Annotated in this window: 49 protein-coding genes and 2 riboswitches (1 of these 51 running past the window's edge); of the genes, 9 read left to right on the forward strand and 40 right to left on the reverse strand. The window is 38.8% G+C overall.

Features of this window, described 5'->3' with window-relative positions:
- Positions 1 to 790: 790 nt before the first annotated feature.
- From ptsG to ACVBAX_RS20860, 7 genes are all read right to left on the reverse strand, one after another.
- Positions 791 to 2,815 carry a glucose-specific PTS transporter subunit IIBC gene (gene ptsG / locus ACVBAX_RS20830; RefSeq protein ID WP_447118669.1) on the reverse strand — a complete coding sequence of 675 codons (2,025 nt, stop codon included), beginning with the start codon at positions 2,813 to 2,815 and terminating at the stop codon, positions 791 to 793.
- Positions 2,816 to 3,007: 192 nt separating this feature from the next.
- Complete coding sequence (gene glcT, locus ACVBAX_RS20835; RefSeq protein WP_447118752.1) at positions 3,008 to 3,850, reverse strand: glucose PTS transporter transcription antiterminator GlcT; 843 nt, start codon at positions 3,848 to 3,850, stop codon at positions 3,008 to 3,010.
- Between the two features lie 156 nt (positions 3,851 to 4,006).
- The gene (locus ACVBAX_RS20840; RefSeq protein ID WP_447118670.1) at positions 4,007 to 5,338 is read right to left on the reverse strand and encodes an NCS2 family permease; all 1,332 of its coding nucleotides are present in this window, start codon (positions 5,336 to 5,338) and stop codon (positions 4,007 to 4,009) included.
- Between the two features lie 96 nt (positions 5,339 to 5,434).
- A riboswitch (purine riboswitch) is annotated at positions 5,435 to 5,536 on the reverse strand.
- Between the two features lie 95 nt (positions 5,537 to 5,631).
- Positions 5,632 to 7,185: a glutamine-hydrolyzing GMP synthase gene (guaA, locus tag ACVBAX_RS20845; RefSeq protein ID WP_447118671.1), complete on the reverse strand. Its 1,554-nt coding sequence runs from the start codon at positions 7,183 to 7,185 to the stop codon at positions 5,632 to 5,634.
- Between the two features lie 98 nt (positions 7,186 to 7,283).
- Positions 7,284 to 7,385: riboswitch (purine riboswitch) on the reverse strand.
- Between the two features lie 35 nt (positions 7,386 to 7,420).
- Entirely contained in the window at positions 7,421 to 9,625 is a 2,205-nt protein-coding gene (locus tag ACVBAX_RS20850) for a DUF4129 domain-containing transglutaminase family protein (RefSeq protein ID WP_447118672.1), read from the reverse strand.
- Positions 9,625 to 10,830 carry a DUF58 domain-containing protein gene (locus ACVBAX_RS20855; protein WP_447118673.1) on the reverse strand — a complete coding sequence of 402 codons (1,206 nt, stop codon included), beginning with the start codon at positions 10,828 to 10,830 and terminating at the stop codon, positions 9,625 to 9,627. Before ACVBAX_RS20855 ends, ACVBAX_RS20850 begins: the two co-directional genes overlap by 1 nt.
- Positions 10,830 to 11,771: an AAA family ATPase gene (locus ACVBAX_RS20860; RefSeq protein ID WP_447118753.1), complete on the reverse strand. Its 942-nt coding sequence runs from the start codon at positions 11,769 to 11,771 to the stop codon at positions 10,830 to 10,832. The genes ACVBAX_RS20855 and ACVBAX_RS20860 overlap by 1 nt, the downstream gene beginning before the upstream one ends.
- Before the next feature lie 335 nt (positions 11,772 to 12,106).
- On the opposite strand from ACVBAX_RS20860, the gene ACVBAX_RS20865 reads away from it, so the two are divergent.
- The gene (locus ACVBAX_RS20865) at positions 12,107 to 14,401 is read left to right on the forward strand and encodes a glycoside hydrolase family 65 protein (RefSeq protein WP_447118674.1); all 2,295 of its coding nucleotides are present in this window, start codon (positions 12,107 to 12,109) and stop codon (positions 14,399 to 14,401) included.
- 51 nt (positions 14,402 to 14,452) lie between these two features.
- Entirely contained in the window at positions 14,453 to 15,133 is a 681-nt protein-coding gene (gene pgmB / locus ACVBAX_RS20870; RefSeq protein ID WP_447118675.1) for a beta-phosphoglucomutase, read from the forward strand.
- A 287-nt stretch (positions 15,134 to 15,420) separates the two neighbouring features.
- Here the strand turns inward: pgmB and ACVBAX_RS20875 are convergent, their stop codons facing one another.
- From ACVBAX_RS20875 to ACVBAX_RS20885, 3 genes are all read right to left on the reverse strand, one after another.
- Positions 15,421 to 19,602 (reverse strand): 5'-nucleotidase C-terminal domain-containing protein, encoded by a 4,182-nt coding sequence (locus tag ACVBAX_RS20875; protein ID WP_447118676.1) that lies wholly within the window; start codon positions 19,600 to 19,602, stop codon positions 15,421 to 15,423.
- Between the two features lie 506 nt (positions 19,603 to 20,108).
- Complete coding sequence (locus ACVBAX_RS20880; RefSeq protein WP_447118677.1) at positions 20,109 to 20,399, reverse strand: hypothetical protein; 291 nt, start codon at positions 20,397 to 20,399, stop codon at positions 20,109 to 20,111.
- Between the two features lie 92 nt (positions 20,400 to 20,491).
- Positions 20,492 to 21,748, reverse strand: a complete 1,257-nt coding sequence (locus ACVBAX_RS20885) for a VWA domain-containing protein (RefSeq protein WP_447118678.1) — start codon at positions 21,746 to 21,748, stop codon at positions 20,492 to 20,494.
- A gap of 410 nt (positions 21,749 to 22,158) precedes the next feature.
- On the opposite strand from ACVBAX_RS20885, the gene ACVBAX_RS20890 reads away from it, so the two are divergent.
- Both ACVBAX_RS20890 and ACVBAX_RS20895 read left to right on the forward strand, forming a co-directional pair.
- Positions 22,159 to 23,433 (forward strand): MFS transporter, encoded by a 1,275-nt coding sequence (locus ACVBAX_RS20890; protein WP_447118754.1) that lies wholly within the window; start codon positions 22,159 to 22,161, stop codon positions 23,431 to 23,433.
- Between the two features lie 400 nt (positions 23,434 to 23,833).
- Positions 23,834 to 24,076 (forward strand): hypothetical protein, encoded by a 243-nt coding sequence (locus ACVBAX_RS20895; RefSeq protein ID WP_447118679.1) that lies wholly within the window; start codon positions 23,834 to 23,836, stop codon positions 24,074 to 24,076.
- 81 nt (positions 24,077 to 24,157) lie between these two features.
- Here the strand turns inward: ACVBAX_RS20895 and ACVBAX_RS20900 are convergent, their stop codons facing one another.
- Positions 24,158 to 25,900: a methyl-accepting chemotaxis protein gene (locus ACVBAX_RS20900; protein ID WP_447118680.1), complete on the reverse strand. Its 1,743-nt coding sequence runs from the start codon at positions 25,898 to 25,900 to the stop codon at positions 24,158 to 24,160.
- Between the two features lie 203 nt (positions 25,901 to 26,103).
- On the opposite strand from ACVBAX_RS20900, the gene ACVBAX_RS20905 reads away from it, so the two are divergent.
- The 3 genes from ACVBAX_RS20905 (at position 26,104) to ACVBAX_RS20915 (ending at position 28,075) form a co-directional block, all read left to right on the forward strand.
- Positions 26,104 to 26,331 carry a DUF1858 domain-containing protein gene (locus ACVBAX_RS20905; protein WP_447118681.1) on the forward strand — a complete coding sequence of 76 codons (228 nt, stop codon included), beginning with the start codon at positions 26,104 to 26,106 and terminating at the stop codon, positions 26,329 to 26,331.
- Positions 26,332 to 26,344: 13 nt separating this feature from the next.
- Complete coding sequence (locus tag ACVBAX_RS20910; protein ID WP_447118682.1) at positions 26,345 to 27,577, forward strand: DUF438 domain-containing protein; 1,233 nt, start codon at positions 26,345 to 26,347, stop codon at positions 27,575 to 27,577.
- A 99-nt stretch (positions 27,578 to 27,676) separates the two neighbouring features.
- Positions 27,677 to 28,075 carry a YbaN family protein gene (locus ACVBAX_RS20915; RefSeq protein ID WP_447118683.1) on the forward strand — a complete coding sequence of 133 codons (399 nt, stop codon included), beginning with the start codon at positions 27,677 to 27,679 and terminating at the stop codon, positions 28,073 to 28,075.
- A gap of 28 nt (positions 28,076 to 28,103) precedes the next feature.
- On the opposite strand, the gene ACVBAX_RS20920 is transcribed toward ACVBAX_RS20915, so the two are convergent.
- The 12 genes from ACVBAX_RS20920 to cpaB form a co-directional block, all read right to left on the reverse strand.
- Entirely contained in the window at positions 28,104 to 28,823 is a 720-nt protein-coding gene (locus tag ACVBAX_RS20920; RefSeq protein ID WP_447118684.1) for a hypothetical protein, read from the reverse strand.
- A 13-nt stretch (positions 28,824 to 28,836) separates the two neighbouring features.
- Positions 28,837 to 29,694 carry a hypothetical protein gene (locus ACVBAX_RS20925; protein WP_447118685.1) on the reverse strand — a complete coding sequence of 286 codons (858 nt, stop codon included), beginning with the start codon at positions 29,692 to 29,694 and terminating at the stop codon, positions 28,837 to 28,839.
- Positions 29,695 to 29,706: 12 nt separating this feature from the next.
- Positions 29,707 to 30,972, reverse strand: a complete 1,266-nt coding sequence (locus ACVBAX_RS20930; protein WP_447118686.1) for a hypothetical protein — start codon at positions 30,970 to 30,972, stop codon at positions 29,707 to 29,709.
- 41 nt (positions 30,973 to 31,013) lie between these two features.
- Entirely contained in the window at positions 31,014 to 31,679 is a 666-nt protein-coding gene (locus ACVBAX_RS20935) for a hypothetical protein (protein WP_447118687.1), read from the reverse strand.
- 1 nt (position 31,680) lies between these two features.
- The gene (locus tag ACVBAX_RS20940) at positions 31,681 to 32,082 is read right to left on the reverse strand and encodes a TadE family protein (protein WP_447118688.1); all 402 of its coding nucleotides are present in this window, start codon (positions 32,080 to 32,082) and stop codon (positions 31,681 to 31,683) included.
- A 20-nt stretch (positions 32,083 to 32,102) separates the two neighbouring features.
- Entirely contained in the window at positions 32,103 to 33,479 is a 1,377-nt protein-coding gene (locus ACVBAX_RS20945; protein ID WP_447118689.1) for a VWA domain-containing protein, read from the reverse strand.
- A gap of 35 nt (positions 33,480 to 33,514) precedes the next feature.
- A complete protein-coding gene (locus ACVBAX_RS20950; RefSeq protein WP_447118690.1) occupies positions 33,515 to 33,757 on the reverse strand; it encodes a hypothetical protein in 243 nt (80 codons plus the stop codon).
- Positions 33,758 to 33,844: 87 nt separating this feature from the next.
- A complete protein-coding gene (locus ACVBAX_RS20955; protein WP_447118691.1) occupies positions 33,845 to 34,783 on the reverse strand; it encodes a type II secretion system F family protein in 939 nt (312 codons plus the stop codon).
- A 3-nt stretch (positions 34,784 to 34,786) separates the two neighbouring features.
- Positions 34,787 to 35,713: a type II secretion system F family protein gene (locus ACVBAX_RS20960; RefSeq protein ID WP_447118692.1), complete on the reverse strand. Its 927-nt coding sequence runs from the start codon at positions 35,711 to 35,713 to the stop codon at positions 34,787 to 34,789.
- Positions 35,713 to 37,056 carry a CpaF family protein gene (locus ACVBAX_RS20965; RefSeq protein WP_447118693.1) on the reverse strand — a complete coding sequence of 448 codons (1,344 nt, stop codon included), beginning with the start codon at positions 37,054 to 37,056 and terminating at the stop codon, positions 35,713 to 35,715. Before ACVBAX_RS20965 ends, ACVBAX_RS20960 begins: the two co-directional genes overlap by 1 nt.
- A gap of 20 nt (positions 37,057 to 37,076) precedes the next feature.
- A complete protein-coding gene (locus ACVBAX_RS20970; protein ID WP_447118694.1) occupies positions 37,077 to 38,237 on the reverse strand; it encodes an AAA family ATPase in 1,161 nt (386 codons plus the stop codon).
- Positions 38,238 to 38,308: 71 nt separating this feature from the next.
- On the reverse strand, positions 38,309 to 38,956 hold the full coding sequence (gene cpaB / locus ACVBAX_RS20975) for a Flp pilus assembly protein CpaB (RefSeq protein ID WP_447118695.1): 648 nt from the start codon (positions 38,954 to 38,956) through the stop codon (positions 38,309 to 38,311).
- Positions 38,957 to 39,485: 529 nt separating this feature from the next.
- Here cpaB and ACVBAX_RS20980 point away from each other — a divergent pair.
- A complete protein-coding gene (locus ACVBAX_RS20980; protein ID WP_447118696.1) occupies positions 39,486 to 40,667 on the forward strand; it encodes a DUF4317 domain-containing protein in 1,182 nt (393 codons plus the stop codon).
- Between the two features lie 217 nt (positions 40,668 to 40,884).
- On the opposite strand, the gene nikE is transcribed toward ACVBAX_RS20980, so the two are convergent.
- The 6 genes from nikE to ACVBAX_RS21010 form a co-directional block, all read right to left on the reverse strand.
- Positions 40,885 to 41,703 (reverse strand): nickel import ATP-binding protein NikE, encoded by an 819-nt coding sequence (nikE, locus tag ACVBAX_RS20985; RefSeq protein WP_447118697.1) that lies wholly within the window; start codon positions 41,701 to 41,703, stop codon positions 40,885 to 40,887.
- 31 nt (positions 41,704 to 41,734) lie between these two features.
- Entirely contained in the window at positions 41,735 to 42,565 is an 831-nt protein-coding gene (gene nikD / locus ACVBAX_RS20990) for a nickel import ATP-binding protein NikD (protein WP_447118698.1), read from the reverse strand.
- Between the two features lie 20 nt (positions 42,566 to 42,585).
- A complete protein-coding gene (gene nikC / locus ACVBAX_RS20995) occupies positions 42,586 to 43,416 on the reverse strand; it encodes a nickel ABC transporter permease subunit NikC (protein WP_447118699.1) in 831 nt (276 codons plus the stop codon).
- Complete coding sequence (gene nikB, locus ACVBAX_RS21000; RefSeq protein WP_447118700.1) at positions 43,413 to 44,357, reverse strand: nickel ABC transporter permease subunit NikB; 945 nt, start codon at positions 44,355 to 44,357, stop codon at positions 43,413 to 43,415. The genes nikC and nikB overlap by 4 nt, the downstream gene beginning before the upstream one ends.
- A gap of 19 nt (positions 44,358 to 44,376) precedes the next feature.
- The gene (gene nikA, locus ACVBAX_RS21005; protein ID WP_447118701.1) at positions 44,377 to 46,002 is read right to left on the reverse strand and encodes a nickel ABC transporter substrate-binding protein; all 1,626 of its coding nucleotides are present in this window, start codon (positions 46,000 to 46,002) and stop codon (positions 44,377 to 44,379) included.
- A gap of 175 nt (positions 46,003 to 46,177) precedes the next feature.
- Positions 46,178 to 46,750, reverse strand: a complete 573-nt coding sequence (locus ACVBAX_RS21010) for a helix-turn-helix domain-containing protein (protein WP_447118702.1) — start codon at positions 46,748 to 46,750, stop codon at positions 46,178 to 46,180.
- A 240-nt stretch (positions 46,751 to 46,990) separates the two neighbouring features.
- Here ACVBAX_RS21010 and ACVBAX_RS21015 point away from each other — a divergent pair, with 240 nt between their 5' ends.
- On the forward strand, positions 46,991 to 48,181 hold the full coding sequence (locus ACVBAX_RS21015; RefSeq protein WP_447118703.1) for an aminotransferase-like domain-containing protein: 1,191 nt from the start codon (positions 46,991 to 46,993) through the stop codon (positions 48,179 to 48,181).
- A 127-nt stretch (positions 48,182 to 48,308) separates the two neighbouring features.
- Here the strand turns inward: ACVBAX_RS21015 and araB are convergent, their stop codons facing one another.
- The 11 genes in view from araB to ACVBAX_RS21070 are tightly spaced (at most 44 nt apart) and all read right to left on the reverse strand, a layout consistent with a single transcriptional unit that may run on beyond the window.
- Positions 48,309 to 49,976: a ribulokinase gene (araB, locus tag ACVBAX_RS21020; RefSeq protein WP_447118704.1), complete on the reverse strand. Its 1,668-nt coding sequence runs from the start codon at positions 49,974 to 49,976 to the stop codon at positions 48,309 to 48,311.
- A gap of 21 nt (positions 49,977 to 49,997) precedes the next feature.
- Entirely contained in the window at positions 49,998 to 50,603 is a 606-nt protein-coding gene (locus ACVBAX_RS21025; RefSeq protein ID WP_447118705.1) for a KpsF/GutQ family sugar-phosphate isomerase, read from the reverse strand.
- A 31-nt stretch (positions 50,604 to 50,634) separates the two neighbouring features.
- A complete protein-coding gene (locus ACVBAX_RS21030; protein ID WP_447118706.1) occupies positions 50,635 to 51,315 on the reverse strand; it encodes a fructose-6-phosphate aldolase in 681 nt (226 codons plus the stop codon).
- 29 nt (positions 51,316 to 51,344) lie between these two features.
- Positions 51,345 to 52,019: a D-allulose 6-phosphate 3-epimerase gene (gene alsE, locus ACVBAX_RS21035; RefSeq protein WP_447118707.1), complete on the reverse strand. Its 675-nt coding sequence runs from the start codon at positions 52,017 to 52,019 to the stop codon at positions 51,345 to 51,347.
- A gap of 33 nt (positions 52,020 to 52,052) precedes the next feature.
- On the reverse strand, positions 52,053 to 52,622 hold the full coding sequence (hxlB, locus tag ACVBAX_RS21040) for a 6-phospho-3-hexuloisomerase (RefSeq protein WP_447118708.1): 570 nt from the start codon (positions 52,620 to 52,622) through the stop codon (positions 52,053 to 52,055).
- Positions 52,623 to 52,642: 20 nt separating this feature from the next.
- Positions 52,643 to 53,269 carry a 3-hexulose-6-phosphate synthase gene (gene hxlA, locus ACVBAX_RS21045; protein ID WP_447118709.1) on the reverse strand — a complete coding sequence of 209 codons (627 nt, stop codon included), beginning with the start codon at positions 53,267 to 53,269 and terminating at the stop codon, positions 52,643 to 52,645.
- 44 nt (positions 53,270 to 53,313) lie between these two features.
- Entirely contained in the window at positions 53,314 to 53,985 is a 672-nt protein-coding gene (gene rpe / locus ACVBAX_RS21050) for a ribulose-phosphate 3-epimerase (RefSeq protein WP_447118710.1), read from the reverse strand.
- 31 nt (positions 53,986 to 54,016) lie between these two features.
- Positions 54,017 to 54,952 (reverse strand): ribokinase, encoded by a 936-nt coding sequence (locus ACVBAX_RS21055; RefSeq protein WP_447118711.1) that lies wholly within the window; start codon positions 54,950 to 54,952, stop codon positions 54,017 to 54,019.
- A gap of 16 nt (positions 54,953 to 54,968) precedes the next feature.
- On the reverse strand, positions 54,969 to 56,027 hold the full coding sequence (locus ACVBAX_RS21060; protein ID WP_447118712.1) for an ABC transporter permease: 1,059 nt from the start codon (positions 56,025 to 56,027) through the stop codon (positions 54,969 to 54,971).
- Entirely contained in the window at positions 56,028 to 57,065 is a 1,038-nt protein-coding gene (locus tag ACVBAX_RS21065) for an ABC transporter permease (protein WP_447118755.1), read from the reverse strand.
- Between the two features lie 21 nt (positions 57,066 to 57,086).
- Positions 57,087 to 57,671, reverse strand: partial view of a sugar ABC transporter ATP-binding protein gene (locus ACVBAX_RS21070; RefSeq protein ID WP_447118713.1) — the final stretch only. Its footprint extends 894 nt past the window's final position; only the last 585 of its 1,479 coding nucleotides appear in the window; its start codon lies beyond the right edge, outside the window; its stop codon occupies positions 57,087 to 57,089.

Below are 57,671 nucleotides of genomic sequence, written 5' to 3' on the forward strand. Positions count from 1 at the left end.
AGCCAGGATCAAACTCTCCAATAAAGAGTAAGATTAGCTCTTAAAGTTAAAACGTTGGCTAGTGTATTTTTCAACACTAATCATTTTTTTGTTGACGTATGATTTGTTTAGTTTTCAAAGAACAACTTTGCTCCGTTAGAAGCAACTATATTAGAATAACATTTCAATCACTCGAAGTCAACAACTTTTTAAAAGTTTTTTAAATTTGTTGTCTCGTCATCAGCGACTGTTTTTATATAATATCATCGTGAGCCTAGAGAGTCAACAAGATATCAGTGGTAATAATATCCAACATAGTAATTACGACTCTTCCTCGTTCCTTGAAATCCTTAAAGTCACTTGCTATTCCGACCTTAATTTAAATAAGGTTCATCTGTTTTTTGAAAAATAAGAAGTCTTATCCTTTACTGAGAAACCAGCAATAAGAAATAAGCGGAGATTTTTCGGTTAGACTACAGAATTGAGCTTGGTTTGGGGTATATAAGCGGAGTTTTTCCGATTAAGCAACGCAAAATCACTCAATTTCACGTTTTTTGAGTCAATAGTCGGAATCTCTCCGTCTATTTTAGCTATTTTCAGTGCAATTTCCTAAATAAGAGGAATTTCTCCGCCTATTTTATCACCTCGCTTTATTTGTTCGGTTATCCAAACAAAAACCATGTAATTCGGTCTGCTAATTACCGTTTTGCAACTTATCCCCTTATAATACTTACTAATCAAAAAGTGCCCCACAAATCGAAAAAACCAGCCTTCCGCAAAGGGAAGACTGGTCGTGTTTCTTCTATATATATTACTTAGTGATTGAAATGATGTTTTGATCCTTAAGTGTTACAGCACCTTGCTTGTTGATGGTTACTTTTTCACCTTCAGCCAGGTTTGTAAATACTACAGGAGTAATCGTTGATGTTGCATTCTTCTTAATAAACTCAAGATCTACCTTAAGTAATGGTTGACCTGCAACTACTGTATCATTTTCGCCAACTAATGCTTCAAAACCTTCTCCTTTTAGGTTGACTGTGTCAATACCAAAATGGATTAGGATTTCGCGTCCGCTATCAGACACAATTCCGATTGCATGCTTAGTTGGGAATAGGTTAACGATTTTACCGTTTACAGGTGATACAACTGTACCTTCTGTTGGCTCAATCGCGAATCCGTCACCCATCATTTTACCGGAGAATACAGCATCAGGAACTTCTGTAATTGGCTTTAGGTTACCTGTTAATGGAGATACAAACACATCATCACCAGAAGCCGGTGCACTTACTGCATTTGTTGTTTCAGTTGTTTTTGCTGCTGGAGTTGGTCTTTTTCCAGCCATAATGTCTTTCATTTGACCCTTGATTGTTTCAGAACGAGGACCAAAGATTGCTTGAATGTTGTTACCAACTTCAAGTACTCCTGCCGCTCCTAGCTTTTTCAATCTATCTTTATCAACAGATCCGATATCATTTACAGATACACGAAGACGTGTGATACATGCATCAAGGTGAGAGATATTCTCTTTTCCACCCATAGCTTCTAAAATATCGTATGGAAGGTCGCTAGTTTGTCCAGCAGCTCCTTCTGTTCCCTCTTCTTCCACTTCACGACCTGGAGTTTTTAAGTTAAACTTACGGATCGCAAAACGGAAACCGAAGTAGTAAATTACCGCAAACACAAGACCAACTGGGATAACTAACCAAGCATTGGTTTGTGGGTTGATTAGACCAAATAGAATATAGTCAATTAAACCACCAGAGAATGTCATACCGATTTTCACATCTAAAAGATGCATAACCATGAACGATAGACCAGCAAATACTGCATGGATAGCAAATAGAATTGGTGCAACGAATAAGAATGAGAATTCAATCGGCTCCGTAATACCTGTTAAGAAAGCTGTTAAACCAGCAGAAGCCATAAGTCCACCAACAACCACTTTTCTTTCAGGACGAGCTTCGTGATAAATCGCTAATGCTGCTGCAGGTAAACCGAACATCATGAACGGGAATTTACCAGTCATGAACGTACCTGCTGTTAAGTTTTGAACATTATCACTGATTTCTGCCATGAAGATACGTTGGTCTCCACGAACCACATCTCCAGCAAGTGTTGTATATTGACCAAACTCATACCAGAATGGTGAGTAGAAGATATGGTGTAATCCGAATGGAATTAATGAACGCTCAATAATGATAAGCGCTGATAGTGTTAAGTTTGCATGAACCATGTTTTGCGAGAATGCATTTAGACCATTTTGAATTGGTGGCCATACAATTAACATCACAAGACCTAGAATAACTGCAGTAGCAGCTGTAATGATTGGCACGAAACGCTTACCAGCGAAGAATCCTAAATAAGATGGCAATTCAATTTCGTAGTATTTATTGTAAAGACCTGCTGCGATAATACCGACGATGATACCACCGAACACCCCAGTTTGTAGAGTTGGAACTCCTAGAATACTTGAGTAATTTAATCCGTTTACATCTTCAGCCGTTAAGCCTAAAGCTGTACCCATTGTTACATTCATAATTAAGTATCCGATGATGGCAGCTAATCCAGCTACTCCATCTCCACCTGCTAAACCTACAGCAACCCCAACCGCAAAGAGTACTGGAAGGTTTCCGAATACGATATCCCCCGCACTTTGCATAATTGAAGCAACCATCGCTACTCCATTGTTATCTAAAAATGGAGCTAACTCCAGTAATGCAGGGTTTTTAAGCGCTGCTCCTAATGCAAGTAAAATACCTGCTGCAGGAAGTAAAGCAACTGGTAACATCAATGCTTTACCAACTTTTTGTAAAACACCAAACACCTTTTTAAACATGGTAGAACCTCCTAAATAATTTGTTTCGCTCATTGTCGTTTCCCAATTTGCAAAAGAAAACAAAAAAGGCATGAGGGAAAAAGGAATCAAAATAGAGCTTACAAGGTTATATTACCCGTAAATCTCCATTTCAATTATCTTCTTCACTCATGCCTGATCGAATCAGTAACACGTATAAAAGATAAGTTCGATTTATTTAACTTTCTTTTGAAGCCTTTGCAAATGCATCGTTAGATACACCGCTTCTGCATCAAATACCGTTTTCTTTAATGCTTGTTGCATCACTTTAATGAGCTTCCATGAGAGATTGTAACACACCGGATACTCCTCTTTCAAGAGGTTTGCGATTTTTTCTGGTTCTTCTACTTTTTCTCCGTTATGAACACGCTCAATCGTGAATCGTATATGTCGTACAAGCCTCATATAATCAATACTTTCCTTGTCGATCACTATTTCAAGTTGTTCTTCAATCATATCAATCAAACGAGTAACTAACTGGGAGTGCTGATTCACTTCAGATAGATTTCGATTCATCACGGCACTATGAATATGCAAAGAAATAAATCCGACTTCCCCTTCAGGAAGCTCCACTCCTGTATTCTCGTTGATTAAATTCACTACTTCTTTCGCAATTTCATACTCAAAAGGATAGAGTGCTTTCGTCTCTATTAAAAAAGGATTTCTCATTTCCATCCCTTTCGAAAGTCGACTGACGGCAAACATTAAATGGTCAGTTAACGCTACATGGATATGCTCATTTAGCTCTGCATTCGCTCTTTTCTTTATTAGCTCAATTGCAGAAATGAACACTTCATGAAGATTGCTTTCAACAAATGGAAGGAGTTTTATATAATTTTCTTGTTCCTTTTCATTTCTTAATACAAAAAGCTTTTCCGCTGACGCCTCGTCGATGACATCTCCCGTTTTACGGTTAAATCCGATGCCCTTACCGATCACAACAACCTCTCCATAGTCCGAGTGGTCAGCTATCACTACATTATTATTTAAATTTTTGCTAATGATAAGTCCAGACATCATAATTCCCCGCTTTATTCTGAGAGCTTCGACATAATAAGTTTAATGTTATATAAGGGACAAAAGCTTGTCAATCAGAATACGCAAACGCATTCATGTTTTTCAAAAAACCGTCATAATAAAAGGGGTTGACTACAAGTAGCCAACCCCTAAATCCTATTCGGTTAAGAACATAAAGTATAATACGAAGATTACAAAGAATACGTACATCACTGGGTGAATTTCTTTCGTACGCCCTTTTACCATCATCGTAATTGGGTAGAAGATGAACCCAGCTGCAATTCCTGTTGCAATGCTATACGTTAGTGGCATAGCAATGATGGTTAGGAACGATGGTACAGCAATCTCAAAACGATTCCATTCAATTTTCCCTAAAGAAGATACCATGAGTACCCCTACAATGATTAGTGCCGGCGCTGTTACAGGTGATGTAACAACCGATAATACAGGGAAGAAGAATAACGATAATAGGAAGAAGCCTGCTGTTACAATTGCTGCAAAACCTGATCTTGCTCCTGAAGCCACCCCTGCAGATGATTCAATATAAGAAGTGGTTGTTGATGTTCCAAAAATAGAACCTACTAATGATGCAATTGAATCTGCAAATAAAGCTCTTCCTGCATTAGGTAGTTTATTTTCTTTCATTAATCCCGCTTGATTCGCAACTGCTACAAGTGTTCCTGCGTTATCAAAAAAGTCAACGAATAGGAAAGTTAACACAATGCCAAGCATCGTAGCTGTGTAAAAAGATGGGTCACCAAATGCTGAGAACAGAGAACCGAAAGTTGGTTCAAGGCTCGGTACTGCACCAACCACCTTTTCTGGTGCATCAATTAAGTTAAAGATCATACCCACGATAACCATAATAATCATTCCGAAGAATACGGCTCCGTTAATACCTCTTGTCATCATAATTACTGTAATAAGAAGACCAAAAATAGCAAGTAGCGTATTACCAGCCGTTAAATCTCCAAGTCCAACTAGTGTTGCATCATTATTTACGATAATGCCTGCATTTTTCAATCCAATAAAAGTAATGAACAGTCCGATACCAGCTCCTACTGCGTGCTTTAATTCTACCGGAATGGCATTAATGATTTTTTCACGTAACCCTGAAATTGTTAATAATAAGAAGAAAACACTTGAAATAAATACTGCTGCCAAGGCATGTTGCCATGGTGCTCCGTGAGTTAATACGACTGAGTAAGCAAAGAATGCATTCAGACCCATACCAGGTGCTAGTGCAATCGGGAACTTACCTATCAGCCCCATAATGATGGACCCTACTGCTGCTGCTAAAGCTGTAGCTACAAAAACCGCTCCATAATCCATGCGCATCGCATCAGGAAGATCGGGTACATCTGCTAGTGTCAACGTAAGTGGGTTGACTACTAAAATATATGCCATTGCTAGGAAGGTAGTTAATCCACCCATAAACTCGCGACGATAGTTCGTTCCAAGCTCTTCAAATCGAAAGTATTTTTTCATTTCTTTCTTTTCCTCCATTTTTAGAAAAATAAAAACGCTCCAACAACAAGGAGCGCCTGACAACAAAGATTCGCGAAATAGAGGCCAAGAAAGAGCCCATTATATCACTCACCTCGTAGTCAAGCTATTTACGGTAGCTCGGTAGAAACTTCTGGGCCATATCCCCAAGATTATACGACGAAAAACGACATTTATTAGTACTTTTTCATCATACCAAGGTCTCGTATTTTCGTCAATATAAAAAACGAACATTTTTTCAAATGTCCGTCTTATTGTTCGTATTTTGTTAGATTTTATTCCCACTCAATTGTTGCTGGTGGCTTACTTGTGATATCATATACGACTCGGTTAACATGGCTAACTTCGTTAACAATTCGAGTAGAAATGACTTCTAGTACTTCCCACGGAATTCTTGCCCAGTCAGAAGTCATTCCATCAATAGAAGTAACCGCACGAATTCCAATCGTATAATCATACGTACGAGCATCTCCCATTACACCCACTGAACGGATGTCAGGTAGGACGGTGAAGTATTGCCAAATATCACGATCAAGTCCAGCCTTCTTAATTTCCGCACGTAGAATCGCATCCGATTCACGAACGATTTCAAGCTTATCTTCAGAAATTTCTCCGAGCACACGAATGCCAAGTCCTGGTCCTGGGAAAGGTTGACGCCAAACGATTTCATCAGAAATTCCAAGCTCCGTACCAAGCGCACGTACTTCATCCTTGAACAGGGTGCTAAGTGGCTCAATTAATGTGAATTGCATGTCTTCAGGAAGACCACCCACATTGTGATGTGACTTAATGGTTTGAGCTGTAGCTGTCCCACTTTCAATAATATCAGTATATAGTGTACCCTGTGCTAGGAAATCAATTCCCTCAAGTTTTGCCGCTTCATCATCAAACACATAAATGAACTCATTACCGATGATTTTACGCTTTTGTTCTGGGTCACTTACTCCAGCCAACTTCCCTAAGAAGCGCTCCTTTGCATCTACCTTAATCACATTCATGTTAAAGCCTTCTGCAAAAGTCTTCATAACACTGTCGGCTTCCCCTTTACGCAGTAAACCATGGTCTACGAAGATACATGTTAATTGATCACCGATTGCTTTATGAATAAGTACGGCAACAACTGATGAATCCACACCACCACTTAATGCACAAAGAACCTTTTTGTCACCAACTAGCTGACGGATTTTTTCCATTTCAACCTCGATAAAGTTTTCCATCGACCAGTTTCCAGCACATTCGCACACACCAAAGACGAAATTCTTTAACAGTTCATTTCCGTAAACAGAATGACGAACCTCAGGATGGAATTGTACCCCGAATAACTTACGATCCGCATCACTCATAGAAGAAATCGGACAAGAAGGACTAACTGCATCTACCGTAAAGCCCTCGGGAGCTTCTACGACTAAATCTCCATGGCTCATCCAAACAATTTGTTCCTGTGGAAGGTCAGCAAATAATTTTGATTGGTTCTCAATTTGAATAGCTGCTTTTCCATACTCACGGTGCTTAGCTGGTTCCACTTTCCCATTAAAATGAGTGGTCATCAGCTGCATGCCGTAACAAATTCCTAGGATTGGCAATCCAAGTTCAAAAATTTCCTCATCGCAACGGAATGAACCTTCATCATATACGCTGTTTGGACCACCAGATAAAATAATACCCTTAGGATTCATTTGACGGATTTCATCTGCAGTAATCGTATGCGGGTGCAGTTCACTATACACACCAAATTCACGAATTCTTCTAGTAATCAACTGATTGTACTGACTTCCAAAGTCCAATACAACGATCATTTCCTGGTCTACTAAACCTACCTTTTCAGACATCCAATTCACCTCATTGTTATTTTTCCCAATAAAAAAGCTAGAATTCTACTCCAAAAAAAATTTTTGAAGGCAGAATTCTAGCTGATATCTCTAACAACCATAGAAAGCTCCGCCTTCATAGTCAAATCATTTACGGCGATTTGGTAGAGACTCTCGAACCATATTTTCGAGGATATATGAAGAGATACATTTTTATAATATTAGAGATTATTGTAACAACATGTCGTTTTATCGGTCAAGCGATTGTCTTTTTAATTAAATTTTCCCACAATTCACGCGTTCGATCCCAACTACCTTCTTCAAGCTTACCTTTGTACACATATTTCTCGTATAGAGAAGTAAGTGTCCCCATATCTTTTGAGGAAAAGAAGTAATCAACATACTCAGCATAGTCTCGGAGTGTTTGATGTTCCTCTCTCTTAATCCCATATCGATCGAGCTGCTTTAATAAGGTCAAATAGGCTTTTGAGAAGTCATCATCTTTCTTTTTGAACCTAAAAATGAGAACCAGTACATACGGAAGCCATTTTAACCGTAGTTTATAGACAATATAGGCAACCATCCCCATCACACCCAGAATGATTAGTCCCTTTTTCCAATGTTCAATAAAACCTGCCTCTATTTTGGTCCATACATCCTTCCAAGAAAATGAGCTTTCGGTGGAAACTGTTTCTTCAGGTGTTTCTGGTTTTTCTACCTCTGGCTGTTCCTCCGTTTCTGGAGTCTCTACTTCTGTAGAGTTCTCAGTAGTTGAATCGAAATTTAATTGAACATTACTTGAAAAACCTTGTGTAGGCTCAAATGGTACCCAACCTACCCCTGGAAAATATACCTCAACCCATGAATGCGCATTGTTATTTGTAATCGTATAGCCTCGTTTCCCCGACTCCGTTGGCCCTTGATATTCCCCTTCTGTATATCCCTTTACCCAGCGAGAAGGAATACCTACTGAGCGTAATAATACAACCATCGAGGTAGAGTAATTATCACAATACCCTCTTAGCGTTTCAAATAAAAACTGATCCACGTAATCTTCATCTGTTCCTGGTACTGCGACGTCAATCTGATCATACGTAAATCCGTTCATCCCAAAGTATCTTTCTACCGCTCTTGCTTTATCAAACCATGTTTCTTGCTCACCTGTTATTTCAAGCGCCAAGTCCTTCACTCGTTGCGGCACTGTTTCAGGAAGCTGCGTGTATTGATAGATAAACTCTTGACTTAACCCGGCTTCCTCTATGCTTTGGGTCGCTTTCATTGCGGTTACACTATATCTAGGAATGTCGTACGATACAGAATATTTCTCTAAAGGCGCTGTTCGATCAGCCTCTAATGTATAGACCTTCTCCAGCCCTTCATTGACACGGAAAGAGTAGCTTACATTCTCGGTACTAACGGATTTCAGCCCTAACGGATAAATGATATGCGGATAACTTCGAACAGAGGAAACATTTGCTGTTAGCTCCTTTACCTCTAATTCCTCTTGATTAAAGGAACTAATGGGAAACACATCATTTTGATTAAACGGAATTGGATCATCCGAGCTCGATACCTCCCAGCCCTTTCCCGTATAAATATCCTTTGTTTCTACTCTCCAATAATGCCTTTGGTCCACTTCGGTCTCATAAACCACCGTATCGTCTCCAATAAAGGGACCTCCTAGATGCGTATCATCAGTTCCGTAACCTACCCTTTGTCCGCCCGCTCCTCCTCCACTATCTTCTGAATAAGAAGTCAGGTACGGAACAGGATCCGGCCAAATTGGTTCCGCTTTTGGTCCACCAAACCCTAGTGCGACACTGGCCCCTATCATTAAAAGCAGAGGTAGCCCCCACTTACCTTTTGACGATAGCCCCTTCACAATGGATTCTCTCTCGACTAAACGCTGAAACGTTAACATACCCATCACAGCAAAACCAACGACAACCGTTCGAACAATCGCACCGTCTGCTTCGTACGGAGTAAACGTATCTAATACGGTAATGTAAACAAGCGTCATAAAAAAGAAGATAAATATTTGTCTTCGAATAATTAACCAATAGTGGATCAAATATGCCATGAGCCACAGCAAAATAAAGAAAAGAAGGCTTCTAAATACAAAGGTTAGCGAATTCCATTCCGTTTGGAACGAATAGCTTATGTTGAGGATCAAATCATCCCAAAACGGCGAAAGCCATGATAATTGAAAAAAAGACCCTTCAAAATAATAGTGATGAATAAAATAAAGGATATAGACCGTCTTCAGTATTGCACCTATGAAAACCTGAACCTTCGAAAATGAAAGCACGAGGCATAATAACAGAAACCCTAGAAAAATATAAATATTTCCTGTATTGGTTAGTGCGTCAACTGGCCGTAACCACTCCCATAACAATAAAAATCCAAGCAAGTAAAGAAAGAGAGTGGCGGTCGTTTCTTGTTTCTTTTTCCCTTCTGTCATTACCTGCTCACCTCCGAAAACACATCCGAAAAATGCCCTTTATGAACAAGAACCACTCGAACTCCTCTAGCATTTGCCGAACCTTTCAAAGAAATTTCTAACGGATTTAAGGACTCTCCTTGATTTTTCACCAAATAGAGGGTCACTGCCCCTTTTTTCATAGAGAAAAAGCTTGCTTTTTCTATTAGCGGCTTCGTTAATTGAGAAGTCACTAGCATAAAGGAAGCTGTTTGATTTCCAAGAAAGCTTTCTCCTCCTAGCACTCGATCTAGCGGCACTTGACTCTCTGCTTTGATTTTAGCCAGATGATAAAAAAGGCTTTGCTGATGGTCCTCTCCACTACGAACAGGGAACAATTGCCGATCCTTACTCAATGTTAATAGGCCCACCTGTGCTCCTTTTCGAAGAATTCCCTTGACTAAAGAGGCAGTGAAGGAAACCACTGTCTCAAACTCCGCGGAAGGTGCACAGTCCATAAGTAGACAAATATCATGTGATTGACGCTGTTCAAATTCCTTTGTCATAAGATCATTTCGCTTTGCACTTGCCTTCCAATTAATCCATGAGAACTTATCTCCCGGCTGGTATTCTCTCAGACCTATCGCCATCGTCGTATCTCTCTGCACTCGTTCTTTGGATGCTGTCATCCCTTGGTCAAACTGATTCTCATGCGGACGATAGACAAGCTCCTCTATTTGAGGATACACAATGAACCGATCCGTTGTATGAAATTCTACTTGTCTCTCAATTAAACCTAAAGGATCTCCAAGCTTAAGGCGTATACTCTGAAAAATATGTTCCCCTCGAGGCATCTGTGGAATCTCGTATTCAAATGAAAACTGCTTTTTAAAGCCCGGGAATAAAAGCATTTTTGCGTTTGGATTTCCTCGAAGCTGCTCACTTAATAGATCCTCCGCCACAAGATAAAAGAGCGGAAAGGAATTGGTTCTCGTTAAATGAATTTTCACTTTTAATGTTTCGCCTGCACCGTATTCAAATTTCAAAAGCTCTCTACTAATCTGAAACTTCCGAGTCGAGTAAGCAGCCAAGAAAAGAGCGTACAAAGCAAAAGGAACAAAGCTATAAAATAAAAACCAGCTGACAAACCCACCTTGAAACATCGCATAAGAAAACGTTACAGCGATCAGAAACAGCAAAATGATGAGTTTCCAAATATGTTTTATCGATAGAAAAATTGGTCTCATTACTTCACAAGCCTTTTAACAGGAACAGGTACTCTTTCCACCACTCGTGACATAACATCCTCAGCTGTGATTCCTTCAAACTTTGCTTCAGACTTGAGGATAATCCGATGCGCGAGTACATATGGCGCTAAATACTGGACATCATCAGGTAACACATAATCGCGATTATGCATAAAGGCATACGCCTGTGCTGCCTTCATTAACCCGATCGACCCACGCGGACTCGCACCAAGATACACGCTACTATGCGTTCTTGTTCGATGAGAAATATCCACGATATAACGCTTGATCGTATCATCCACCACTACTTTTTGTATTTCTTCTTGAAGCTGTCTTAATTCCTCTAGGTCGATCACAGGCTGTAATTCCGAAATGGGTGATCTCCTTTCTGCTCGAGCAAGAACTTCCATTTCCTCTTCTAAATCTGGGTATCCCATTCTCATTTTCAAAAGAAATCGGTCAAGCTGAGCCTCAGGCAGTGGATACGTACCTTCGTACTCGATTGGATTTTGCGTGGCCATAACAAAAAATGGCCGTTCAAGCTTATGTGTTACACCATCAATGGTGACACTACTTTCTTCCATTCCCTCTAACAGAGCCGATTGGGTCTTTGGACTCGTTCGGTTAATCTCATCGGCAAGAATGATATTCCCCATAATAGGACCTGGTCGAAACTGAAATTCCAATTCTTTCGGATTATATATCGATACACCGGTCACATCGGATGGAAGAAGGTCCGGAGTAAACTGAATCCGACGAAATTCTGCGCTCACAGACTTCGCCAACGCACGGACCATCATCGTTTTCCCAACCCCTGGCACATCCTCTAGTAACACATGTCCCTCAGCTAGTAATGCTACTAAGCTTAACTCTGCAACATTTCTTTTCCCAATCATTACTTTTTCTATATTTTGAAGAATTCGGTTAATCACTGGATTCATCTGACTCACTTCTCTAACAACCTCCTGAAGTAGCTAAAAATTTCATATCTTTTACATATATTCGAGATATATTTGTCAATTTCCTGTAAAAAACGAATATTATTGATAGATTTGTCCCTATTAAATAGACGTTTATACTAAGACAGAAGTTCCAATCTTTCAACATCTGGAAAAAATTGATAAATCAGTAGAATAAAAGTTTGTCAAAAAAATATAACAATTTTATAAAGCAATTTTTTATGAAATCCTTTACAATATAGATGTATAGCACTTTGCTTATTTTTTTAACCTTTGGTGCAAACGTTTGCGCATTTAAAATATTTTGAGGTGATTACATGAAAAGATTATTTAGCATCGATCCATGGAAGATCGTTGAAACAACAGTAAACAAAGAAGACTTTCGACTAGCGGAAAGTATGATGAGCCTTGGAAATGGTCATATGGGAATGCGTGGTAACTTCGAGGAAACATATACAGGAAACTTTCACCGTGGCTCCTACATCGCAGGAGTTTGGTTTCCAGACAAAACAAGAGTGGGTTGGTGGAAAAACGGATATCCTCACTATTTTGGAAAGGTAATTAACTCCATCAACTATATTGGCATCCGAGTAGCGATCGACGGAGAAGAAATAGATTGTTTCCAAAACCAGGTCACAAGCTTTTATCGAGAGCTCGACATGCAACATGGTGTGTTAACCCGTCGCTTTACCATTAATCAAAATGGCAAGGAAACCGATGTAGAGGTTGTTCGTTTCTTATCTGTTAGCCATCCAGAGCTTGCGGTTATCAAGTATCAGGTGACCCCGAAAAATTATTCCGGGAATGTTACGTTCACTCCTTACTTGGATGGAGATGTGAGAAATGAAGACTCCAACTATGAGGAAGATTTCTGGTTGGAAGTGGAGCGAGGCGTGAGTCATCGCAACGGTCATTTAGTCATGAAAACAAAGGATAATCCGTTTGGCACTCCTACCTTCCATGTCGCAGCGAGTATGCGTCTTGTAGTGGATGGAGAAATTTTGTCTCATTCTACTTCTGAACGTGAAGAATATGTTGAAAATACGATTTCTGTTCAAGCTTTAGAGAATACACCTGTCTCATTGATCAAGTATGTTGCTGTTACAACAGATAGAGATTATGAAGTGGCACAGTTGGTCACCAAGGCAGAGGAAGTACTTACCCATTCGGATAAATTGGGCTATGATTCCCTTCTCCATGAACATAAAGAAGCTTGGCTTAAGCGTTGGAGCATTGCGGATGTTGAAATTAATGGAGATGACGAAGCGCAGCAAGGCATCCGGTTCAATTTGTTCCAGTTGTTCAGTACCTACTACGGAGAAGACGCACGTTTGAATATTGGACCAAAGGGATTTACGGGAGAAAAATATGGCGGTGCCACGTATTGGGATACCGAAGCATACGCTCTACCACTCTATTTATCTACCGCAAACCCAGAGGTTGCTCGCAATCTATTAGTTTATCGTCATAATCAACTGGGTGGTGCTTATCATAACGCACAGCAGCAAGGTCTAAAGGGTGCGCTCTATCCGATGGTAACATTCAACGGAATTGAGAGTCATAACGAATGGGAAATCACGTTTGAGGAAATTCATCGAAACGGTGCCATTGCCTACGCCATTTACAATTATGTCAATTACACAGGTGACAAAGACTATTGGAACGAGTATGGCATAGACGTACTGACAGGTATTTCTAGATTTTGGGCAGACCGTGTTCACTACCATAAAAAGAAAAATGTCTACATGATGCATGGTGTGACCGGTCCAAATGAGTACGAAAATAATGTCAACAATAACTGGTACACCAATACGATTGCTCGTTGGACGCTTCGCTATACGTTGGAAGTCATTGATGCACTAAAAGCGAGCGGCCATGAAAAGCGTTTGGCAGATCTTCAAATCACAGAGAATGAAATGGCTAAATGGCAGGATATTATCAATAAAATGTACCTTCCATACGATGAGGAACTGGATGTATTCATTCAACATGACACGTTCCTTGATAAAGACTTAAAAACCGTAGACGAGTTAGCACCAGAGGATCGCCCATTAAATCAAAAATGGTCATGGGATAAAATCCTAAGAAGCTGCTTTATTAAACAAGCAGACGTTCTTCAAGGGTTGTACTTCTTAAACCATGAGTACTCTTACGAAGAAAAGGAAAGAAACTTTAACTTCTATGAGCCAATGACCGTTCATGAATCGTCTCTTTCTCCATCTGTCCATGCCATTCTAGGAGCAGAACTTGGAAAAGAGGAAAAAGCTTACGAGATGTACCATCGTACCGCGCGCCTGGATTTAGATAACTACAACAATGACACAGAGGACGGTCTTCATATTACCAGTATGACAGGTGCTTGGCTTGCGATCGTTCAAGGCTTCGCAGGAATGAGAACCGCCCATGAAACTCTTTCATTTGCACCATTTGTACCTAAATCATGGAATTCCTACTCATTCAAAATCGTTTATCGTGACCATCTATTAAATATCCATGTGTCAAAAGATAGTGTGACGATTGCACAAGAAGGACCAAAATTATCCATGAAGCTTTATGACGAGGAACTGGTGTTACCAGAAAACGGAACAACGACCGTTGCTCTTAAAAAATAAAATCATGAGGGGCATTGGTTTCTTTGCCCCTTTTTTATAGGGAGAGATCTTATGAAAGTAGATGCGTTTATTTTTGACCTTGACGGAGTTATCACCGACACCGCCGAGTATCACTTTTTAGCTTGGCAAGCCCTTGCTGGTGATATAGGGGTTACCTTTACTCGTGAAGATAACGAGCTGTTAAAAGGCATCTCACGAATGGAATCACTGGAGAAAATCCTCGAGATTGGCGGACGTTTAGATGATTTTTCATCGGAAGAGAAAGAAGTGCTTGCTTCAAAGAAGAACGACCATTATTTATCGCTCATTACTAAAATCACCCCTTCTGATATCCTGCCTGGAATTAAGGAATTACTGAATGCAATTAAAGCGAACGGGCTAAAGCTGGGGCTTGCTTCAGCGAGTAAAAATGCTTTTACCGTGATGACCTCACTTGGACTGAAAAATGAATTTGACATCATCGTTGACGCGAGCACGATTACAAACGGAAAGCCAGACCCTGAAGTGTTTTTAACAGCAGCAAAACTACTAGGAGTTAGCCCTGAAAACTGTATTGGTGTCGAGGATGCCGTTGCAGGTGTGGAAGCTATTAAAGCGGCAGGCATGTTTGCGGTTGCTATTGGACCTAAGGAGTCCTTCCCTTTGGCAGATGTGGTCTATAGTCAGACAGGAGAGCTTGATTTTGAGAAGATTAAGGGGCTTTTTGAAAAAGAATACGGTCTTATTGAGTAGGAAACTGAGCGTTTTTTAATAGAGCGGCTTAAAATTTGCTAGTTTTGCTCTGATCATCCTCGGATATTTGCGATTTCTGAGATTTATTTGCGATTCTAGAATTATTTTTGCGATTCTCAAAATTTATTTGCGATTCTAGATTTATTTTTGCGATTCTCAAAATTTATTTGCGAACCTAGATTTATTTTTGCGATTCTCAAAATTTATTTGCGATCCGCTAGACTTACTTGCTATTCCTCTCCATATCAAAGGCAGGTTGCCACGTAGCAACCTGCCTTCTTAATTACTTACTTCTCGTTTTTCTTCAATACATCAACAGTAGTGGCTTTGCTGACATTTCCAGCCCCATCTGTCGCCGTTACGATTAATACGTTCTTATGTTTTTGCTTCGATACTGTCACCGAGAATTTTCCGTTACGATCCGCAACAACCGTACCAAGTACATCGCCATCCATCATCACTTTCACAGTCGCTCCTGCTTCAGTTGTTCCAGTAACCACGGTGTCATTATGAATGACCGAATTCACCTTTGGCGCTTCAGGAGCCGTTACATCTAGAACCGTCACTACTGTTGCCACACTCTCATTACCAGCCGCATCTGTTGCCGTTACTGAGACCTCTGTACCAGCTGTCAATTTAGAATTTGCAATGCTAAAGCTTCCATTTTCTGATGATGCTGTTCCCGTTCCAATCACCGTTCCATCAACAGACACCTCAACAACCGCACCTGCTTCTGTCGTTCCTGTGACCTCAACCGATTGGTCCGTTACATCGTTCACAACAGGCGCATCTGGTGCCACGCTATCAGACACTTCTTGAACGATTCTACCTTCAACTACCGGTGAAACAGGATTGTATTTTTCCAGATAGGAAGTAAATACTTCGAAGTCAACAATGTATAACTCAGTGATACGGCCTTCATCCTTCGCTGTTTTAAACATCGTGTAACCATCTCCACCGTCAGCTGTGAAGGCGTTTGTCGCTACACGGTACGTTTGATCCAACTGCAGCTCTTCATACCCATTAGCCGTCATTGCTTCCACATACCATACTCGCTCACCAACTGGCTTAGCAGCGTCATACTTGAATTTCAGACCGGCCACTTGCATGAATCCACCCGCACCCGGAGTACTCACACTGTGCTCTAACGCAGCAAGAATTTCTTCTCCCGTCAGATCAAGAGTTACTAGGTTGTTTCCGAACGGTAATACAGTTAATACCTCACCAAGAGTGATATCACCTGTATCAATGGAAGCACGGATTCCTCCACCATTTTGCATCGCAATATACGTTGGAATGAATTCATTCGCTTTAGCTACCATTCCATCTGTAATTAAGTTTCCTAGATTGGTTTCCTTGCTACGCACATCAGCACGTACCCCATTTAACGCAACAGATGTACTACCTACTACCTGCTGTTGAAGCTCTGTTAAAGGCACTTTATACTCTTCAACCTTTGCCTTCGCAGCCGCATCTTCTGCATAACCGCTTAATGCTTTTAATTCGCCAACGTAATCCGCGATCACACCATTTTCATCAAAAGTGACATCTAACACACCAAGATATTTCAAATATTCATTGGCTTGAACGATTAACGTTGGCTCTTCTTTTTCAATAACAACTGGTTCTGTTAGCGTGGTATGAGAATGTCCACCAACAATGACATCAATTCCATCCACTTGACCAGCTAGCTCCACATCTGGCTGATAGCCTAAATGCGAAAGCGCAATAATCTTATCTACCCCTTGGGCTTCAAGCATTTCAATGGTTTCATTTGCTTTTGCAACCGCATCTTCAAATACGACATTGTCACCAGGATTCGCTAGGAATGTGGTATCTTCCGTTGTTAATCCAAAAATCCCTACCTCTTCCCCATCTACTTGTTTAATTATCGCTGGGAAAATCTCACCTTGTTCATTCGTTCCACCGATGGAATCATTGAACAAAGGTCCTAAGTCAGGATCATTTGTCATGTTCACGTTAGAAGAAACAATTGGGAACTCCGCTTGCTTGATAAAGTTCGCTAAAGTAGCAGAATCCTTATCAAACTCATGATTTCCTAGAGTCATAGCATCGAAGCCTAATTGATTCATAAAATACAAGTCAGCTAGACCTTGATATTGTCTAAAATACAGGGTTCCTGAGAATACATCCCCCGCATTCAACAATAAACTATTTTCCTTCTGAGCACGCAGCTCATTCACTGCCGTAATGAGTCGAGGGAACTGCTCCACATACGCATGTGTATCATTCGTGTGAAGAAGTGACAAGGTGAACGGTCCCTCTTCCACCGCTAAATCTAATTGTGCCACTAGAGCATCATGGTCACTCGCACGACCATGCTGTTCCATATAAGGAGAGTTAAAGTTCACAATATCAAGCGTAGCTGCCTCAGCTAAGTTATTTGTTACTAAAATATGATCCAGTACTTGTGCATTTCCTTGATAGTTGTACGTGTATCTTTCTGATGCAGGTAAAGTTTCTACTAAGTTTGTTAAATCATCACCTTTTAAAGTGGCAAGTGGTGCAGAAAACTCAAAATCGTTCAAGTCACCTAAAACGACTACATTGGCATCTTCATTCTTTGCTTTGATGTCAGAGACAAAGCCATTAACAATGTTTGCAATTTCTACACGTTGCGCTTCACTTTCAAGGAAAGGAGGTTGATTTTTCCCGAATAAAGGTTCGTCTCCACCTTTTGAGTTAAAGTGATTGTTGACCACAATCACCTCTTCACCTTGGAACGTAAACTCAGCTGCTAGTGGCTTACGACTACTATTAAATGCCGAGTTTGTTGGGTCAATACGTCCAGGGTTTAAGGTTAGAGAACCATTTTCATACCCAACCGCTGTAGTTGCATCTCCCTTTGGTGCATCATTTAATGTTACACGGTCAGGATTATATAGATAACCGACGCGGATATTCCCACCAGGAACTCCACCGTCTTTCCCATCAACTGGAGCGATTTCTGTCCATGCGTACGTAGGTCCGCCGAACCCTGCAATCGCATCACTTAATGCTTTGTAGTTTGCGTCAGCTTTAACCACACCGTTGTTCGTTTCTCCACTTTCATCAAGTACTTCCACGAGACCAATGATATCTGGAGATCCTAAGTTCTCAACCATTGATTTTGCTAGCTTATCGCGTTTTTCGATATCTGCTGCTGCGAAGTTTTCGATGTTGTAGCTAGCAACCGTTAGCTTGTCTTCCGCTTGTTCGATTGTCGTTACTTCACTAGTTACTTTACTTTCCACAAGCTCAGGAAGCTCAGCTTCATTCACTAGAATTTTAAAATTACTAAAACTGTAACTCATCACACCAGTAACGGTACCGTTGAATGAGTCACCTGTTTTTGTGACAAAATCACGATTGTCATTGCTTAGAAGTAGAAACATTCTCTCTGGGTTTTGTGTTTCTGCTGAAAGAAGTGGTGAACCTTTCTCTGTGTACGCTTTTCCTTCCACCTGTCCAACAATAACAGGAATTTCTGCGTACTTTTGTGGACCTGTTACCTGTGGACTTTCCAGCGCCACACGCATTCCTTCTAGGCTTTCATAAAAATCAATGCCATCCTCTGAAGGATCAAATTCACTGAACTCATCATTATCTATAACAGAGGTTGGAGGAATGACATCCTTTCCAATCACGATTGGAGCAGGAAGCTCGTTTCCACTCGAAACCTTTGTAATTTTCCCCGATTGAGCATTAATCTCGGTCATGGCTAAATCAGTTTCTAGCTTTTCGTAATAGCCATCAAGTACCCACTCTTTTACAAGTCCAGAAACGGTTATACTGTCGCCCACAGCCACACCATGTGACGACTTGTAGACAAGGATCCCCTCTGAAGTATTGGGATTGTCGTCTGAACTGGAATCCTGCATGTAGAAGTTGTTTTTATCTACTACCTGGGTAACAATACCAGGCACATCTACGACAGTTTTATCTTTATAAGGTGAAGTATGAGATTGCCCTTGAATGTCGCGAATTTTCAACCCAGTTTCGCCTGTGATTGGGTCTTCTTCGTCAGGAGGTGGCGTTACGCCGTCAAATGACATGGCAGTTGGAGATTTTAACCCTGGAACGGTGAAATAGGCTTCGAGTGTACCAGTAACAAATACCTTTTCCCCGATAATCTCAGGATTCGTTGCTAGCCCAAACTCCGAACGAAAACTTGAAGGGAGCTGAACGGGTAATAATTTTGTAGGATCGGTCTCGGTAGGAGAATCTGCTATCGCTAGATTAAAATCATTTCCAAAGGGAGCTTCAAAGTCATAACTAGCTTTTCCTCCACTACCACCTGATGTATGCGCTACTATGTAACCCATTACAGTTGCTGTCCCCGTATTATTAGCAATCGCCTCCGCAACCGTAATCGGTTCAGCTGCTTGTGCCCGATATGGGAGAACCATACTAATTAACATGACAATCATTGTTGTTACTGCAAAAAGCTGTTTCCTAAGCCTCTTCAAGTGTGTTCCTCCTCTAAATCTCTTTTATAGTTAACCTCAAATAAGTACTCCCAACTAACCAAACCAACCAATTCAATATTCCTCCTTTCCCTCGGAAGGAAGTACCCTGAGGTATTACTATCAACTTACCATTTTCATTTCATTTATCGTTCTTTTTAACGAAACTTTAACCCTATCTATACAGGGAGCTAACAATATTTACAAGAGCAAACCTTCATTTCCAAATTTACACTACTATTATACTATTAATCATTCGTTCTATAATCAGAACAAATACCTATGCCCAACCTCCTGTCATGTCAGATATTTACTAATAAAATGACCTTCGACACATATCTTTGCTCACACAAAAAATGCGACGCTTTAACACGTCGCATTAACTTCTCTTCTCATTGATAGTTAAATCCTTTTCTTCTTTAATTAATACTCCACTTTTAAATAGAAATAGATTCCTAAGCCTACTACAAGTGAAACTAAGTACAAATTTTTAAATCTTGAGTATTTCTCTATATCCATGTAAACACCAGTCTCCATGTGAAAAATATAAGGGCCAAGGCTATGCCCCAGTATATAGCCTTCATGGCTATTGTTTTTTCGTTACCTGTTGCGGCTTTTAGCTCTACTGCTGATAACGCTCCACCTAAAAGTAGAAGGATGACAAAGCCTATTAACGTGTACTTCTCTTCTGAAACATCTATTCTCCAATTTTCTTGCACATTATAGGCATAGCTAATAAATGCGATGACTACTATAGTCTGATAAAGATTGGTAAGCCTTGAGAATTTTCTTTTATTCATAAAACTTCCCTTTCTACTCCTACAAAATACGAATAAGATTTTTATTTAAAGAAAAGCCTCTAGACCACTCTAAAACTTATTCTTTAAGCTCATCACTTCAGACCTGAGATCACTTCCTGATGCTTCGTGTGATTCTTTTCTCTTGCTTCTTCTTCTAACTGGTTGATGTACTCTCTGATCGCTGTATGTCTCTCATCAAGTATGATTCGTAATTCTTCTGCTATTTCAGAGGTCATTCTCTCTTGGTCCTCTAGTCGAGACACCGCCTCCAATAAGACATCTTTTTCTGAATCAGTAACGTCCATAAAACTAGAGCCAAGATCTTCTATCCCTTGACCAATTTCTACTTTTTTCATATTTACCTTATAGCCAACCATTGCTTTTTCAAAGTTCCGTTCATAGGTGGCCCTCGCATCTTCTAGCAATGCATCAATCGTATCTTTCAATTCCACATTCGAGTTAACGGTATAATACGTTCCATTTCCAGCTAAGGCCGTTTCTTTTAGCTGCTTCTGTCCCGCATCATCCACATCAAAACCGATGATATTCACACTAACCTTTAAATCCGAGTTTGCTAGCTTTCTAGCCTCCTCAATTGGGTTTCCATCACACGTCTCAATCCCATCACTCACAACAAATAGAATGTTTTCAGACTTATCATCAGCTGATTTCTTTAAATCTTCATAAGCAGCTGCAATGGATGCTGCTAATGGGGTCCAACCACTTGGCTTAAACTTTGTAAGTGCCAGTTCAAAGCTAGCCTGATCATATGTATTAGCATCGTACATCATTTCCGTACTCGAGCAAGATATTGCCTTGTCATTGTCACTCCCTGACCCCTGGTGCCCGTATACTCTAAGAGAAACTTTACTGGAAGCAGGTAGGCCTGAAGCATAGGTTGCAATGGCTTGCTTAGCTAAGTCCATCTTCACTCCACCGGAAACTTGAGCATTCATACTTCCACTTGAGTCTAGATGAATGGCTACGTTTTTAAAGGATGGTTGTTCCTTTGATAAATCGTATGCTCCGTAGTCAGGAGTAAAATTTTTCAATGATTCAAAAACTAGAGAATAATCTGCGCCTAAATAATGAATCAACCCATTATATAATTCTTCTGGCTCCAAATCCTTTACCACCATATCCTCTATTGCAGAACCCATGGGAAGTTCAGAATCCACGTTAGAACCCACTAGAGATGCATACAGATCCTCCGAGTGGATACCAGCCGGCTGCTGAACCATCTCTTCAGCTTTGCTAGGCTGTTCAGGATATGTAACTGATTTAACAACTTCCTTTTCTTTTTCCTTACTAACCGCAGTAGCTTCCTTATCAGACTCTTGTTTCTGCATGGTTTGCTCCTTATTTGAGCAAGCAACAGCAAAACTTATAAGGACTAGTAATAGGAGGCATCGCTTAAACATTTTCAAAAATAAACCGCTCCTTCATATTTTTCCTTTTATTAGAATTATTTTTTCTATATTATTTAGTATCATGTAGTGAAATCACCGTCAATTGACCCATGGCAACCTGTCGATTTTTGTCTGGTACTATGAAACTAACAGAATCTCAACTTGTTGACTTTTAATAGGCACACAGAACTATTACCTTCATGATCTGGATAAGGTTTTTATCCTTTTTTTAAATAAAAAATCACTCATTAGGTAAAAATCTTTATTTTAAAAAAAGTTAATAACCTCCCCTGTAGGTATCCGAGGAATTTGTCGAATGAAATCACACATAGTATAAAACCTCTAAACGTATCCAAAGTAAGGTTAAGACTTTTATCACCCGCAAACTTAGAGTTATAATAAAGAGGAAAGAAACAAATGAAACCTATTGGAGTGTATTGATTTTGGAAGTTAAGAAAGCGTTACCTATATTATTTGCAGTTATGTTTCTAGTCATGGTAGGGTTTGGGATCATTATCCCTGTCATGCCGTTTTACGCGGAAGAATTAGGAGCCTCTCCTACTCAGCTAGGTTTATTAATGGCGGTTTACTCACTTATGCAGTTATTTTTTGCACCTTTTTGGGGGAGAATTTCCGATAAAATTGGTCGAAAACCAGTTATTATGATTGGAATCTTTGGACTGGCTGTCAGCTTCTTTTTAATGGGTATGTCCACCTCTTTATGGATGTTATTTGTAGCGAGAATTATTGGAGGAGTTTTATCAGCAGCTAACATGCCAACCGTGATGGCTTATGTGGCAGATATCACTTCACATGAGAACCGGGGTAAAGGGATGGGAATCATCGGAGCTTCCGTAGGACTCGGATTTATTTTTGGACCAGCTATTGGTGGGATTTTTTCAAAAGAAAGTTTACATACTCCTTTCTTTATCGCAGGTGCATCATCCGTCCTTACCTTCTTTTTTGTTTTGTTCGTATTAAAAGAGTCACTATCAAGTGAGCAGCGGAAAGAAAACCTACATAAGAAGAAGGATTCCATCTTTTCTGCCTTAAAAGGCCCGGCATCTATTTTGTATATCCTACAATGGTTTGTGACATTATCCTTAGCAGGCTTGGAAGCCACATTCGCCTACTTTGCTTCTGAAAAAGCAGGGCTAGAGGCCGCTCAGCTAGGTTACGTATTTATGATTATGGGACTTGCTGGTGCTATCGTTCAGGGTGGATTAGTAGGAAGACTAACAAAAAAATGGGGAGAAGGAGCGGTTATTCAACTTGGGATCTTGATCTCCGCTATTGGATTTTCTTTAATTTTACTCATTGATAACTTTGTAACCGCAGCAATATATTTAACCGTTTTTGGTATTGGAAATGGATTTATTAGACCAAGTGTTTCCTCGTTGCTAACGAAGACGTCAAATGCTGGACACGGGAGTACGACTGGCCTGCTTTCATCCTTTGATTCCCTTGGTCGTATCATTGGACCACCGCTTGGGGGATGGTTGTTCTCGGTTACTATTCAGCTTCCTTATGTGTCTGGTGCCATTCTTTCACTTTTTGCCCTAGTTCTATACCAGGTATACAAACGTAAAGCACCACAATTAGGAACAAGAGCTCCCCTTTCTTAAGTATATAAAAGTAAAACTCGCCATAATTTTGGCGAGTTTCTTTTCGGTTCTGAAATAAGATCTCTTGTCGTTAATCAAGTAACCAACAAAAGTGAGATAACCGGAGATTTTTCGGTTAGTTGTAAAATCGAGCTCGTTTCGGGGTAAATAAGGGAGGGTTTTCCGCTTATGCAAAGCAAAATCTCCCATTTTCGAATTTTCCGAGTCAATTGGCGGAATCTCCCCGCCTATTTAAGCCTTTTTTAATAATAATTTCCAATTAAGCGGAATTTCTCCGACTATTTATCCACTCGGGTTCTTAACCTGATCCCCCCAACCCAAAAGTCCGGCCCTCTTTTTCACTTGTACAATACATATTGAGAAACCTTGAAAAATAAAGAACCTCACTTTTCTTTCAGAAATGGCGAATGGAGTTCAGTTTATTTCACGTACTCTTGGCACAATTGCTACTAACAGTGATGGTATAAACAAATCCATTTCTGAAATTGCGTCCGTCTCAGAAGAAGCTGCTGCAGGAATTGAAGAAACAGCTGCTTCTGTTGAACAGTCGAGCGGTTCAATGGAGGAAATTGCAAACAGTGCTACCCGCTTAAATGATTTAGCTACTGACTTAAAGAAGTTAATTAATAAATTTATATTATAAAACATAAAATCCTCACTAGAATTTCTTAGTGAGGATTTTATGTTTTAGCTATGACTAACTTGATTCTAGCTAAGGCTTTTACTAAATCTTAAACCGCTCACTTTCCTCTTTAAGCTCTACAGAAGCTGAGTTCAGTTCCTTAACCCACTGGTTAATCTCTTCCGTTGACCCAGTCATCTGCTGAGAGGATGCCGATACTTCTTCAATACCGGCTGCATTTTCTTCTGCAATGGCGGCAATTTCTTCAATCGACTTATTCATGCTGTCCTGTTGCGTAACAACCCGATTCAGCCGCTGACTTAAGTCAGTAATTTTCCGGTTCATTCCTTCTATTAATTGTGAAATTTCCTTAAAGGTATGGCCCGTATCTTTTACATTCTCTTGACCAGTTGTTACCACTTGTAATCCTTCTTCAAGGGTATCAACTACTTTTCTTGAGTTATTGTCTACTTTTCCAACAATCTCTTGAATTTCATCGACTGACTTTGATACTTCCTCCGCTAGTTTTCGAACCTCCGAAGCCACAACCGCAAACCCTTTTCCTTGCTCTCCTGCTCTTGCCGCTTCAATCGCTGCATTTAGTGCTAACAAATTGGTCTGGTCTGCAATCGAACGTATCAAAGTGACTAATGAAGATACTTGTCTAGTTTGTTCAGCTAAGTCCTTTACCTCTGTGACGGAACGAGTGACTACCTTGTGGATATCATTCATACCCGTGACCGACTGTTGCATTAATTGGTAACCTGATTCCGTGTATTGAGTCACTTCAACATTCAATTGAGCCAATTCTTTCCCTTTCGAATCGGCTTCTTCAATTACCCCAGAGAATTGCCTCATTTTCTCAGCCAGTTCTGTTGATAAGGTTGCTTGAGTCTCCGCTCCAGTAGCCATTTCCTCCATCGTTAAAGCAATTTGGCTCGAACCTTCCAATAATTCAGTAGATGCTACATGTAACGCTTCGCTTTTCCCATTGATCGTTAAAGAGGTTCCTTGCATATTATGAGCCATATTCTCAAGAATCGTACTCATTTCTGTCATGGAATGATGTAATCTACTAATTTCATCCTTTGAACGAAGGGTAAGAGTGGCTAAGGTTTCTTTTGCCTGTAAAAGATTCCCTTGCGTTATTTCTTTAGAAACACCTGTTAAAATCGTTAAGGGGCGCAGTCTTTTTCCAAGGTAAAAATATACTCCCCCAAGAGAGGTTAACAGGATCACAAGAGATACCCCAAGTTGAATGGGAATCGACTCTTTCATTACGGAGTCAGTGATGGCATGGACTTGGGTCGCTTCCATATCGACACCCACAATCCCTAGCACCTTACCAGCCTTGTCCTTTATAGGAGCGAAAGCCGACATATATTCCCCAAACTCGGGATCCTTTACAATATCTGTGCTACTAACCCCTCCAACTACAGCCGCTTTTATATCTTCATAGGTTGTGGCAGTTGTCGGTTCACCAATCGGAACGGCTTCACCCTTTGGTAGACCATCAATCATGATTTGTAGCGAGTGATCATCTTCTACCCTAAGGGTGTAAACATACATGGCCCCCATTTTTATTCTGTAATCATTTAACTCTTCTCGAAGGTGGCTATATGTTTCATTTTCTACTGGATTTGATATGAAATCTGCATACTGCTCCGTATCAATCGCCTTTGCGACCCGTTCCGCATGGATGATTCCATTTGTCTTGAGGGTTTTATCAATGGACTGTTGAGAATTAAAGTAAATGATGGCAGCGTTTATAATAATAATGCCAATAATCAAAGTAAAAAGCATGAACGTAAATGTATTCTTTAAAGACTTGTCCTTTCTTTTCATAAAAATCCCCCTTACAAAGTCCTGGTAATATATTCATTATATCGAAATTTAATAGAAATAACAGAGTGATTACTAATATATACCTAGTACTAATTATTCATTATAAATGAGAAAGATTTTCATTCGTGATGCACATCACATTTGTTTCAAGACAGATATGATACATTAACCACATAAAGCACTAACTTACTGGGGTGATGAACATGTCAAAAACCATTCATTTAAATCAAACCCTTTATGAAATATGCACTCAATATCCGGAAGTAGTATCCATCATGCAGAGTCTAGGTTTTGAAAACATATCAAAACCTACTATGCTTCAAACCGTTGGTCGTGTCATGACCATACCTAAAGGCTGCCGAGTGAAAGACATTCCTTTAGACACCGTAATCACAACGTTTCAAAATCATGGTTTTGAGATAAAAGAGTAATGGAGGGCTATTAATGAGTGAGTTAATTAATAATCGTGAGCAACAGACATTAAACAAAACAGAACGACAAGAACTATTAAAAGCAATTATTAAAGATTTGCATATGGGACGAAGTGTAGAGGAAGTTAAAGATGAATTCGAAAAAGCGGTAGGTACCATCTCCATCGAGGAAATTTCTCAACTTGAGCAAGCTCTTATGGAAGAGGAAGGCATACCTGTTGAAGAAGTACAACGCCTATGTTCGGTTCATACGGCCATTTTTAAAGGGTCGATTGAAGAAATCCATCGCAGCCAAAAACCAGAAGATCAACCTGGACACCCTGTTCATACATTTAAACTAGAAAATAAAGAAATTGATATGCTAGTGAACTTCAAAATTCAATTACACTTTGACCGTTTTAAAGCTGAGGATAGCAGTGATAACGTATTTAAGTTAATTGAAGACTTAAATCTGTTACTTGATATTGATAAGCATTACAGTCGTAAGGAGAATTTATTATTTCCTTTCTTAGAGAAATACGGTATTTTCGGTCCAACCAAAGTGATGTGGGGAGTGGATGATCACATTCGAGAAGCTATAAAAACGGCTAAACAAGTTTTAACCAACTATTCAAATGATGATTATCAAACAGCCGTGAATAGCATGGAATTCGTGATCCGCGAAGTATCTGAGATGATCTTTAAAGAAGAAAACATCCTATTCCCTATGGCACTTCAGCATCTAACCGAGGATGAATGGGTGAAGATTGCTCACGAAAGTGATGAGATAGGCTACTGTTTAACAAGCCCTGCTGTCGAGTGGAAACCCGAAAGAAAGGCACTTGCAAGTTCAGCTATGTCAGAAGGCTTCATCCGTATGGAAACAGGCTTCTTATCTATTGAACAACTCGAACTCATGCTAAACCATTTACCTGTAGATATCACCTTTATCGACCAGGACGATGTGGTTCGATACTTCTCACATGGAAAAGAACGGATTTTCGTTAGAACGAAAGCCGTCATTGGCCGAACCGTTCAAAATTGTCATCCTCCGAAAAGTGTTCATATGGTGGAAGAGATTTTACAGGACTTTAAATCAGGGAAAAAAGATAGTGAAGACTTCTGGATCAAGTTCAAAGATAAATATGTTTATATCCGATACTTTGCGGTAAGAGACGAGAAGGGAACGTATATGGGGACGCTTGAGTTCACCCAAAATATTGCCCCTATTAAAGAAATTGACGGAGAAAAACGCATATTAGGCTAAATGGTGCTATGAACCTTTTTCTAAAAAAAAGGAGATAGAAGTCTGGAGATATACAACTATTTGTGTTATAGCTTATAGTATATCTTCCGGTAAAGTAAGGTGATTACCATTAAAAATATAAAAAGCATTCTATTTTTCCTTATTGGATTTATCTCCTTAGGGATTGGGATTTCAGGGATTATCCTCCCGGTTCTTCCAGGCCTTCCATTTTTGTTATTTGCCTCTTATTGCTTTGCCAAAAGCTCTAAAAGGATCGAAAATTGGTTCAAGAATACACCACTTTATCAAAAATATGTGGTCAGGTTCCTTCAGAAAAAAGGACTCACACGAAGAGAGAAAATACGGATCAACTTGATTGCTGATACCTTCATCCTGTTTTCAGTATTTTATGTGGACATCCTTTTCGTACAAATCATATTAGTAGGCACAGCCCTCTACAAGCATTACTATTTTATTAAGAAAATCAAGACGATAGACAACTCAAAAACCACTTCCTAATAAAACTTGGAAGTGGTTTTTGGATTTTTTATGACTTAAGGTACGGCTTTATGGAATGGCTCACCTGAACAGGCATGACCTTCCACCTGTTAAAAACATTGGTCATTATTATCGTTTGAAGAGGTAACAACAGCATTAACAAAATAATTTTCGTAATAAGCAAAGTAAAATACGCATTGATATAAAATGACAGAAAGTAGAGTAGAAGGTTTTCAAATGCTAACTGAATAATGGTAAGTACGATTATTAGAAGAAATGCTTTCAGCCCATTCTTTTTAAAAAATCTTGCTGATTTTTTAAGAGCCGTTTTATAGCTTCCTACATCATCCGCTATAAAAAATGGGACAAAATAAAACAACATAAGGATAATCACACCTGGGATGATAAATAAAAGTCCGCCTAAAAAAATGAGCAAGGAATATATGCATCCAAATACGTATATCGAGATGGCTTTATCCAATGAAAAGGAAAGAGACCTTTTCAGCGGATCATCCTCTCCTTCCATTTCCAACAGAGTAAATTTAATAAAAGGAACTTGCGCAATGGTTAAAAATAGCAACATAAATATACCATTAGCCGCATCCCCTATTAAACCCGGATACTCCGCAAATTGCGTTCTCATGTATATATAATTAACTATGAACGCATGTATAAAGAGCAGTGGTACATAAGTTAGTAGTGACATTAATAAAATCTTTGTGAATTCCCTAAAATATATGCCAAATGAATCTGAAACTATTGATTTCATGCCTTCCCCTGCTTTATTTTGGATTTCTTAACTTCACAATCATCTTTTCTTCAAAATATTTTATACCTTCTTTATCAAATTTCTCTTCTAGAGATTCCTCTAGTCTAGTTTGATCAATAATCACCTTATTTCCTTCCTCATCTTGTTCGAATTCCCTCATTGATTTCTCTAGAGCATCTTGATTGGACTGTTTAGCTCCTATCAATAAATTCTTAATTTTTTTTATATCTCCTGCTGGTATCTTTCCATCCAATTCATTTAGGGAATGAACAACAATATCATAGTCTTTAATGAGTGATCGTTCTCTCATACCATAGTTATACATTGTTAATCGATATCCACTAAATGTTTTCCTTATCCTTTCCAACAACTCCTGATCAAAATACCCCTTTTTATCCCTTATTTCAATCTGGTAATCTGCCATAGTATAATAGATATCATTTAACAATTTAGGCATCTCAAGAGAAATATTACTTTCCTTTATGATTCGGTCAACCGATGTTAAAGTTTCTCCAGAGGAAAGGGTAGTGAACAAATCTCTATGTTTTATTAGTAAATTTACTCTTTCCTGAAAAGGTGTCATTTTTTTCTTCATTTGAGGGAGAATGTCAGAAATGGCTTGTGACATCATAGTATTATAATTCACCAATAGTAGGAAGATCCCTTTTGCTTGATTAAAAGGGATCACTTCACCATTCCTATCTAAGATTAGATAACCACTTATTCCTTTAATTTTAGAAAGATATTGGTTTAAAAAATAATACTCTGTTCCGTCAAAATATGCATAATCCCACATATTCCATTTTTCGAGGAACTTTTTATAGTTTTTAATATTCTCAATATGTTTAGGTGTTGGTTTCGTATTAATCATAGTTTACTGTCATCATCCTCCAAAGACTGATTTAAAGAATCCAGTCACTTTTTCTTTGGCTTTATTAAACTTTTCCTTAACATCTTTCACTACTTTTTCTCGATTTCTAATTAGCTTATATCCTAAGCTTGCCAAACTTAACACTCCACCTACAACTAACATGCCTGCTGCAATGGGCTGTGCACCCGGTATTAACCCAACACCTAGAGCTGCCCCAGAGATAATTCCCCCGGCATTCCCTACTAGGTCCGCACCTGCATCAAACTTTTCTTCCGAGGTTTTTGCCGCATTAAATTTCCCAACGTTTTCAACCGTTTCCATAATAGTAAATGGCATAGCAATGGCAGATACAACTGCATTTCCAGGAGTAAATGTTCTACCTGCTTGTAGAAGCTCGTCATACTTAGCAGCTGCCCCTAAAAGATCTCCTGCCGCTTCCAAGTCTCTTATAGCTTTGAACCCTTGAAAGGTATTAATACCATTGTGTATATCTTTAATCTTTGATACTGAGTCAGAACCATCAAAAAGGTATTGAATGGTTTCATCACCTTTAGTCAAGCCCTTGAATCCAGCAGCATAAATACTCCCTCGATTTTTCAAAAAGTCTTGGAGTGTTAATTCTTTATTTTCATTCAGTGCTTGTACTGTTAGGTTAGCCGTTCCCCCTATAACATCCTTAACCGCAAAAGAAATAGCATCTTTCGGATCCATTTTTCCAAAATTAATAAAAGGCTCATCTCCTGAGGCCGTTTCCGTGTCTCCTGCTGAAGGCTGGTTTATTGTTTGGTCAATCTGCTCCAATTGTTCAAGACCGGGGTTCGTGTAATCTGGGTTGTAAGGGGGGCCAGGAAGTGTACCGTCAGGATTCGGATTGTTCGTTCCATCGCGGGAAGTTGTAGGATTGGTGGGATTGACACCTGGTTCATTTTGACCTGGATTTCCACTCGAGTTATTATTCCATTCCGGTTTTGTTTGCCACGGTGAATTGTTCCATTGTGGCGTATTATTCCACTCGTTGGCATCTTTCCAAGTGGAATCATTCCATTCAGGTGCCGTTCTCCATGAAGGATCTTGCCACTCTTGTGGTGTTTTCCACGTGGGGTCTTGCCACTCTGGCGGTGTTGTCCATCCTGGTTGACTCCACGTTGGATCATTCCAACTCGGCTTAGATGTCCAATTGTCCCATGCATACACCTGGATAGCAAGAAAACCTGGATTCATCAGTAAAAGTACAGTAATGGCAACCAGAGAGAGAAAAGTTCTTTTTAACTTTTTCATACATTCTCTTCCTCTCTTAAATAGTCTATAAAACTGTTAAATCAAAAGCTTATGTTTAATCCCCATCCGAGAGCTTCAGCAAATTCAAACGTAGGCCCCCGTCCTTTTTGTTTTACAAGCCGCTGGTTTTCAGAGAAATATTCATCAAACTTAAATGCTTTATAACGGGTGGCAGTCTCCACTTCAATCCGGTTTTCATGATTTAAGAACACTTTTGTTTGATCAACTTCTCCATTGTTTTGTCTGATATTGTTCGCAACCTGGCCACTGATATCAGCCTCTATATAACGTAATTCGTCGTTTACAAAAGGACGAAGGAATCGATTCCCGCTATTTAGTTCCTCTTTTATTACTTGATTGATGGCCTTATGCTTTTTCTCTGAATCTGTATATGTACCAGGAAGCCGATTTTTTGCTTCTTCTACTTTCTCGTCCAAAGGTCTTAAACCCACTATATCGGGTGAAACTGGCACATTCGCTAATTCAAGAATCAACCAGCTATCATATTCACTTATGGCATCTTCTAAACGATCAAGAATGATTCCGGATGCTACAATACTAGCTTGCTCAGCATTATTGGAAGCATGCTCCTTCTCAATAAACACATTGGCAAAGCTTATGATTAAGAGAAACATTAACGTAAACACGCTAAATAGACTAAGTATAAATAGTGTTGTATTTCCATCTTCATTTTTAAGCCTTCCCACTTTAATCCATCACCCTGCCACTTACTGATTTTTCAAAGGATACCTTTGGGAGCCTCCCAACATATCTTTCAGGAATAAAAATCAAATCCAGATTTACATGTAGAGTAAGCCTAAAGTTATTTCCGCTTCGGGATGACTCTTCCACCCTGACAAAATCAAGGTTTCCTCCTGCCTCGCTAATAAAATCCCTAGCTGTGTTACTTGCTTGACTAAGGTTTCCTGAGCTGGTCGCATAGGTTTTTGCTGCTTCATTTAGAGCTGACTGTGAAATAATCACTGCATAACCTGCAACTAGAAACTGCCAAAAGATCATCATAATTAACAGGACGAGGGGGACCATTGCAAGAAACTCTATGGTGGCTGACCCTTGTTCATTTCCTAGTTTTTTTCTTATTTTCTTCAATGGTCTCCCCCCTTACCCCATTAATCTTGAGAAACATTTTCCTGATAGATTTGGTCAATTTTCTCTAATGTGGCACTTAAATCCTCATTTGTTGAATTGACTAAAACTGTTTCGAGTTGGTCTACAGATTGCGTTTGTTCCCTATAAAAGGCGTTCATCATATCATTAATTTTATTATTCTGATCACTATTAATCTTATTCTTGCTTTGCAGATTCACTAATGAAAAGTGAATCAAATACTCTTCTTTTGAATTATTTGCATGCCATGTGTTACCTATCTCGTATATATCCATAATCTGCCCGCTAGATTGATTCAAAGCACCAAGTGACTGTTCAGTACTCCACTTTAACCACTTGGCAGATTCCTCTATGGTTTTATTAAACTCATCCTGCAGCTGTCCTTGGTTTTGTACATTTGTGTATGTGCCGCCTGCTGCTTTTGCCACATCCTGAAGCTGTTGCTGATCCTTCCCAGCTAGATCAAAACCAATAATATTCACCACTGGTGAAATACCGGAATCTTTTAGGCTTTTTGCCGCCGCAACTGGATCCCCTCCACAGGTTTCAATCCCATCGCTTACGACGTAAATAATATTTTTATTATGTTCACCTTTGTATTGGCTAAGGTCCTTCTGGGCTTCGGTAATTGCTTGGGCAAGAGGCGTCCACCCTGCAGGTTTCAAATTGCTGAGCACCTGGTCCAAACCAGCTTGGTTATATGGCTGCATCGGATAAATAAGCTCGTTGGAAGAGCAGGAAAGGCCTTTGTCATTGTCTGTTCCTGTTCCCTTATGACCATACACCCGCAAGCTGATATTTGCTTCTTTTGGGAGAGAGGAGGCAAATTTATTAATTGATTCCTTTGCAAGCTCCATTCTTGTTTTTGATCCCATTAGATTAGCCATACTCCCGCTTGAATCCAGTATCACTTCCACATTAAAAGTTTCTGCTTGTTGCACAGCCTCTCCTGACTGTCCAGGTTCAGTGACGATATTTCCTGTCATGACTTGCTTTGGATCTGTATACTCCTTTTTAAAAAGGGAATAGAGATGCTCAAAAAGGCTCGTTAATTCCTCATCCGTCGCATCTTCCGGGAAAACAGGAATCGCTTCTAATTCTTTTTGAACGGCTTCATCTTCCACTTTCGTCTCATCTGCTGAAAACTGTCCGACTGGATATGCAATAATTTCCTCGAGATTCGTTGGTAGGGCAGGGCTATCTAATACAGTCTCTTCCACTTCAACAACATCAGTTGTCTGCTCTTCATCTTCCACTTTTCCCTGTGTTTCTTTCACTTCTTCCTTCGGTTTTGTTCCCTCTGTATTATCAGAACATCCCGTCAGAATAAAAAAGCAACAAAGAAAAGCAAACGATAATCGTTTCATATTTAAAAACATAAGTATCCTCCAACCTAAAATTAAACCCTGGGTATTTAGTTACCAATTCCTTGAATCATTTGAGAAATCTTTGAAACGATCACACCTGCCAGACCTGAACCCTGTCCGTTCATTGCAGTTGCCACTGCAAACATTAATGCTACAATAACAGCTGCTAGACCAACCCACTCAATAGTAGAAACACCTTTTTCGTTTGCCACGCTGTTTTGAGCTCTCACAATTAAAGTCTTCATACCTGTATTAACCTTTTCCAACGCATTTTTCATCATATTTTTCATATTCTATTCCTCCTAAATTTTATTTATATAATAATTTTCAACCAACCATTATTATGGAAACTACCTCATAAATACCCTATTTCACTATTAACTTGAGAACAGGTTAATAATGCTGTTCTCTCCATAAATCATATTAAGAATAACCAACCCTATGATGAGCAGCATGATCAGTGGGGCTATAATGAATGAGGTGATAAGTGTAACCTTTGGAGAAGCTTTTGCCGCCTTCTCTTTCACTTGCTCCAGACTGATTTTCCTAATATCCTCTGACTGGCTTTTAAATGTGGCAGCCATTGGAACTCCCAGTTTAGTAGCTTGTATGAGTGATTTAATGAAACTCTGAAATTCCTCATTGTCATTCCTTTTCAGTAATTCCATATAAGCTTTTTCTCTAGGTACCCCTAGTTCTATTTCCTGAATGAACTTCGAAAATTCCTCCTGAATGGGACCCGTAAAATAATAGATGCTCTCTTTAATAGAACTATCCAAATTAGATCCTGCCTGAAGACTAATGCTGACCGTATCGAGAAAATCTGGCATGTCACTTCTCAATTGCTCTTGTCTTTTTCTGGCTTTTGACCTTATCACCATGATTGGAATAAAGAATCCTAGAAATGGTAGGGTCACAAAGGCGATATTGGCCATTGGAAATCCTAGAATAACCAGGAATGCACCCGTCACAAAACCTAATATGACACAAACAATTTTAAATCCCTGAAACCTTGAAACAGAAAGATTAAAAGGGTTTCCTGCTTTTCTCAGAAGGATTTCAACCTCATCAGATTCACTAAAAAAATTAATTCTTTCTCCTAAGGAGGAAAAATCATCAGCATATCTAGAGAGAAAAGACATGATCCTGTCTGACAGTCGATTTTTCTTCACTTTCATTAAACTAGAAGTGACTGCTATTTCGTTCATATGCAACTTCAGTACTGCCTTCTGTTTTGTATATGAATATAAATTTCCCATTCCCAAAGCAAAGGTAAGCCAAAATAGTATGATTGTTATTAGTATTAGAGAATCCATAATTTACACCTTTATATTTGTAACTGCTCTAACAAGTAATAGAGCAATTGCCATTCCGATTATAAATATGATCATTAAGATTGCACCTGGTACCGTGAAAATTAAATCTATAAATCCATCCATTATGTTATTAAGCATAAATAATAGAAAGATAGGCATAGCTGGCAGGATATAGGAAACAAAGCGTTGCTCAGCTGTTGCTGTCTTGATGGTTTGCCTTAGAATTTTGCGCTCTTCAAGCGTATATGCCATTTCATGCAAAACTTTGGTTAAGTTTCCTCCAGCGCGTTTTTGGATTAGAAGAGCAGAAATAAATAGCTTGTATTCTCTGGTCGGTACCCGCTTTTCCATCTCCTTGAGTGCTCTCTCAAAATTGACACCCAATCTAATATTTTGAGTAAGTGTCTTAAATTCCTCCCTTGCAGGAGAATCAATCTCAGAAGCTACTACTTCCAACCCTTGAATGATGGTCATCCCTGCCTTCGTTCCATTCCCAAGCAATCTACATACTTCAGATAGCTGGTTATTCAGCTTATCGATATACTTATTTCGTCTAACCAGAAAAATCATCCAGTACGCAAATAAACAGAAAACAGAAGATATAATTACGCTAATCACTGCAGGAACACTAAAAAATCCATACAGTAATATCGTTAAGGTAAATAAACTGAATAATAAAACAGCAAAAAATTCGGAGGGTAGAAGAGGAATATTGGCATACATCAGTTTTTTCTTAAATTCCCCTGCATACTCTGATTGGTCAAATTGGTCTCCCACTCTTGCAATATAGCTTTTTCTCTCGTTTTTCCTTATAAAAAGCTGCTCGAACTTTTTCTTAATTTCACGCTTTTCCTTTCTAAATCCAAGGTAATTATATATTCCCCAAATCAACATCAAAAATGATGCTCCGGACAAAGCAGCAATTTCCATTAAGACACCTCCGTAACAGCAAATAAATCAGGAGGGAGCTCAATACCAAAAACTTTTATTCTCTCAAGACATTTCGGTACTATTCCAGTTGCTGTAAAATAACCATCTACTTGGCCATTTTTCTTCATTCCCATTCTCTTGAACGTAAAAATTTCTCTAATATCCACAGCTCCATTTTGATCTCTAACTATTTCACAAATGGAAGTGATTTTTCGGGTGCCATCAGTCAAGCGTGAGCTTTGAACGATAATATCTAATGCTCCAACAATATACTCCCTTATAATTTGGGATGGTAAATCCATACCAGCCATAATAACCATCCCTTCTACACGACGCATCGCATCAAAAGGAGTATTGGCATGGACTGTCGTAATCGACCCTTCATGACCGGTGTTCATGGCCTGTAGCATATCAAATGCCTCCGCACCGCGGACTTCCCCAACAATAATACGATCTGGCCTCATCCTTAAAGAGTTTTTTACAAGATGGCGAATCGTAATTTCCCCTTCTCCTTCTACGTTCTCAGGTCTTGCTTCCATTCCAACCACATTTGGTTTATCAAGTCTAAGTTCCGCAGAGTCCTCAATCGTTATGACCCTTTCCTTTACAGGAATAGAGTTTCCCAAAACATTCAGAAGACTTGTTTTCCCGCTTCCCGTTCCTCCTGAAATTAGGATGTTCATTTTTGCTTTCACAATGGCATCTAAAAATAGCGACATGTCTTCGCTTAAAGTTCCAAAATTCAATAAGTCTTCCATCTTAAAGGGGTCTTTTCTAAACTTTCTTATAGATACAAGTGGCCCATTTAAACTGATTGGTGGAATGACAGCATTGACACGGCTTCCATCAGGAAGACGTGCATCAACCATTGGAGAGCTGTCGTCAATCCTTCTCCCCAACGGTGCTACAATTCGGTCAATAACATGCCGGACGTGGCTATCATCTCTAAATCTAACCGGAGCTTGCTGAAGCTTTCCTAACTTCTCAATATAAATTTCTTTATGGCCGTTTATTAAAACTTCCGTTATAGTCGGATCATTTAATAACGGCTCTAATGGACCATAACCCACCGATTCATCAATAATACGTGTTAACAAAATTTCTTTATCATGCCTTGGTAGGATGATTTTCTCTTCACTCATGAATTGGCTGATAAGCTGTTCAATCTTTAATTTCATCTCGCCCTGCGGTAAGCTCGTAAGTAATTCAAGATTGGCTTCTTTTAGAATTCTAGATTTATAATGTTCAACCAATTCATTAATGTACTGATTTTCTAATGCTGTTTTGGTACCCAATGGGGAATCGTTTAGCTTTTTCTCTGTCTTTCTTATGAATAATGACATTGGTCATCAATCCTTTATGATTATTCTAGAATTTGGCTGACCCATTTTTTTATGCTTTTCGCAAACGGGATAAGCTTCTTTTCTCCCGCTTCTTTCCGAAATGGCTCATTTCTATTAATATGTGCCTGAACACCCTTCATATCCCGAGGGACCTTAAATGCTACCGGGTATGCGAGGACTTCCTTAAGATCAGTAGGATTTATTTCATTTTCTCGGCCTACCTCATTATAAACAAGTTCCATTCTTCCTTCGGCTTCAATGCCGAGCCTTAAGAATAACCCTTCGACTTGTTTCAGCATGCTTACAGATGGTGCATCTAGGTTTAAGCAATAAAAGATTTTATCTGACTCTTCTAAAGCTGCATAGGTGTGCACGTTCATTACTGTCGGTAAATCTACAAGAACAAAATCATAACTCCTTCTGCAGGTGCGTAAAAGCTTGGAGAAAAACCCTTCAGGCAAGTTCTCTGCTACCTCCGCATCCCGAGGACTTAAAAGCACCTCTAATTTCGAGTACTTTTCTTTCTCCGATACATTTCTTATGTGACTTTCGTTTAACTCCTCTATGACTGGCAATAAATCGGCAACTGAGCGATTTGATTCTATAGAGAGATAGGTTTCTGCTCCACCGAACTGCAAGTTCAAATCGATAAGAAGTACTTGTGCCGTCGATTCAAGCTGTAAGGTTTGAGCAAACGTACTTGAGAGAAGCGTTCTTCCGCTTCCACCTTTCCCACTGTAAAAAGAAAATATCTTCCCTCTTCCCCTTTTAAAGGACTGGTTAGTAGAGGCCGTTTCGACCAATTGCTTCTTCCTTTGCTCCGCCATTAGGATAATACTATCCATTCGACCATAGAGCATCGTATTTTCATCGGGAAGAACGAAATAATCATCCACGCCCGCTCTTGTAACATTTCGCAGTTTATCAAAATCCTGTGAGAAAGCTATGTATACAACCAGCAAGTAAGGATTAACCGTATGTATATAATCAATCGAATCAACAGAAACATCATCTTGAGATTCAATTAAAAACACTAAATCTGGAGCTAGACGATCTAATTCAGATCGTAACTCTCGATAGTTTACGGTCTCCACATTTTTATAATCGCTGAATATCCCGGTTAGGTTATTAAGTGCTTGCTCCTCATCGCTTACTAATAAAATTTTTATCTCTTCACTCATATTGTCCTCCCTCATTTACCTTGGAACTCCGGTTATTTCTTGTCAGAATTCACTGTGGAAGTTGATTCTCCTTATTTCCCTTCTGATGCAGTATCAGCCTGTTCGTCTTTCCCCACATTCGCTTTAAGTACACGCATACTGTCTGCGTAATTTTCCATATGAATAATTTTAGGGGCATCTTCTGCGGAGACTTCAACTACGATTCCCGTAAATTTATTCCCTTCTTTCAATGGGTACGCAACCGGGATATCTTTCATGAACATTTCTGTCACTGGCTCCTCACCAAATTTATGAGAGACAACAATATCCGCTCTGTCCAAAGACTCTAGCGGCTGGTCAAAATTCACCTTTTCCGATAAGGGAATAGCTACTAATCTATTATTCTCATTAGCTATATTAGAAACTGGTTTAATCATTTGTTTAGTAATAATATCGTTTTCGCCCAACGGCACTACGAGGACTTTGTTATAGAAATCCTTGATGTCTGTAACATGAGAATCTTTATTTACAAAGCGATTAGGAATTTCCATTGTTGTGACTTGTTCGGGCTTTATTAATGTCCTTGAAGGAATATCAGAAGCAGCTACATATACTTTTGTCATGCCTCCAAGTTCCGAATTTAAGTCACTCACCTTACTCAAGGCTAAAAAACCAGCTATACCTGCTAGCAATAAAGATATCGTGATAAATATAATGGCTCTCCTTTTTGACTCCAGCATCCTACATCTTCTCTCCTACATCTCGTTATATTTTTTGAATTTTAAAAATATACAAATAACTCCCCTTCAATAGACCCAGTTTAAAATAATGTCAAACTATAATTATAAAAATTTTCCTTTTTTATACTATATATTTACTATCAGTTCACACTTCCGTCAAATCCACTCAGAAAAATGTCGAATTCTGTCTGTAGTTAATGTCCTATTATGTCTCAAAATCAAGATTCTTTTATAAGCCAAAAGAACCACTAACCAAGAGGCTATAGAATGTATTTTTGTAATAAACTTTTCGTCTTTTGTCAATTTTATTACAAATGTTACAATTCACAGGTCTTTTGATTCATTTTTCCATCTTCCACCAAGCATCGTTTGTAATACTCATTTAGGTATTATTGATGGCAAGGGAATACAAAATAGTTTTGTATATTTCTACAATAATCAGGCTTTATAAATTGCAAGACAATCTATGTTAAAATAAATGAATGCCAATAAGAGGAAGCCATCAGGGTAGCTTAGGAGTGGAATAATCATGAACAAAAAAGACGTAGCAAACATCCGAAAACAATTCAAAATAAATAATGATTTACTCAAAATCAGCGATATTTACAATGTCTATATTATGAAAGACTCAAGTGATATCTATCATCACCAAAGTCAACCTTTTGCCATGCTTGACCAAGATCAACAAGAATTATTTATGGGTAATTTTAAGAAGTTACTTGCTGGTCAAATGGATGAGAAGCTTTTCGAATTAAAATTTCAACGGAATGCTGAAAATAGTAGTCAGCTCATTTTGCATCAGGGGTTACTAAGTAGTGATGTGGAAGACTGGAAAGAGCAAATGCTGAAAATCGTAGGCAAAATGCTCTCGAACAGACAGTATGAAATGGATATTGTCGTTACATTTATACGTGCAGAATATTTAAAGCCTACAAAACGTCGCAATGAAGAGGCTGAGGAAAGCGAACGAGATAGGGTTTACTCTCATCCCTTTATTCTTTGTAGCATCAATAATACCCAGGAGCCGAAAAAAGAGCTGCTCTTTGATTATGTGGAAAGAGAGTTCAAATATCACTTTGTGGTTGATCCAATCATTAACCTTAATACTCCAATTGCAGGCTTTCTATTCCCTGCCTTCTCCGATCATTCAGCCGATGTGAACCATATTCTGTATTCAGCAGGTAAGGTGCATGAGCCTGATTATTCATTCATCGAGGACGTGTTAAATGGCGAAGAAATTATGACGGCACAAGATGATAAAATCGTTTTTGAAGAGATTATTAAAGACGTTACAGGAGACCAGCTAAACACCTCCACTCTCGCTAATGTGTATGAAGAAATTAATCGCATGATCGTCGAAAATGAAGAGGAAGAGCAACCAAAATTAGATACAAAAGACGTGGAACGTGTGTTAACCATGAGCGGCATAGAAGATATTAATACGGAAAAGGTAGAAGCAGCCTTCCAAAAAATCATAGATGATGACAAATATGAGATCAAAGCAAGTAACATCTTGCCAAAGTTTAGTTCAAAATCCATTAAAATCAGTACAAAAATCGCTAATATTTCAATTAGCCCACAAGATTTACGGTACGTCAAACAAGTCCATCTTGCTGGGAAACGATACCTGATGATAGAAGTAGAAGAAGATACAGTGATTGAAGGGTTTACGATGATTCCAGAGGCTTTTGGTGGGAGTCAAGGGGAATAATAAATTAAAAGAACCTCAGCTAGATATTGGTGTATAAATATAAAACAATACTAAAAGTAGCCTGAGAATACTCACGCTACTTTTCTTTTACCCGCATTCGGACTTTCAAAGGCAATTCCCTGCTCGGACTGTCCGAATTAATCGGACTATCAATGATTATTTCTTACTATTCGTAAAATCCACATTAACTCGGTCTATTCTTAAATTTTTGTTTAAATCACACCCTACTTTCCCACGTCCTAATCGTACGAAAGCGTGGATGTTCAGAAAGAACAGAGTCTCTCAAACGTTTCACTACAGGGTGCTTGGAGGCAAAGAATTCGTCCTTTGAGTCGTAGAGCTCTAGCAACTCACCTTTCTCAAGCATACCAATTTGATCTGAAATGGAAAAAGCTGCTTTAATATCATGTGTGATAAAAAGATACGCTAAGCCGTAGTCATCCTTTAAGTCGCTTAATAATTGTAAGATTAAGCTTTGTGTGACCATGTCTAAACTGCTTACTGATTCGTCAAGAACAATTAACCTCGGTTTCAGAGCGATGGCCCGAGCAATATTAATTCTTTGCAATTGTCCACCACTAAATTGATGAGGGTACTTTTTTAAATCCTTTTCACTTAAGCCTACTCTTTCTAATAGCTCAATCACGTTTTTTCTTTGTTCCTCAATGGTTAGTTTTTCATAGTTCTCTAATGGCTCACTGATTATCGCTTCAGCTGTCATGCGAGGATTAACCGAAGAATAGGAATCTTGAAAAACCACTTGAAGATCGCGACGTATGTTCTGTCGAGTTTGCTTGTCAGCGCTGTAAATATCATGCCCTTGAAACAAAACCTGACCTTGATCTGGACGTTGAATTCCAAGAATGACTCTCCCTAACGTGCTCTTACCAGCGCCACTAGTACCTATTAAGCCTAAACAGGTTCCTTCCTGAATATCAAAGGAAATATCCTTTAGAACTTTTGGTTGATCCTTGCCTTTAAAAAGTCTTTTCGAATGAAAGCTTAGATTTACTTGCTTTACCTGTAATAAGCTCATTGGTTTCACCTCCTGGAATTTCAAGCAGTATTCACAACGTATAAGTATAAGGTTGTTTTTCAGAATATAAGGTAGGCCTTGTCCTTAATAGCTTCTTCGTGTATTCATGTTGTGGGTTATCAAATACTTCTAATACATTTGCACTTTCTACTATTTTCCCGTGCTGCATCACAATCACATGATCAGCCATTTCCGAAATGACTCCAAGATCATGAGAAATAAGTAAAATAGATGTTCCATGTTCCACACGAATTTTTTCTAACAGACGAAGAACTAATAATTGGCTGTGAAGATCAAGGGCTGTAGTTGGCTCATCTGCAATGATAACAGACGGTTTTAAACATGCTGCCATGGCAATCATCACTCTTTGGAGCATGCCTCCACTTAGTTGAAAAGGGTAGTGTTTTAATAATTTCTCCGGCTCTGGCAAATTGACATTTTCCATCACATTAACCGCAAGCTCTCTAGCACCCTTTTTATTCAATGAAGTGTGAGCCTGAATGGTTTCTATAAATTGATGACCAATTGTAAAAACAGGAGTAAAAGCATTCATCGGATTTTGCATAATAAAAGCAATATCCTTCCCTCTGATCTTTCGCATCTCCTTATTTTTCAAGCCATTCAATTCTCGGTTGTGAAGTGTGATACTCCCCGTCATTTGTATGTTTTTTCTATCATGAAGCTGTAAGATAGACATACTTGTAACGGTTTTACCACTCCCACTCTCTCCAACTAAACCAAGGATCTCTCCTTTTTTGATTCCAAAATTAATGTCTTCAACAAGTTTGAAAGAACCTTCTTTTGTTCTGACTTCTACATGTAGATCTCGAACATTTAAAATGAATCTCTCTTTTGATTCCATTTTTCAACCGTCCTTTTTAATTAGCGACGTTTAACCCCATATCGTTCTGCTAGTGCTTCTCCTAATAAGTTAAAGGTAACAACCACGATCATAATCATCAAACCTGGGTAAAGCATCAAAGCTGGATTCGTTCTGATATATGACTTTCCTTCTAGAATCATAGCCCCCCACTCTGGTGTAGGAGGTTGGACCCCTAATCCTAAAAAGGACATTGATGACAGATTCATAATTGCCCAGCCCATTTCTAATGTCCCCATGACCGCTAGTGAAGGAATGACATTCGGGATAATATGCTTTTTCATAATGGTCCATGTGGAGGACCCACTGATTTTAGCTGCCGTAATATAATTCTGTTCTTTCAGGCTTAGAACCATGCCTCGGATAACCCTTGCATAATAAACCCATTGTACGAGTATCAATCCTAAAATGACTTGTTTTAGACCCGCTCCCCATATACCAACAAAACCAATGACAAGCAATAGGCTTGGAATCGCCATCAAGCCATCACCAAATCTCATGAGTAACTGATCCACCCAACCACCTTTATACCCTGCTACAATCCCAATAATTAATCCAATACCCAAAGCCGAAATAAAAATAAGCATAGCAAAACCGAGAGAGATGCGAGCACCATACAGAATACGGGAAAATGTACATCGGCCTAAATGGTCTGTTCCTAATGGGTAATCCCATGAAGGCGGCTGAAGTTTGTGAGCTAAATTCACCGTGATAGGGTCATTGGGTGCAAGCCAAGGAGCAAAAAGCGTAATCATAAATAATCCGAACAATATAAAAGAAGAAATAACAATTACTTTTTGGCTTTTTAACTGATATTGAAGCTTTGAAATCATTGATATTGCCTTCCTTTTCTAGAAATACGTGGGTCAATATACATTTGGAGCAGGTCGACAATTAAGTTGCTTATAAGGAAGACACCAGCTGCCAATAATACATAGGCTTGAATAACAGGAACATCACGGTTAAAAATGGCATCAATAAAATACCGTCCAAAACCTGGCCATGAAAAGACGGCCTCTACAATGATCGCCCCAGTTAATAAGTTTCCTATATTCATTCCTAATCCCGTAATCATTGGAGAGATAGCCATTCTTAAAACATGCTTTCCCATGATCATTTTTTCATGAAACCCTCTCGTTCTTGCAAAAAGCACATACGACTCTTGTAAATTTTCTAGAACACTTGCACGTAACAGTCTGGTATATAAAGCGATTAAAGGGAATGCCAAGGTGACTGAAGGTAAAATCAAATGCTTCCAAGTTCCGGTACCTTCTACAGGAAAAAGATCTAATTTAACAGAGAAGAAGAAAATAAATAAATATCCCAGCCAAAATGATGGAATAGATGCTCCAATAAAAGAGAGGAATCGACTAAAATGGTCCATTCCACTGTTTTTCTTTATACCTGCTAAAAAACCTAAAGGTACACTTACTAAAATAGCAATCAAAAGGCTCCCTATCGTTAATTGAATCGTTGCTGGCAATCGAGAGGAAATCTCATCCCAAACAGGCTTATTCGTAACATAAGATATGCCAAAATCAAATTGGCATATCTTAATGATGGTATTCACATATTGAATAAGAAGAGGTTGATCTAATCCGAACTCATGTCTTTTTTGTTCCAACATTTCGTCAGTTGCCTGGATATGCGCGGTAGCAAAGTAAGCCTCTGCTGGATCTACTGGTGATAGATTGATCATTCCAAATGTGACTAAAGTGGCTATAAGAAAAATTGGAACAATGGTGATGATTCGTTTCAAGACATAAGTCCCCATAAATACCTCCTCCTGTTGCTTATTCTTTTACACTAATTCCTGTAAATGGATGTTCATCTCGGTTCGCAGGGAATGTAAAATCAGAAACATCTTTTTGATAAATAGCTATTTTCTTAATGTACGAAATTGGTACAATTGCACTCTGCTCTTGCAATGAGCCTAAAATCTCTGTGTATAGTTGTTGACGCTCTGTTTCATCTGTTGTTTTTGTTACCTGAGCAATCTGGTTTAGTATCTCTTCCTTATTAGGATAAGCTGAGATCGCTTCGTTAAATCCAAATCCTTCCGTAGCAACGATGTTTACAAAAGTATGTGGATCATATGGTGACCCATAGTTACTAAAGAAGTTCATTTCAAACTCATTCGCTTTAAATCTTTCTACTTGAGTGGTGAGCTCCACTCCAACAATATTTAGCTTAACACCTAATCCTGCCCATTCTGATTGCAAGGTTTCAGCCATTGTTTTTTGAATCGACTCAGCTGAGTTATACATTAACTCTATTTCTAGTGGGTTCCCATCTTTTTCACGAACCGTTTTTCCTTTTGGCAACTTCCAGCCGGCTTCATCTAATAATTGCACCGCTTTTTCAACATCATAATCAACCTTGGTTGCAGCAACCTCTGAAGTGTAAGGCAAGTTTGTCGGTAAGATGTAATCTGCTTTTTCTTCTAAGCCAGATGTCACTCCCTCAACTAAAGCTTCCTTATTAAATCCATAGTGTAACGCTTGACGGACACGTTCATCCGATAGTTGTTCTTTATTCGTATTCATCACAAGCTGTCTAGTAGCCACTGGTTCAGATATGCTGGTTTCATAGGAACCAGTAGATTCTAACTGGTTAAAAGAATCTATACTAATAACACCCTCACCATAAAGAATGTCTAAATCCCCTTTTTCAAAAGCAAGTACGCGCGTTTCTGCATCAGGTACAACTTTAACCTTAATTTGCTCAACACTTGGGACTTCTCCCCAATAATTTTCGTTACGTGTAAAAATAGCGTATTCATCGATTTTATATTCTTCCAATACCCATGGACCTGTCCCAACTGGCTTTTCTACACCTTTAGAAGTATCACCATCCTCAGGAAAACCTGCTTCTCCAAGGAAACGTACAGGGCGTACAACAGCTAACTCCTGAATAGTAGGGTAATAGGGTTCTGTTAATGTTAATTTAAACGTATGTTCGTCTACAACCTCTGTTTGAGCAATCTTTGAAATAAATCCTAACCAACTGTGTAAATCGACATTATTAAGTATAGCATCAAAGTTCTTTTTCACAATCTCTGCATTAAAACTCGTTCCATCCGAAAATTTGACATCTTGACGTAAATGGAATAAATACTCTTTCCCATCCGCAGAGATATCCCAAGACTCTGCTAAATGTGGTTTTAACTCCCCACCATCACCATAGCTTACTAAAGGCTCATATACCATCGATGTAGAAAATAATTGTGATGGATTATACATATGCGGATTCAGTTCACCTATATCTCTTGGCCAAGCGAAAGTAATCACATTTCCATCTTCACCTGTAGTCCCCTCAGTTTCTATCGAATCATTTGAACAACCAAGTAATGCTATAGATAAAATAAGAATGATCACTGACATCATTAAAACAGGTTTCTTTGTCATGCGGTTTGACATACTATTTGCTCCTCCTAAGTTGATAATGATAACCATTATCAATAATAGAGTTGGAATGACTCATTGTCAATACAATTTGGAATTGTCACAAAGTATTCCTATACTTCCTCTAATAATAGGTAATTTAGGTAGGTTTTAAGCTAGAACTACACTTTAATAATTAAATCTATACAAATTAAATTTGCACTTGATTACTAGAGTAATAAATTGCCATATTTATTTCGCATAACTTGTCCGAAGCATTTTCAAAGACTTGACAAATATCCGTCGTAAAGGAGACAGAATCCCCTTGATCGATCGTAAAAGGTTTTTCCTCTCCAATTTTTACCGTTAACCTCCCGGAAAGGACAGTGATAGACTTCAATGTACCCGCTCCACTTTGTTCAGAAAAATGCTTACACCCAGGTAACAAACGAACTCTATAGAGTTCAAATGGAATACCAGGAGATGAAAATGTGTTATACACTTCAAATAAATCATCATCATCCGTAAAAAAAGGTTGTTCCTCTACTTTATTAATTTTAATTGAGGGATTCGTCGTTAAGAAAGAAGCAAAAGGAATCTGAAGTCCTGCTGCAATTTTCCAAAGAGTCGAAACAGTAGGGTTAGAGGTGCCACGCTCAATTTGTCCAATCATCGGTTTACTAACACCTGTTAACTCAGCCAAATCTTCTAACGTCAAATGACGCTGTTGCCGGAAATACCGCAGCCGTTCCCCAATTTGGACAGTTAATAAATCTTTATCCATTTCCTTTTGCTCCTTCATTTCAGTTCGCAATATGTTATTATAATATTTTTATCACTAGTCAGAAAATTGTCAATACACGGACCTTTCATTATTAGTATTTATTTAATTTTTCTAAATATTTTAAAAAAAACGGTTGCGTAACCTGGATGTTATATTGTACTATTTATAACAATATATTATATCCCGATTTAATTTTACTTTAATCAACTAACAGACTATTAATAGAAGGAAGCGACCACCATGCATTATTCATTTGCACCCCAAACTAAAAACTATGCATCATCTGCAGTTAGAGATATTCTTAAGGTTACTCAACAAGGACACGTGATCTCCTTTGCTGGTGGATTACCAGCAGAAGATATCTTTCCTATTGAACAAGTAAAAATTGCCTACGAGAAAGTATTTGCTTCAGGAAATTCTTCTTTGCAATATGCGTTAACAGAAGGATTTGTTCCGCTTAGAGAAGCCATTAAAGCAAAGATGGCGGATAGAGGCATTTCCTCTACTGTTGACAACATTCTCGTAACAACAGGCTCTCAGCAAGCCATTGACTTGTTCTCACGGATCATGCTGACTCCCGGAGATGTTATCCTTACAGAGGATCCAACCTACTTAGCTGCTCTCCAGGTTTTTAGATCTTACGGGGCAAATGTCATTTCCGTTAGCAGCGATCAAGACGGAATGTTACCTGAAGATTTAAAAGAGAAATTGGAAACATGGAGTCCTAAATTTGTTTATGTCATTCCAACCTTTGCTAATCCGGACGGGAAGGTCTGGAGCGATGAGAGACGTCGAAAGTTGCTAAGCCTTTGCCAAGAATATAATGTCCTTGTTTTAGAGGACGATCCATATGGAGATATTCAATTTCATTCAGAGGAACAATATTGTCCAGTAGCCTCCTTTGACTATGATCATAGCCATGTAATCTATACGAGTACATTTTCAAAGTCTGTGGTTCCTGCGTTACGAACAGGCTGGGTAACTGGACCATCGGAAGTCATCAATATGATGGTTCAAGCGAAGCAAATGAATGATTTACACTCCAGTTCGATCGACCAGCAGGCTCTTTATTATTTATTACGTGATTTCAACCTTGCTTCCCATATTGATTTAATAAGAAGTGTCTACTATGAACGCATGACGATTATGAGAGACTATTTAAATAAATTAGGACCTGATTTATTCAAATGGAAGGAACCAAAAGGCGGAATGTTTATTTGGGTAGAAGGTAATGAACATTTGAACACAACCGCTCTATTAAACCAAGCAGTAGAAAAAGGAGTTGCCTTTGTCCCGGGTGCACCGTTCTACGTGAATGAGCCAAAGAACAACACATTCAGACTAAACTTTAGCCATTCAACCCCTGAAACCATTGAACTTGGAATGGACCGGTTGATCAGTGTTTTATTGAAGCCTGAGGTAGTAAAATAAACAACATTAACACAAAAAAGCCACTCCCCTATTTTTTCTAGGGAGTGGCTTCTTACTTCTGAACAGCCTCTTTTTTCTATTACTTATCTACCTAGGGTGCAGGGCAACCTGGTAGGCAAAATCAAATTTATTTACTTTGTTCAATCTTAATGTTTTTTAATCGCTTCATTATATCTTTATACTCTATTCCAAAGTAATCGTATAGCCTTGAATACTCACGATATAGCTGGTTATACACTGTTACATTGTCAGGATTCGGATAATAGACTTTATTATCTAACTTACCCATTGCTTGCCCAGCTACAAAAACATCATCATATCCTCCTCGTTCGGCACCTGCAGCAACCGCTCCAAATATCGCACTTGCTAGTGCTGGTCCTTGAGAGCCACCCCCGACTTTCACTGGCATATTAATAACATCAGCATATATTTGCATAACAAGTGGGTTCTTCTGCGCAATGCCTCCTGAGGCAAAGAATTCGTTCACAGGAACACCATTCTCTCTAAAGGTTTCAATGATTTTTCTTGTACCATATGCTGTTCCCTCGATCAATGCACGATAAATGTCTTCTGCTTTTGTTTGAAGTGTTATACCAACAATCGTTCCAGTTAAATCCACATCAACAAGTGTAGATCGGTTACCATTCAACCAATCCAAAGCGACTAAACCATTTTCACCAGCTTTTAAGTTCTCCGCTTTTTGCGTCAGATACTCATGGATACTAATCCCCTTACTTTTCGCTTTGTCATGATACTCTATTGGAACACAATTCTCTACAAACCAGGCAAAGGTATCTCCTACACAGTTTTGTCCTGCTTCATAACTAAAGAATCCAGGAACGATACCATCTTCCACAACACCACAAATACCGGGCACTTTATGTTCTTCCTCACTCAAGACTAAGTGGCAACTTGATGTTCCTATGATATCAAGCATTTTACCCGGTCCATCTATCTTTACCGCTGGGAAGCATACGTGAGCATCCGCATGGGCAATTGCAACTGCAGTTCCTACATTTAATCCAGTAAGTTCCGCTGCCCTTTTCGTTATTTCTCCAGCTCTTTGCCCAATCGGAGTAATATCTGTGCTTAATTTTTCTTCCACCACATTTTCTAAACGAGGATCTAACGCTTTAAAAAACTCTTTATCCGGGTAGCCTTTTTGTTTATGCCAGATTGCTTTAAAGCCAGCAGTACATGCATTTCTTGTATGTACACCCGTTAACTGCCAAACCATCCAATCGGAGGCCTCAATAAAGTAATCTGCTTCGTTATAGATATGTGGAGCTTCATCTAATACTTGCCAAATCTTCGGGAACATCCATTCAGATGAAATCTTTTCACCATAACGACTAAGCCATTCTTCACCCATTTGCTCAGCAATCTCATTTAACTTATTAGCTTTATCTTGAGCAGCATGGTGTTTCCATAATTTCACATAGGCATGGGGCTCATCTTTATATTGTTCTATCAAGCACAACGGTGTACCGTCGGACTTAATTGGCACAACCGTACAAGCCGTAAAGTCTACACCGACACCAATAATATCATCCGGAGAAACCCCGGACTGTTTTAATACAGCAGGAATAGCTGTGGATAATACATCTAAATAATCTTGGGGATGTTGAAGGGCCCAATCAAGAGAGAGCCTCTTTCCGTTTGGTAGTGTCTTATCCATTACCCCATGTGAGTATTCATGTGTAGATGAGGCTAACTCTTCTCCTGTTTTTACATCTACTAGTAAAGCACGCCCTGAAAGCGTTCCGAAATCAAGTCCAATTGTATACTTTGCCATCACTGTTCCCCCCTAGCTTGTTCATCTATCCTTTTGGGTTAGGGTTTCTCCTACTTTCCCCCCAGGATGGATGATTGCAAATTGTTCTTTTGTATACCCTCTAAACCGAGTCATCGCAATAGAAATTGCATCAAAAAGGGCAATGATTGAAATCGTACTCGACGTAGCAAGCATGTTAAAATCATCTGGTTCTTTTGAGACTTTCACTTTTAATAAAAAGTCTGATTGCTCTGCAATGTAAGAGTCTTCAACTTCTGTCACTGCAATTAATGTTGCACCTTTTGCTTTACATCCCGGTATTAAATTATTAATTTCTTGTGTGGCACCACCTTTAGAAAAGGCGATAACAATATCTTCTTTTTGAACTACTCCTAGGGCACCGTGTACAGCATCAGAAGGTGTTAAAAATAATGCGGGACACTCCACACAGCTTAGCGTATGTGCAATTTTTTTGGCTGCTGCTCCTGAGGTCCCACAACCTGTCGTAATAATTTTCCCTTTACAGTTCTTAATAAGTTCAAAGACCTTTTCTACCTGTCCGTGATCAAACGTGTTTTTAATCTCCAAAATAGCTTCTGCTTCTTTTGTTAAAGTATCATTCACTGAATCTATCACACTAGCAAACAATATCAATCACACCCTTATAAAATATGGTCTTTCAAATATCTAGAAATGTTTTTTCCTTACCATAAACATCTTCCCAATCTTTTTTGAAGTCTGCTACGGCCATTTCAATAGACGGCATGTTAAGTGAAGTACTGAGCAACGCAGGATCAACAGTTGCACAATGTGCACCGCTTTCAAAAGCTCGCATCACTTGCCCGATATTTTTAAAACTAGCCGCTAATATCTTTGTTTGAAAGTTCCCACTCTGTATCACCTTCGCATAATGACTAATCCCACGTTCAGGGTCTATATTAGTATTTTCCATTCTATTAAAATAGGGAGCTATATAGTCCACGCCTGCCATAATGGCATAATCCCCTTGTGCCATTGTGTAGATCGCGGTTGCTGTTATGTTAAAGTTTTCGTTCTTTAGCCTTTTTATTGCTTTTAATCCCTCTTCATTGACAGGGATTTTGATATATACATCTTTTCCTAGTTTCTCAATTATTCTATATGCTTCTTCTACAATCTTTTCGGACTTATCTGTCGTTACTTGAATATGTAAAGAACGTTCGTTACCAATAATATTCTGAATCTCTTTAAAATGATTTATAAGTTCTAGTTTTCCCTCTTTTTTTAAAATACTAGGATTAGAAGTGATTCCTACTAATGGGAAGACTTCAGTATAATACCTTATGTTTTCTATATTAGCCGAATCAAGCATTAATTCCATTCTTACCCCTCCAGTTCCTTTAACCGTTATTACTGGGTAACTTCGGCAAAGTTTCGGTACGCAATTTCACATGCAAGGTCAATATTTTCGTCTAAATTAAACAACCCAGAAGACCCAAGAACATATATATCTGCCCCTGCATCTTTTAATCTTTTGAATGTATTCTTGTTGACTGCTCCATCTACTTGGATCTTATACTTATATCCCTTTTCCTCTCGAAGCTTAGTTGCTTCTTTTATCTTATCAATCATCTCATTAATGAAGGGCTGCCCAGGAAATCCAGGATCAACCGTCATAATGGTAAGTAGTTCTACTCTGCCTAAGTACGATTCAATATAACTAAGTGGTGTTGCCGGATTAAGAACAATACCTACCTTACAACCAACACTCTTGATCATATTTAACACACGGAAAGCATGATGATTAATAGTCTCAGCTTGTGGTGAGATATATGTTGCACCTGCATTCGCACAAACTTCAATCCAATCTTCAGGATTTGTTGTCGCTAAGTGAACATCCATTGGCTTATTCACTACTTTTTTAAATGCGTTCATCAAGTCAGGTGAAAGGGAAAGGTTCTTACTGTAATGTCCATCAATAATATCAATATGGTAGAAATCAACAGCTTTATTTAATACCTCCAGCTGATTTCTTACATCTAAGAAATCCATACACATAAGAGATGCCGAGAATGTAGGTCTCATAGTTACCCCCTTTAACATAGATGTTCGAATCTTCTATTCTAAATTTGCATGGTATTGCCATAAATCTTCTATCGCATTGTTCCGTTCTTCCAAGATCATCATTGTAGTAATATCGCCAAATAATAATAAGGTTTGTTCAAAGAGTGAAGTCATTGGTTGCTGCGAATTGATTTCATCTTCTCTTTTTAATTTGCTAGCAACAGGTATTCTTACCAATAAATCGGTACAATCGGTAATACTGTTTTCCGGATTACTACCAATATGAATAATTGTTGCTCCAATTTGTTTAGCCTTTTTTGCAATTGCAACAGGAAACAATGTATTTCCACTACCTGAACCAACGATTAAGACATCCCTATTTGTCATTGCGGGTTCTGTAATGTCTCCTACGACAACAGCATTAATACCAATATGTGCATATCTTTTACATACCGCTTTTAAAGAAAGAAGTACTCGACCTACTCCGACAAAGAATACTTTTTCTGCATTTCTAAGCAAATTCAAATACTCAGATACAATGATTGGATCAACTGCTTGCAATGCTCTTGTGCATTCATCTAATACAATAGTGCATTTTTTCAAATATAAATCTGGGCCAACCACCTGAATAACCTCCCTTCCCTTTAAGCACGTAAAATGTCACTGATTGTTTTAGCAACTTCAGCTTTATCCACTTGCCCTGTAATACCATTACCAACGATTACCACTTCAGGGTTATATTCGATCACTTTATTTACCGATTCCTTATTAATCCCACCTGCAATAGCACATTTCTTCGATCCAACACTACGTTGAACCCTCGCTAACGAAGCAAATGGACTTTGTGTTCCTTGAACATCATGGGCAGTATGAACACAGATATAATCTACACCAAGTTCAACTAGTTCCTTTGCTCTTTCTTCCAAATTAGTTACACACATCATATCAGCCAAGACTCTTCCATTTGCTTTCTTGGCAGCTTTCACGGCACCTTTAATAGTCTCGTCGTTTGTAATCCCCATTACCGAAACAATGGATGCTCCTGCATTAAAGGCAATTTCTGCTTCAAATTCACCTGCATCCATGATTTTGGTATCTGCAATTACCCACTTGGTAGGGTATTGTGCAGATACCTTTCGTACTGGTTCCATGCCGTATTCCAATATCATTGGTGTACCTATTTCTACGATATCAATGGAGCTTTCTACTTCGCCTACAATTTGTAATGCTTCGTCTGTATTACACGTATCTAACGCAAGTTGTAGCTTCATGATTTCCCTCCTTACATATAATTCCTTTGAAACATAGCATTCTATTAGAAATTAATAATTGCTCTAAACTTCTTACAGTTGTCCACAATGGATGCTTCTTTACTGAAGACACTAGATGATCCACCTACGTATATGTCAGCACCTTTTTCATGCATTAATTTCGCATGTTCAAAGCTAACGTTTCCGTCTACTTCTATGGCGATATGCCCAAACCCCTTTTCATCCAACAACTCTCTAAGTCTTTCAATTTTTTCAAGCATGCTAGGGATTAATTTTTGGCCTGCAAATCCTGGGTTTACAGTCATAACTAGAATCATATCTAAATCAGGAAGCAGGTTCTCAATTACCCCAATAGGTGTTCCAGGATTTAATGCAAGACCCACTTTCACTCCCAGATTCTTTATCATATCTATTGCACGATGAATATGAATAGTAGATTCGTAATGAATACAAACAATATCCTCCGCATTTAACCCCTCTAAGTATTGAAGACTTTCTTCGGGGTTATTAATCATTAAGTGAATATCTAAAGGAATAGCTGTAACCTTTTTAATAGACTTGATAAAATCAAAACTAAGTGTAATATTCGGAACAAAATGGTTATCCATTACATCTATGTGTAAATAATCAACCTTTGCTTCCTCCAGCAACCTAATATCTCTTTCCACATTCAACAAATCAACACACATCAAAGAAGGTGCAATTTTACTATTCATACCGATGCCTCCATACTATTTATTTAATGAATCATATAATTAGTTGTTTTTTTAAAAATTGTTGCACTTCACTTTCTGAAGGAATCGATACTTGTGCACCTTTTCGAGAAACACAAATTGCAGCCGCTGCCGCTGCGCACTGGATTGCATCATCCAAACTATATCCAAGGCAGAGTTTGTTCACTAACGATGCATTAAATGTATCGCCTGCTCCTGTTGAATCTACCGCATTCACTTGGTAAGCTGGATACATCTTCCCCACCATCCCATCGTAAACATAGGCACCCCGACTTCCCATTTTCAATACAACGTACTCAGGATTGGCTCTTTCATATAACTGTTTGGCAGCTTCTAGTGCTTCTTTCTCACTTTCAACTGTTATACCTGTGAGAGCTTCTGTTTCTGCCTCATTTGGGGAAATAATATTGATTCCCTTTAATCGATCAAGTGGTATATCCATTGCTGGACCTGCATCTAAAAACACGGGAATATTTCGTTCCCTAGCTAATTCATAGGTTCTATATACGGTTTCTAATGGCATCTCCAATTGCATGAGTACCATATCAAAGCTCTTTTCGGCGAGTGCCTTTTCGACATCTTCAGGACTCAATTTATTATTCGCACCAAGTGTCACATATGAGAAATATTGACCTCTTTCATCTACCATAATTGTGGCTAAACCCGTTTGATAGTCCTGGTCTGAAACAATGTATTCTGTGTTAATACCGACTTTCTCTAGTTCGGTTATCAATGCTTTTCCATTAGGATCATTACCAACTCTACCAACCATGGTCACGACCGCGCCCTGCAAAGCTGCTGCATATGCTTGATTAGCCCCTTTGCCACCAGTTGTATATGCATAGCTATTACAACCTACCGATTCTCCAAATTGAGAAATCCTTAGAACACCATAGATATTTAAATCCATATTCATGCTTCCAACTACCAAAATATTAGGCTGCTTCAAGTAGAAAACCTCCCTGTTATTGCGAGGTTAGTCGCATTAATTTAGCTTCACTTTTCTTATTTAAAGTATAGTTAACGATAAGTATTGCAATAAGTGCGATACCCCAGATCATATCTCTGTAGAAGTTACTAATCTGCGGAAACATATTCAGGTAAGATGACATAAGCTGTACGATAATGGTAGCTAGGAAAATACCAACTATTTTACCTCTTCCACCATCTGGATTAATTCCACCTAAAACAGCTATTAAAATGGTCAACATAACAAAGCTTGAACCAAAGTCAGCCTTTGCAGAGTTAATTCGCGCAAGACTTAATAATCCTGCAGATGCAGCAATAACACCTGATATCATATAAGCCCTTATGATAATTTGATTATTTTTAATACCAGCAAATCTGGAAGCCTTTTCATTTGTCCCTAAAAGATATAATTTCAATCCATATCTTGTCTTACCAATGTAATAAGCAACAAATGCCATAATAACTAGGTAAACTATGAATGATAATGTAAAAATTCCAAATACATTTGTACGACCTAATTGAGCAAACGGCAGTGGTAATCCACTTACAATACTTCCACCTGTGATAATAATTGCTATACCCATGTACAATTGCATTGTTCCTAATGTTGCAAGCATCGCAGGTACTCGAAGTTTTGCAATTAAGAAACCGTTAAATAGACCACAAATGACTCCCGTTAGTAAACCCAGTAGTATTCCTAATACAATAAACACTATTTGTTCCGGCCCGGAAATTGCTATTGCAAACTTTTGCATAAATAGTCCAGCCACAATGGCACTTAGGTTGGCAATATAGACAACAGATAGATCAATTCCCCCTGCTATCATGGCAATACCTACACCAATAGCCATTAATCCATACTCTACTAATTGTTTTTCCATTGAGAGGAAGTTTGCCAATGATAGAAATGTATCTGGTTTGGTAATACTCGCGACTATTAAAAGTGTAAACATAATGGTTAATAAACGTAGTATGTTACCATCCATTTTCTTGAAAGAAAATTTGTTTTTGTTACTTAAAATAGCTGGTTCATTTGTCTTTACAACTGTCTTCATTTAGGCCACCCCCACCTTTTTCCGTCTACCTCTTCTGAATCCTTTTAATTCAGAAATTTGAATAACGGATATTGCAGTACCAACAATGATAATTGCACCAATGATGAACTTTTGCCAATAAATTGGAACCCCAATAAGAATTAAACTATTAGTAACAATCGTAAGTAGTAATGTACCTAACACACATCCAGTCAGTGTACCAACTCCACCCATTAGTCTAGTGCCACCAAGTATGACCGCTGCGATAACAATCATTTCCTTACCAGCAAATTCAGTTGGTAAGAAATACGTCGATTCAACTGAATAACATACACCTGCGATAGCCGCTAATCCACCATTTACAGTGAATACACCAAAGCGAATTTTCTTTACATTAAAACCTGCTCTTTCTGCAGAAGTTTCATCTCCACCCACCGCAAAAACTCCACGTCCTGCCATGGTGAAATTAAGGAACAAGTAGGTTAGAATGTACAAACCAATAGCAATTAAGAATGTCATTGGTAGGGAAGATCCTAATCCTGTTTCCGCGTTTGTAACTTCAATAAGTGACTTTTCACCAAAGGCAATCATTGATTCTGGAAGTTTAATACGTCCTGCTTCAAAAACACCTAGCAGAATACCACTAAAAATAGATGTTGTACCCAAAGTGACGATCAAGCTTGGAAAATTATATTTGGCAATAATAAAGCCATTAATCGCACCCATGATCAGACCACCTAAAATTGCTACTAAAAATACTACAAAAATCGGACCAGAATACCCTGTTACAATGACGAATTGTGTAGCCAAGTACCCACTTAAAGCAGCTATTAACGGAAACGATACATCAGGTCCTGTACTTACAAAGCCAAGGTAAGCACAGATAGCATAAATTAACGGAACCGTCATCGAGCGTAATAAATCAACAATGTTATTATTCGAAAAGAAAAGTCCGGACTTAGCCTGAATAAAAAGGCTCAAAAATAATATGATTATAAATACATAAAACTCAGGACGTGTAGCTAGCTTTTTCACTGACTTTGATGTAAATGTATTCATCAACCTTCACACTCCTATCTTCTAAATGTAATTAGCTAAAGTTTTTACATTTAAATCCTCTTCTTTCACTTCAGCTGTTATTTGCCCCTTCTGCATGACAAGCACACGATTACAAGTACTAACGATTTCAGATACATCATCAGATTCAATGATGATCCCCATTCCTTTATTGGCAAGGTCACGTAACAAATTGTGAATATCGTGTTTTGCTCCAATATCAACACCCACAGTTGGACCATTTAAAATTAAAACTTTTGGGTTGGATGCAATCCATCTAGCTAGAAGCACTTTTTGCTGATTACCTCCTGAAAGTGTTGATACAGGGAATTCATCGTTTTTTGTTGCGACCCCAATATCTCGAACCCACTTAGCGGATTCATCATCTATCAAATCATTATCCACTACACCTAATTTGTTAGATAATTCATCTAATCTAGTAATAGCGATATTTCTCTTTATCGACTGTGGCAAGAATAAGCCTTCTGTCAATCGGTCTTCTGGTACAAGTGCAACCCCTAATTCTTGCGCTTTTGTCGGATTCGGAATAGCTACTTCTTTATTTTCTATTAAAATCTCACCTTTATCTGGTTTTAATAATCCGAACAA

Source organism: Robertmurraya sp. GLU-23, from assembly GCF_052983275.1.

Bases quoted from the DNA above. Each gene is read 5' to 3' on its own strand.
- ptsG (WP_447118669.1), bottom strand. From the start codon at position 2,815: ATGTTTAAAAAGGTGTTTGGTGTTTTACAAAAAGTTGGTAAAGCATTG.
- glcT (WP_447118752.1), bottom strand. From the start codon at position 3,850: ATGTCTGGACTTATCATTAGCAAAAATTTAAATAATAATGTAGTGATA.
- ACVBAX_RS20840 (WP_447118670.1), bottom strand. From the start codon at position 5,338: ATGAAAAAATACTTTCGATTTGAAGAGCTTGGAACGAACTATCGTCGC.
- guaA (WP_447118671.1), bottom strand. From the start codon at position 7,185: ATGTCTGAAAAGGTAGGTTTAGTAGACCAGGAAATGATCGTTGTATTG.
- ACVBAX_RS20850 (WP_447118672.1), bottom strand. From the start codon at position 9,625: ATGACAGAAGGGAAAAAGAAACAAGAAACGACCGCCACTCTCTTTCTT.
- ACVBAX_RS20855 (WP_447118673.1), bottom strand. From the start codon at position 10,830: ATGAGACCAATTTTTCTATCGATAAAACATATTTGGAAACTCATCATT.
- ACVBAX_RS20860 (WP_447118753.1), bottom strand. From the start codon at position 11,771: ATGAATCCAGTGATTAACCGAATTCTTCAAAATATAGAAAAAGTAATG.
- ACVBAX_RS20865 (WP_447118674.1), top strand. From the start codon at position 12,107: ATGAAAAGATTATTTAGCATCGATCCATGGAAGATCGTTGAAACAACA.
- pgmB (WP_447118675.1), top strand. From the start codon at position 14,453: ATGAAAGTAGATGCGTTTATTTTTGACCTTGACGGAGTTATCACCGAC.
- ACVBAX_RS20880 (WP_447118677.1), bottom strand. From the start codon at position 20,399: ATGAATAAAAGAAAATTCTCAAGGCTTACCAATCTTTATCAGACTATA.
- ACVBAX_RS20885 (WP_447118678.1), bottom strand. From the start codon at position 21,748: ATGCAGAAACAAGAGTCTGATAAGGAAGCTACTGCGGTTAGTAAGGAA.
- ACVBAX_RS20895 (WP_447118679.1), top strand. From the start codon at position 23,834: ATGGCGAATGGAGTTCAGTTTATTTCACGTACTCTTGGCACAATTGCT.
- ACVBAX_RS20900 (WP_447118680.1), bottom strand. From the start codon at position 25,900: ATGAAAAGAAAGGACAAGTCTTTAAAGAATACATTTACGTTCATGCTT.
- ACVBAX_RS20905 (WP_447118681.1), top strand. From the start codon at position 26,104: ATGTCAAAAACCATTCATTTAAATCAAACCCTTTATGAAATATGCACT.
- ACVBAX_RS20910 (WP_447118682.1), top strand. From the start codon at position 26,345: ATGAGTGAGTTAATTAATAATCGTGAGCAACAGACATTAAACAAAACA.
- ACVBAX_RS20920 (WP_447118684.1), bottom strand. From the start codon at position 28,823: ATGAAATCAATAGTTTCAGATTCATTTGGCATATATTTTAGGGAATTC.
- ACVBAX_RS20925 (WP_447118685.1), bottom strand. From the start codon at position 29,694: ATGATTAATACGAAACCAACACCTAAACATATTGAGAATATTAAAAAC.
- ACVBAX_RS20930 (WP_447118686.1), bottom strand. From the start codon at position 30,972: ATGAAAAAGTTAAAAAGAACTTTTCTCTCTCTGGTTGCCATTACTGTA.
- ACVBAX_RS20945 (WP_447118689.1), bottom strand. From the start codon at position 33,479: ATGTTTTTAAATATGAAACGATTATCGTTTGCTTTTCTTTGTTGCTTT.
- ACVBAX_RS20950 (WP_447118690.1), bottom strand. From the start codon at position 33,757: ATGAAAAATATGATGAAAAATGCGTTGGAAAAGGTTAATACAGGTATG.
- ACVBAX_RS20955 (WP_447118691.1), bottom strand. From the start codon at position 34,783: ATGGATTCTCTAATACTAATAACAATCATACTATTTTGGCTTACCTTT.
- ACVBAX_RS20960 (WP_447118692.1), bottom strand. From the start codon at position 35,713: ATGGAAATTGCTGCTTTGTCCGGAGCATCATTTTTGATGTTGATTTGG.
- ACVBAX_RS20965 (WP_447118693.1), bottom strand. From the start codon at position 37,056: ATGTCATTATTCATAAGAAAGACAGAGAAAAAGCTAAACGATTCCCCA.
- ACVBAX_RS20970 (WP_447118694.1), bottom strand. From the start codon at position 38,237: ATGAGTGAAGAGATAAAAATTTTATTAGTAAGCGATGAGGAGCAAGCA.
- cpaB (WP_447118695.1), bottom strand. From the start codon at position 38,956: ATGCTGGAGTCAAAAAGGAGAGCCATTATATTTATCACGATATCTTTA.
- ACVBAX_RS20980 (WP_447118696.1), top strand. From the start codon at position 39,486: ATGAACAAAAAAGACGTAGCAAACATCCGAAAACAATTCAAAATAAAT.
- nikE (WP_447118697.1), bottom strand. From the start codon at position 41,703: ATGAGCTTATTACAGGTAAAGCAAGTAAATCTAAGCTTTCATTCGAAA.
- nikD (WP_447118698.1), bottom strand. From the start codon at position 42,565: ATGGAATCAAAAGAGAGATTCATTTTAAATGTTCGAGATCTACATGTA.
- nikC (WP_447118699.1), bottom strand. From the start codon at position 43,416: ATGATTTCAAAGCTTCAATATCAGTTAAAAAGCCAAAAAGTAATTGTT.
- nikB (WP_447118700.1), bottom strand. From the start codon at position 44,357: ATGGGGACTTATGTCTTGAAACGAATCATCACCATTGTTCCAATTTTT.
- nikA (WP_447118701.1), bottom strand. From the start codon at position 46,002: ATGTCAAACCGCATGACAAAGAAACCTGTTTTAATGATGTCAGTGATC.
- ACVBAX_RS21010 (WP_447118702.1), bottom strand. From the start codon at position 46,750: ATGGATAAAGATTTATTAACTGTCCAAATTGGGGAACGGCTGCGGTAT.
- ACVBAX_RS21015 (WP_447118703.1), top strand. From the start codon at position 46,991: ATGCATTATTCATTTGCACCCCAAACTAAAAACTATGCATCATCTGCA.
- araB (WP_447118704.1), bottom strand. From the start codon at position 49,976: ATGGCAAAGTATACAATTGGACTTGATTTCGGAACGCTTTCAGGGCGT.
- ACVBAX_RS21030 (WP_447118706.1), bottom strand. From the start codon at position 51,315: ATGGAATTAATGCTTGATTCGGCTAATATAGAAAACATAAGGTATTAT.
- alsE (WP_447118707.1), bottom strand. From the start codon at position 52,019: ATGAGACCTACATTCTCGGCATCTCTTATGTGTATGGATTTCTTAGAT.
- hxlA (WP_447118709.1), bottom strand. From the start codon at position 53,269: ATGAAGCTACAACTTGCGTTAGATACGTGTAATACAGACGAAGCATTA.
- rpe (WP_447118710.1), bottom strand. From the start codon at position 53,985: ATGAATAGTAAAATTGCACCTTCTTTGATGTGTGTTGATTTGTTGAAT.
- ACVBAX_RS21060 (WP_447118712.1), bottom strand. From the start codon at position 56,027: ATGAAGACAGTTGTAAAGACAAATGAACCAGCTATTTTAAGTAACAAA.
- ACVBAX_RS21065 (WP_447118755.1), bottom strand. From the start codon at position 57,065: ATGAATACATTTACATCAAAGTCAGTGAAAAAGCTAGCTACACGTCCT.